General features: G+C 41.3%; 48 protein-coding genes and 5 tRNA genes (2 of these 53 running past the window's edge). 17 read left to right on the forward strand and 36 right to left on the reverse strand.

Translation table 11 applies throughout. The features are described from left to right. The 7 genes from J3L16_RS06480 to murJ all read right to left on the reverse strand — a co-directional run. Positions 1–2,057: the 5' portion of a TonB-dependent receptor gene (locus tag J3L16_RS06480; RefSeq protein WP_207612076.1), read on the reverse strand. 361 nt of this gene lie to the left of the window's left edge; only the first 2,057 of its 2,418 coding nucleotides appear in the window; the start codon lies at positions 2,055–2,057; its stop codon lies off the left edge, out of view. Between the two features lie 328 nt (positions 2,058–2,385). After that, positions 2,386–3,330 carry a 4-hydroxy-3-methylbut-2-enyl diphosphate reductase gene (gene ispH / locus J3L16_RS06485; protein ID WP_207612077.1) on the reverse strand — a complete coding sequence of 315 codons (945 nt, stop codon included), beginning with the start codon at positions 3,328–3,330 and terminating at the stop codon, positions 2,386–2,388. A gap of 15 nt (positions 3,331–3,345) precedes the next feature. Further along, positions 3,346–3,795 carry an FKBP-type peptidyl-prolyl cis-trans isomerase gene (fkpB, locus tag J3L16_RS06490; RefSeq protein ID WP_207612078.1) on the reverse strand — a complete coding sequence of 150 codons (450 nt, stop codon included), beginning with the start codon at positions 3,793–3,795 and terminating at the stop codon, positions 3,346–3,348. Beyond that, a complete protein-coding gene (gene lspA, locus J3L16_RS06495; RefSeq protein ID WP_207612079.1) occupies positions 3,788–4,318 on the reverse strand; it encodes a signal peptidase II in 531 nt (176 codons plus the stop codon). The genes fkpB and lspA overlap by 8 nt, the downstream gene beginning before the upstream one ends. Beyond that, the gene (gene ileS, locus J3L16_RS06500; protein ID WP_207612080.1) at positions 4,311–7,139 is read right to left on the reverse strand and encodes an isoleucine--tRNA ligase; all 2,829 of its coding nucleotides are present in this window, start codon (positions 7,137–7,139) and stop codon (positions 4,311–4,313) included. The genes lspA and ileS overlap by 8 nt, the downstream gene beginning before the upstream one ends. Beyond that, the gene (ribF, locus tag J3L16_RS06505) at positions 7,139–8,095 is read right to left on the reverse strand and encodes a bifunctional riboflavin kinase/FAD synthetase (protein ID WP_207612081.1); all 957 of its coding nucleotides are present in this window, start codon (positions 8,093–8,095) and stop codon (positions 7,139–7,141) included. Before ribF ends, ileS begins: the two co-directional genes overlap by 1 nt. Positions 8,096–8,165: 70 nt before the next feature. Then, on the reverse strand, positions 8,166–9,767 hold the full coding sequence (murJ, locus tag J3L16_RS06510) for a murein biosynthesis integral membrane protein MurJ (protein ID WP_207612082.1): 1,602 nt from the start codon (positions 9,765–9,767) through the stop codon (positions 8,166–8,168). 169 nt (positions 9,768–9,936) lie between these two features. Here murJ and rpsT point away from each other — a divergent pair, with 169 nt between their 5' ends. After that, on the forward strand, positions 9,937–10,197 hold the full coding sequence (rpsT, locus tag J3L16_RS06515) for a 30S ribosomal protein S20 (protein ID WP_207612083.1): 261 nt from the start codon (positions 9,937–9,939) through the stop codon (positions 10,195–10,197). Positions 10,198–10,600: 403 nt separating this feature from the next. Here the strand turns inward: rpsT and J3L16_RS06520 are convergent, their stop codons facing one another. From J3L16_RS06520 to J3L16_RS06570, 11 genes are all read right to left on the reverse strand, one after another. After that, positions 10,601–12,502 carry a SurA N-terminal domain-containing protein gene (locus tag J3L16_RS06520; RefSeq protein WP_207612084.1) on the reverse strand — a complete coding sequence of 634 codons (1,902 nt, stop codon included), beginning with the start codon at positions 12,500–12,502 and terminating at the stop codon, positions 10,601–10,603. Positions 12,503–12,655: 153 nt separating this feature from the next. Beyond that, the gene (gene hupB, locus J3L16_RS06525; RefSeq protein ID WP_207612085.1) at positions 12,656–12,928 is read right to left on the reverse strand and encodes a nucleoid-associated protein HU-beta; all 273 of its coding nucleotides are present in this window, start codon (positions 12,926–12,928) and stop codon (positions 12,656–12,658) included. Between the two features lie 262 nt (positions 12,929–13,190). After that, positions 13,191–15,542, reverse strand: coding sequence for an endopeptidase La (gene lon / locus J3L16_RS06530; protein WP_207612086.1), 2,352 nt, complete (start codon positions 15,540–15,542; stop codon positions 13,191–13,193). Positions 15,543–15,644: 102 nt separating this feature from the next. After that, positions 15,645–16,922, reverse strand: a complete 1,278-nt coding sequence (gene clpX / locus J3L16_RS06535) for an ATP-dependent protease ATP-binding subunit ClpX (RefSeq protein ID WP_207612087.1) — start codon at positions 16,920–16,922, stop codon at positions 15,645–15,647. 45 nt (positions 16,923–16,967) lie between these two features. Further along, on the reverse strand, positions 16,968–17,597 hold the full coding sequence (clpP, locus tag J3L16_RS06540; RefSeq protein WP_207612088.1) for an ATP-dependent Clp endopeptidase proteolytic subunit ClpP: 630 nt from the start codon (positions 17,595–17,597) through the stop codon (positions 16,968–16,970). Positions 17,598–17,693: 96 nt separating this feature from the next. Beyond that, positions 17,694–18,998 carry a trigger factor gene (gene tig, locus J3L16_RS06545; RefSeq protein ID WP_207612089.1) on the reverse strand — a complete coding sequence of 435 codons (1,305 nt, stop codon included), beginning with the start codon at positions 18,996–18,998 and terminating at the stop codon, positions 17,694–17,696. A 217-nt stretch (positions 18,999–19,215) separates the two neighbouring features. After that, positions 19,216–19,292 (reverse strand) — tRNA-Pro (locus J3L16_RS06550). Positions 19,293–19,323: 31 nt separating this feature from the next. Next, positions 19,324–19,408, reverse strand: a tRNA-Leu gene (locus J3L16_RS06555). A gap of 12 nt (positions 19,409–19,420) precedes the next feature. Then, positions 19,421–19,496 (reverse strand) — tRNA-His (locus J3L16_RS06560). 45 nt (positions 19,497–19,541) lie between these two features. Further along, a tRNA-Arg gene (locus tag J3L16_RS06565) sits at positions 19,542–19,618 on the reverse strand. 18 nt (positions 19,619–19,636) lie between these two features. After that, positions 19,637–19,713 (reverse strand) — tRNA-Pro (locus J3L16_RS06570). 187 nt (positions 19,714–19,900) lie between these two features. Between J3L16_RS06570 and folD the strand changes: the two genes are divergently transcribed. Further along, positions 19,901–20,761 (forward strand): bifunctional methylenetetrahydrofolate dehydrogenase/methenyltetrahydrofolate cyclohydrolase FolD, encoded by an 861-nt coding sequence (folD, locus tag J3L16_RS06575; RefSeq protein ID WP_207612090.1) that lies wholly within the window; start codon positions 19,901–19,903, stop codon positions 20,759–20,761. Next, positions 20,761–21,330: a DUF1415 family protein gene (locus J3L16_RS06580; RefSeq protein ID WP_207612091.1), complete on the forward strand. Its 570-nt coding sequence runs from the start codon at positions 20,761–20,763 to the stop codon at positions 21,328–21,330. The genes folD and J3L16_RS06580 overlap by 1 nt, the downstream gene beginning before the upstream one ends. 397 nt (positions 21,331–21,727) lie before the next feature. Here J3L16_RS06580 and J3L16_RS06585 read toward each other — a convergent pair whose 3' ends face one another. Continuing rightward, positions 21,728–22,462, reverse strand: coding sequence for an ABC transporter permease subunit (locus J3L16_RS06585; RefSeq protein WP_207612092.1), 735 nt, complete (start codon positions 22,460–22,462; stop codon positions 21,728–21,730). Further along, positions 22,459–23,415 (reverse strand): ABC transporter ATP-binding protein, encoded by a 957-nt coding sequence (locus J3L16_RS06590; protein ID WP_207612093.1) that lies wholly within the window; start codon positions 23,413–23,415, stop codon positions 22,459–22,461. Before J3L16_RS06590 ends, J3L16_RS06585 begins: the two co-directional genes overlap by 4 nt. A 95-nt stretch (positions 23,416–23,510) precedes the next feature. On the opposite strand from J3L16_RS06590, the gene tsaA reads away from it, so the two are divergent. Genes tsaA through J3L16_RS06605 form a run of 3 tightly spaced genes read left to right on the forward strand, consistent with a single transcriptional unit; the run spans position 23,511 to position 26,835 of the window. Next, a complete protein-coding gene (gene tsaA / locus J3L16_RS06595; protein WP_207612094.1) occupies positions 23,511–24,242 on the forward strand; it encodes a tRNA (N6-threonylcarbamoyladenosine(37)-N6)-methyltransferase TrmO in 732 nt (243 codons plus the stop codon). 44 nt (positions 24,243–24,286) lie between these two features. Next, positions 24,287–25,957, forward strand: a complete 1,671-nt coding sequence (locus tag J3L16_RS06600) for a proline--tRNA ligase (protein WP_207612095.1) — start codon at positions 24,287–24,289, stop codon at positions 25,955–25,957. Positions 25,958–25,995: 38 nt separating this feature from the next. After that, positions 25,996–26,835: an MBL fold metallo-hydrolase gene (locus J3L16_RS06605; RefSeq protein ID WP_207612096.1), complete on the forward strand. Its 840-nt coding sequence runs from the start codon at positions 25,996–25,998 to the stop codon at positions 26,833–26,835. Between the two features lie 9 nt (positions 26,836–26,844). Here J3L16_RS06605 and J3L16_RS06610 read toward each other — a convergent pair whose 3' ends face one another. From J3L16_RS06610 to guaB, 5 genes are all read right to left on the reverse strand, one after another. Further along, a complete protein-coding gene (locus tag J3L16_RS06610) occupies positions 26,845–27,744 on the reverse strand; it encodes a histone deacetylase (RefSeq protein ID WP_207612097.1) in 900 nt (299 codons plus the stop codon). A gap of 72 nt (positions 27,745–27,816) precedes the next feature. After that, entirely contained in the window at positions 27,817–29,244 is a 1,428-nt protein-coding gene (locus J3L16_RS06615) for a hypothetical protein (RefSeq protein WP_207612098.1), read from the reverse strand. 204 nt (positions 29,245–29,448) lie between these two features. Continuing rightward, positions 29,449–30,528 (reverse strand): L-dopachrome tautomerase-related protein, encoded by a 1,080-nt coding sequence (locus J3L16_RS06620; protein WP_207612099.1) that lies wholly within the window; start codon positions 30,526–30,528, stop codon positions 29,449–29,451. A 117-nt stretch (positions 30,529–30,645) separates the two neighbouring features. Then, positions 30,646–32,223 carry a glutamine-hydrolyzing GMP synthase gene (guaA, locus tag J3L16_RS06625; RefSeq protein ID WP_207612100.1) on the reverse strand — a complete coding sequence of 526 codons (1,578 nt, stop codon included), beginning with the start codon at positions 32,221–32,223 and terminating at the stop codon, positions 30,646–30,648. Between the two features lie 76 nt (positions 32,224–32,299). Continuing rightward, complete coding sequence (guaB, locus tag J3L16_RS06630) at positions 32,300–33,769, reverse strand: IMP dehydrogenase (protein ID WP_207612101.1); 1,470 nt, start codon at positions 33,767–33,769, stop codon at positions 32,300–32,302. Between the two features lie 100 nt (positions 33,770–33,869). On the opposite strand from guaB, the gene xseA reads away from it, so the two are divergent. Both xseA and J3L16_RS06640 read left to right on the forward strand, forming a co-directional pair. After that, positions 33,870–35,231: an exodeoxyribonuclease VII large subunit gene (gene xseA / locus J3L16_RS06635; protein WP_207612102.1), complete on the forward strand. Its 1,362-nt coding sequence runs from the start codon at positions 33,870–33,872 to the stop codon at positions 35,229–35,231. Continuing rightward, the gene (locus J3L16_RS06640) at positions 35,228–36,331 is read left to right on the forward strand and encodes a hypothetical protein (protein ID WP_207612103.1); all 1,104 of its coding nucleotides are present in this window, start codon (positions 35,228–35,230) and stop codon (positions 36,329–36,331) included. The genes xseA and J3L16_RS06640 overlap by 4 nt, the downstream gene beginning before the upstream one ends. A 2-nt stretch (positions 36,332–36,333) precedes the next feature. Here the strand turns inward: J3L16_RS06640 and der are convergent, their stop codons facing one another. The 9 genes from der to ndk all read right to left on the reverse strand — a co-directional run bounded on the left by der (position 36,334) and on the right by ndk (position 45,936). Next, complete coding sequence (gene der / locus J3L16_RS06645) at positions 36,334–37,782, reverse strand: ribosome biogenesis GTPase Der (RefSeq protein ID WP_207612104.1); 1,449 nt, start codon at positions 37,780–37,782, stop codon at positions 36,334–36,336. A gap of 16 nt (positions 37,783–37,798) precedes the next feature. Then, a complete protein-coding gene (bamB, locus tag J3L16_RS06650) occupies positions 37,799–39,040 on the reverse strand; it encodes an outer membrane protein assembly factor BamB (protein ID WP_347564646.1) in 1,242 nt (413 codons plus the stop codon). Between the two features lies 1 nt (position 39,041). Continuing rightward, on the reverse strand, positions 39,042–39,662 hold the full coding sequence (locus J3L16_RS06655) for a tetratricopeptide repeat protein (RefSeq protein ID WP_207612105.1): 621 nt from the start codon (positions 39,660–39,662) through the stop codon (positions 39,042–39,044). A 66-nt stretch (positions 39,663–39,728) separates the two neighbouring features. Beyond that, positions 39,729–41,003, reverse strand: a complete 1,275-nt coding sequence (gene hisS / locus J3L16_RS06660; protein ID WP_207612106.1) for a histidine--tRNA ligase — start codon at positions 41,001–41,003, stop codon at positions 39,729–39,731. Between the two features lie 82 nt (positions 41,004–41,085). Next, the gene (gene ispG, locus J3L16_RS06665; protein ID WP_207612107.1) at positions 41,086–42,204 is read right to left on the reverse strand and encodes a flavodoxin-dependent (E)-4-hydroxy-3-methylbut-2-enyl-diphosphate synthase; all 1,119 of its coding nucleotides are present in this window, start codon (positions 42,202–42,204) and stop codon (positions 41,086–41,088) included. A gap of 2 nt (positions 42,205–42,206) precedes the next feature. After that, positions 42,207–43,304, reverse strand: coding sequence for a RodZ domain-containing protein (locus tag J3L16_RS06670; protein ID WP_207612108.1), 1,098 nt, complete (start codon positions 43,302–43,304; stop codon positions 42,207–42,209). Positions 43,305–43,308: 4 nt separating this feature from the next. Beyond that, positions 43,309–44,277, reverse strand: a complete 969-nt coding sequence (pilW, locus tag J3L16_RS06675) for a type IV pilus biogenesis/stability protein PilW (RefSeq protein WP_207612109.1) — start codon at positions 44,275–44,277, stop codon at positions 43,309–43,311. A 31-nt stretch (positions 44,278–44,308) separates the two neighbouring features. Next, positions 44,309–45,424 (reverse strand): bifunctional tRNA (adenosine(37)-C2)-methyltransferase TrmG/ribosomal RNA large subunit methyltransferase RlmN, encoded by a 1,116-nt coding sequence (locus tag J3L16_RS06680; RefSeq protein WP_207612110.1) that lies wholly within the window; start codon positions 45,422–45,424, stop codon positions 44,309–44,311. Positions 45,425–45,504: 80 nt separating this feature from the next. After that, entirely contained in the window at positions 45,505–45,936 is a 432-nt protein-coding gene (gene ndk, locus J3L16_RS06685; protein ID WP_207612111.1) for a nucleoside-diphosphate kinase, read from the reverse strand. Positions 45,937–46,082: 146 nt separating this feature from the next. On the opposite strand from ndk, the gene J3L16_RS06690 reads away from it, so the two are divergent. Beyond that, positions 46,083–46,220, forward strand: a complete 138-nt coding sequence (locus tag J3L16_RS06690) for a hypothetical protein (protein ID WP_207612112.1) — start codon at positions 46,083–46,085, stop codon at positions 46,218–46,220. A gap of 2 nt (positions 46,221–46,222) precedes the next feature. On the opposite strand, the gene J3L16_RS06695 is transcribed toward J3L16_RS06690, so the two are convergent. Both J3L16_RS06695 and J3L16_RS06700 read right to left on the reverse strand, forming a co-directional pair. Beyond that, a complete protein-coding gene (locus J3L16_RS06695) occupies positions 46,223–46,945 on the reverse strand; it encodes a DUF2470 domain-containing protein (RefSeq protein ID WP_207612113.1) in 723 nt (240 codons plus the stop codon). A gap of 28 nt (positions 46,946–46,973) precedes the next feature. Further along, positions 46,974–49,181, reverse strand: a complete 2,208-nt coding sequence (locus tag J3L16_RS06700; protein ID WP_207612114.1) for a TonB-dependent hemoglobin/transferrin/lactoferrin family receptor — start codon at positions 49,179–49,181, stop codon at positions 46,974–46,976. Positions 49,182–49,393: 212 nt separating this feature from the next. Between J3L16_RS06700 and J3L16_RS06705 the strand changes: the two genes are divergently transcribed. From J3L16_RS06705 to J3L16_RS06740, 8 genes are all read left to right on the forward strand, one after another. Beyond that, on the forward strand, positions 49,394–50,212 hold the full coding sequence (locus J3L16_RS06705) for an ABC transporter substrate-binding protein (protein WP_207612115.1): 819 nt from the start codon (positions 49,394–49,396) through the stop codon (positions 50,210–50,212). Beyond that, on the forward strand, positions 50,213–51,250 hold the full coding sequence (locus tag J3L16_RS06710; protein ID WP_207612116.1) for an iron ABC transporter permease: 1,038 nt from the start codon (positions 50,213–50,215) through the stop codon (positions 51,248–51,250). It begins immediately after the preceding gene. Then, positions 51,243–52,013 carry an ATP-binding cassette domain-containing protein gene (locus tag J3L16_RS06715; protein WP_207612117.1) on the forward strand — a complete coding sequence of 257 codons (771 nt, stop codon included), beginning with the start codon at positions 51,243–51,245 and terminating at the stop codon, positions 52,011–52,013. Before J3L16_RS06710 ends, J3L16_RS06715 begins: the two co-directional genes overlap by 8 nt. A gap of 263 nt (positions 52,014–52,276) precedes the next feature. Continuing rightward, complete coding sequence (locus tag J3L16_RS06720) at positions 52,277–53,338, forward strand: hypothetical protein (RefSeq protein WP_347564647.1); 1,062 nt, start codon at positions 52,277–52,279, stop codon at positions 53,336–53,338. A 74-nt stretch (positions 53,339–53,412) separates the two neighbouring features. Continuing rightward, positions 53,413–53,844, forward strand: a complete 432-nt coding sequence (locus tag J3L16_RS06725; RefSeq protein ID WP_207612118.1) for a YfiR family protein — start codon at positions 53,413–53,415, stop codon at positions 53,842–53,844. Then, entirely contained in the window at positions 53,841–55,901 is a 2,061-nt protein-coding gene (locus tag J3L16_RS06730; protein ID WP_207612119.1) for an EAL domain-containing protein, read from the forward strand. Before J3L16_RS06725 ends, J3L16_RS06730 begins: the two co-directional genes overlap by 4 nt. A gap of 120 nt (positions 55,902–56,021) precedes the next feature. Next, positions 56,022–56,804, forward strand: coding sequence for an ABC transporter ATP-binding protein (locus J3L16_RS06735; RefSeq protein ID WP_347564648.1), 783 nt, complete (start codon positions 56,022–56,024; stop codon positions 56,802–56,804). Further along, positions 56,801–57,671: the 5' portion of an iron ABC transporter permease gene (locus J3L16_RS06740; RefSeq protein WP_207612121.1), read on the forward strand. It continues 125 nt past the right edge of the window; the window shows 871 of its 996 coding nt (coding positions 1–871); its start codon is at positions 56,801–56,803; its stop codon lies beyond the right edge, outside the window. Before J3L16_RS06735 ends, J3L16_RS06740 begins: the two co-directional genes overlap by 4 nt.

The following is a 57,671-nucleotide window of genomic DNA, read 5'->3' on the forward strand; positions in this document are numbered from 1 at the left end:
TCAGGAATGTCAGTTAGCTCTGAATCTAAGAAGGTAAAGGAAGTAAACAAGGTTAAATTATCATTGGCAGCCCATTCTAAATCAAATTCTAAACCTCGTTGTTCCGCAGAGCCAACATTGTCGATAAAGGTTACATTGGAAATAGAAAAATCAAGAACGCCTTGTTGTAGGTCATCAAAGTCAATAAAAAACAATGCGCCGTTAAAACGTAGACTATTGTCAAACCACTGCGACTTCCAACCAAATTCAATGTTAACTACATCATCGGTATCAAAAGCAAAAGGAATATCCTGCTCTCCATTACCCGTACCATTTCGATTAAAGCTACCAGACCTAAACCCTTCTGAATACGTTCCATACAGCAAGGTGTCTTTGGTTGGTTTCCAGCTGACATTAAATTTGTAAATTGTATCTTCTAGCGTGGTGGGAGATTCTCCTGCCAATACAGAATCTACGTTTAACCCACCATCCGCTTCTAGGCCTGATGCTCTTTGGCCAAAGCTTGATTGTCCGGTTAAACCTATATCGATACTGTAATGCCTAAAGCCAAAAGACGCGGTAAGCGTATCGGTGAAGTCATAAGAAAATTCACCAAAGACTGAAGTTTCTTCTCTATCGCGAACAAAATCGTTAAAAAATGTAACTCCGATTTCCCGCACATTTGTATCCGATGCAAAGGCAGTGGGTATTGGGAAGTTAGGTTGGAAGCCTACCTCTACGGAAGAAGGATATACAAAGTTGGTACGTTCAGTGATTTCTTGATCATCATAAAAAAGGCCACCAATGATCCGCCAATCTTTATCTGCATCCGTTGCAAAACGGATTTCTTGAACTAAACGCTCAGTTTGAAAAAAGACATCAGCAAACAGCTCAGGTGAACCACATTCATCATAACCAGGCGTACAAATGTAATATGGGATAAAGGGGCCATTGTTCGCGTAACCGGTATAATCTGTGGTGCCTTCGAACACACGATCTGTGTATGAGCCGTTGTAAATAAGTTCTAAGTTGTTTGCAAAACCGGTTAATGTCCAAGTTGTTAGCGACAGCTCGTCTTCACCTCTGTCAGGAGTAAACGTCTGTACGTTAAAGTCGTCGTCTGTACTTACGTCGGGTTCAAATTCGAACACACCTTCAGAGTCAATGGTTTGACTAATATGGTTAACATACAAATCCCAGTTTTCATTAAATTTATACAAACCACTCAGCCTAAACCCTCTGTACGAAGCATCGTTAAAGTCGTCTTCTGCCACTGCGGTGTTTGCTACTGAGTCTCTCACCGAAGGAATAGTGTTTGAATCTGCGAGTGTGGGATTCGATAAAGGCAATTGTCGTGTAGCAGGTATATTGTCTACAAAACCACCCTCTGTAGAACTGTAACCAACAAACCGAACGGCAAATTTATCATCTATAACAGGTAAGTTAACGTAGCCTTCACTTAAATTACTGTCTTCACCAGATTTTGTTGTCGAAAAACCAATAGTTCCACCGGCTTCAAACTCATTTAATACCGGTTTATTCGGTATTAAGCGAATGGTTCCCGCTTGAGAACTCGCCCCAAACAAGGTTCCTTGAGGACCTTTAAGTACTTCAATTCGGCTCAAATCAGCGGCATAAATATCAATATTTCGCCCACCAGTAGAAATAGGCGCTTCATCAAAGTAAACCGCAGTACTTGGTTCAGCTGCTATACCGGAAATTCTAAGTCCTGTACGCCCTGGGGTAATCCCTCGAATGAAAATTTCTTGCTTTCCCGGGCCTTGACCTTGTGCACTCACACCGGGTAACAAGGAAACATAATCTTCAAACTTATCAATACCTAATTCTTCTAGTTGCTTTTCCCCCAGAGCGCTTACGGAAACCGATACATCCTGAATACTCTCTGCGCGTCTTGATGCGGTAACCACCACAACTTCTACGCCCGATAGCTCTTCCTCTGCGACTTCTTCAGCATAGAGATTTGATGATGCTGCAATCATTGCCATTGCAATAGGGGATAAAGACCGAAGTGCTGTGTACTTATAACTGCGTCGAACTGATGAAAATTTACTGTGCATTCTACTATTCCAAGGCGTCTAATAATTAAACTTTCGTTTGTTTTTATTGATAATATTTAACTTGCTAAATAGAGTTCAGTATTGAATTGAGCTCAAAATAACAAGGCTTAGAAAGTAAGGGAGTTGAATGACAATCTTGTTTCAGTTATGAGAAACTATTGTGACTGCCATATACTAAAACGCAATTACAGGGTGCTCATGAAGTCGTTTTCTAACAGCAAGGATCTAATGAAAAGGTATCATTAGCGCGACTGTGCAAATAAATCACAGGTATTTATATTGCAAGTCGCAGTAATAGGTATGAATAAATTTAATGAAAATAAATAGATTAGCTAACTTGCTTTACTCTTAATTCTTTTGGCACGGCAAATTCGATATTCTCTTCGGTACCAGAACACTCTTTTATGTTTGTTGCACCCCATTCTTGCAAGCGAGTAACCACATTTTGCACAAGTACTTCTGGTGCAGATGCTCCAGCAGTAATACCAATTTTAATATCTTTCGCAAACCACTCTTGCTTCAAGCAATTAGCATCTGCAATTAAATGTGCTTTCGCCCCGACTTTGTCAGCAAGCTCTTTTAAACGATTAGAGTTAGAGCTATTTTGCGCACCAACCACCAAGACCACATCGCAATCAGTTGCAAGTTCTCTTACCGAATCTTGCCTATTTTGCGTGGCATAACAAATATCGTCTTTACGAGGACCTTGAATATTGGGGAATTTCATTCTTAACGCATCAATGACATCTGCGGTATCGTCAACAGATAAAGTGGTTTGACTACAGTAGTATAATTCATTGACATTTTTTACCGATAAATTCGACACATCGGCAGCAGATTCAACTAAATAAATACCGCCTTCGTCATTATCGTATTGCCCCATCGTACCTTCCACTTCTGGATGGCCGTCATGCCCAATTAAAATACACTCGACACCCCGTTTGCTCGCACGGGTTACTTCCATATGCACTTTCGTTACTAATGGGCAGGTTGCGTCAAAAATTTTAAGTCCGCGATCTTCTGCTTCTTTCCTAACCGCTTGCGACACACCATGAGCGGAAAAAATAACAATGCAATCGTCAGGAACTTCAGATAACTCGTCAACGAAAATAGCACCGCGCTCTTTTAATCCGTCAACCACAAAGCGATTATGTACAACTTCGTGTCGCACATAAATGGGCGGCGTGAAAATTTCCAATGCGCGTTCCACAATAGTGATTGCACGATCAACCCCAGCACAAAACCCTCTTGGATTAGCTAAATTCACTTGCATGGTGACTGAGCCTCTTTAATCCTGATTAATAACATTAACAATTTCAACGTCGAAAATAACCGTTTGTCCTGCTAAAGGATGATTAAAATCGACGGTTACTGAGTCACCGGCAACACTTCTAATAATACCGGGTAATTCCGAACCATCAGGTTGAGCAAAGCCCATAATAGCACCTTCTGCTAAGTCGGAATCGGGGCCAAATTTACTGCGTTCTAAATAATAAATATTATCGGGGTTAGGTAGGCCGAATGCGTCTTCTGGTGGCAAAGTAAATGATTTTTTATCACCGGTTTGCAAGCCCAATAGGCAGGCTTCAAAATTAGGTGTCAGGCTACCATCGCCCATCACCATCTTTGCGGGTTTATTGTTCATTCGGGTGCTATCTGCTGCAGAGCCATCTTCTAATTTCAGGTCAAAATGAAGGATCACTTCACTTTCTGACGCTATGATTTGGGTACTACTCATGTGTGCTCTTCTCGTTGTTCTCAGCGGTATCTTTTTTATCAACAAACATATCTAGAATAATTAACATTGCACCAACAAAAATGGCGCTATCGGCAATATTAAAAACAGGCCAATGATAACTCCCAACGTATACATCTAAGAAATCCACCACATAACCATAAACAATACGGTCATAAACATTGCCTAACGCCCCACCCAACACAAAGGTAAAAGCAATAGGAAGAATACGTTGGTCTCTTTTTGTCTGTGATAGCCACCACACAATAACACCACTAATTCCTACCGCAATTAACGTAAAGAACCAGCGCTGCCAGCCATCGGCATCGTGCAAAAAACTAAATGCTGCGCCGTAGTTTCGAACATAAGTTAAATTAAAAAATGGCAACAATTGATAAGACTCAGAAAGTGCCATTTCTTTAAGAACAAGCAGTTTACTCCATTGATCTACGCCAATGACAACAAGGCTGATCCACAGAAACCTTAGACCCGAAGAGCCAATGCGAGACAACAGCCCATTAAGCATAGTGTCGAACCTCTCCGTCACCGTCTACGTTAGTAATACAACGGCCACATAGCTCTTCATGAACACTTGAGGTACCCACATCAGCTCTATGATGCCAACAACGTACGCATTTTTTACCTTCAGATTTAGCAACTAAAACAGATAATCCATCGACGTCAGTGCTTTGTGCTGAACTTGCGCCCTCGTCATCAATACTAATAAGTTGTACCGACGAGGTAATCAAAACAAAACGTAACTCGTCTTCAATTTTGCTTAATGCATTAAACAAATCATCATTCACATACAAAGTCACGCTCGCTTCTAATGAGCTACCAAGTAACTTATCTTTACGGGCTTTTTCAAGTTCGGCATTCACTGCCGTTTTAACGCTCATTACCGACTCCCAAAGGGCATCGTCTAAAGAACGATTCAGCTCAACGTTATCAAGACCAGTAAACCATTCATCGGTGAAAACATAATCGCCTCGCTTGCCTGGCAATGCTTGCCAAATCTCTTGGGCTGTAAAACTAGTCACCGGTGCCATCCAACGTACTAGGCATTCTGCAATGTAATACAAGGCAGTCTGGCAAGAACGTCTAGCATGACCTTCTGCTTTCGCCGTGTACTGGCGGTCTTTAATGATATCTAAGTAAAAACTACCTAATTCAATGGAGCAAAAATGAGTCAAGCTCTGAGAGACACCTAGCATGTCATATTCACTGTATGCATCAATAATGGTTTTCTGCATTGCTTGGGCGCGGCCTAATACCCACTTATCTAGCTCTACCATGTCTTCAAACGGTACACAGTCAGTTTCTGGGTTAAACCCACTTAGGTTCGCCAATAAGAATCGAGCAGTGTTTCGAATTCTTCTATATCCATCAGCTGAACGCTTTAAGATATCGTTTGAAACTGTCATTTCTCCGCGATAATCCGTTGACGCAACCCATAAGCGCAAGATATCCGCACCTAATTTGTTCGTCACTTCTTGGGGCGCAATAACGTTTCCTAACGACTTGGACATTTTTTTACCATTGGCATCAACGGTAAAGCCGTGAGTCAGCACAGCCTTGTAAGGTGCTTTTCCATGCATTGCAGTAGATGACATCAACGAAGACATAAACCAGCCTCTGTGTTGATCTGAGCCTTCTAAATACAAATCAGCAGGGCCGCTTAGCTCTTCTCTGCAATCAGTAACAAATGAATGCGTAACTCCACTATCAAACCAAACATCCAAAGTATCAGTGACTCTGTCGTACTGATCTGCACTGTCGCCTAACAAGCTTTCATCACTGGCATCCCACCACGCTTGAATGCCACTTTGTTCAACGGCCAAGGCAACATTCTCTAAGATAGTAGACGTTTCTGGGTGTAATTCACCGGTTTGCTTGTTAACAAACAGTGGCATTGGTACGCCCCATGTACGCTGCCGAGAGATACACCAATCAGGTCGGCCTTCGACCATTTTACGGATCCGCTCTTCACCCCAGCTCGGTACCCATTTTGTTTCTTTGATTTGTTCAAGAGACTCATCTCTCAGCCCTTTGTTATCCATGCTAACAAACCATTGTGGCGTAGCACGGAAAATAATGGGCGACTTGTGTCTCCAGCAATGAGGATAACTGTGCTCATAAGGTATGTTTAAAACTAGATTACCCGTTTGTTCCACAAGCTCGATAATAGGCCCATTCGCTTTAAACACGTGCATACCAGCAAAGTGAGGCGTATTTTCTAAATAAACGCCGTTATTCCCTACGGGGTTATAAACTTCGATATCATACTGTTTACCGACATTGAAATCTTCAACACCGTGGGCTGGCGCAGTATGAACACATCCGGTACCCGATTCGGTAGTAACGTGGTCACCTAGAATCAGTGGAACGTTAATATCTAAAAATGGATGCTGTATCTCTAGTTTTTCTAGCGCACTACCTTGTGTTGTTGCAATAACCGTAAAGCTTTCAGCACCGTAACGCTGCATACTTTGCTCAACAAGATCTTCTGCCAACACCATTATACGTTCTTTATCACTGGTCACTTTTACCAACGCATAATGCAACTCAGGGTGCAGACTAACCGCTCTGTTAGCCGGTAAGGTCCACGGTGTTGTCGTCCAAATAACTACACCGTGGGGCAATTGAGCAAACACACTTTCGTCAACACCAAACGCCTTGGCAAACTCAGCAACATTTGCCAAAGGAAAGTTCACATCAATGGCTGCTGATGTTTTATTTTGATATTCAACTTCAGCCTCAGCTAATGCTGAACCGCAATCTGTACACCAATGAACAGGTTTAAACCCTTTCATCATGTGACCAGAATCTACAATTTTACCTAACGCGCGAATGATATTAGCTTCAGAGCTAAAATCCATGGTTTTGTATGGGTTATCCCAATCACCCAAAATACCCAAACGTTTAAAATCGGCTTTTTGCCCTTCTACTTGGGTATTGGCGTAATCACGACAACGCTGTCTAAATTCTCCCGCAGACACTTTACGTCCTGGTTTACCCACTTTTTTCTCTACAACAAGTTCAATGGGGAGTCCATGGCAATCCCAACCAGGAACATAAGGCGCATCAAAACCCGCAAGGGTTTTTGACTTAACGATAATATCTTTAAGAATTTTATTCAGTGCATGACCAATATGAATATTGCCGTTGGCATAAGGAGGGCCATCGTGCAAAGTAAAATTAGGTAAGCCTTTTTTCGCTTCTCTAATTTTTTCGTACAAACCGTCGGCATACCATTGCTTAAGCATATCTGGTTCGCGTTGCGCAAGATTTCCACGCATTGGGAATGCGGTTTCAGGCAAGTTCAAAGTAGGTTTGTAGTCAGTCATTAATTCTCAGATTCCGTAATTACATCGTCAAATAATGCTGTTAAAAGCGTTAAGGCTTTTTCAGCATCAAGGGAAATTTGTTTTTTTAATTCATCAAATGAATTGAATTTTATCTCATCGCGAATTTTCGATATGGGGGTAACGTCAATACGTTTCCCATATAAATCGCCACTATACTTAAATATATGTACTTCGAGCTGCACTCGAGTACCGTCAATTGTGGGCCTACTGCCTATATTGGCAACGCCAAAATAACGTATCGTACCCAAGGTCACCGTTACAGCAAACACCCCTTGTAACGGAGAACGACAACGGTTTAATAATACATTTGCCGTAGGAAAACCAATAGTACGGCCTTTTTTATTGCCGTGAATCACTTTTCCAGAAATAGAAAAAGGACGCCCTAGCATTTCATGGGCAATCTCAAACTCATTTTGCTCAATTGATTCGCGAATAGCCGTGGAACTGATTCGAGAATCATGTAAGCGAAAACTTGCGGTATTCACTACGTCAAACTGCTCTCGCTTACCCGCGTCTAGCAGCATAGCAAAATCACCTGCACGTTTTCTGCCAAAGCGGAAGTCGTCACCTACCACTAGGTATTGAATACCTAATTTTTCAACAAGCAAGTCACGTATGAATGCTTCCGGAGATAACGCAGCAAACCGTTTATCAAAACGAATACAAATTAATCTATCAATGCCTTGCTCGGCAAGTAAAGTGGCTTTATCTCGAAGCGTGGAAAGCCGTGCTGGTGCGTCAATTGGGGCAAAGACTTCTTCTGGTTGAGGTTCAAACACCATAACTGCCGAGGGTAATTGCATTTCATTGGCCTTTTGTTTTAGCCGCTTTAATACTGCTTGATGCCCTAAATGCACGCCATCAAACTTACCGATTGTTAATACACAACCCGTATGTTTTGCAGACAAATTGTGCACACCTCGAACAAGTTCCACGATAACCTTACTGTATTCACTTCTATTTTGTGCGTGGGATTATAAACAACCAAGACACATATACCAACGCTTAAAGCGCAGGTTTTAGCTGTCTTGGCCGAATTCCTACAAAGAAACTTGAAATAATGTAAATCAAACCGGCTCCTAGCACCCCTGAAGCTAACAAAATGACCTGCTCCAGTGAGTTCGCAGTAATGAAACCAGAGTTGTTCATTGCAATACGCAATACCAACACCATCAATGCAGTTGAAATTAAACTACGCAGAATGAATTTCTTTGTCTGAAGACTAAGAACATACACCTTATCCCGTCGTAATGCGTAATAGAGCAACCCTGCGTTAAGAAGCCCAGATAAGCTAGTCGCCAGCGCCAACCCGATATACGCAAGAGGCACCACTAAAATTAGGTTAAACACCATATTCGCCACCATACAAATAATACCAAACTTCACGGGAGACTTAGTATCTTGGCGACTGAAAAAACCAGGTGCGAGTACTTTCACTAACATAAACCCAACCAACCCCATTGCGTACGCCGTTAAGCTAAATGACGCCATTATTGCGGTCTCGCTAGTAAATGCTCCTCTTTCAAAAATTACTTTTAAAATCGGCTCTGCAAGTACGCCTAAACCCGCGGCTGCAGGAAAGCCTACAAAACAAACCGCTCTGACTGCCCAATCTATATTTTGCTGAAAGGCTTTTGGGTTATTGCCAATATGGTTACGAGAAAGCGTGGGAAGAATAACCGTTGCAATAGCGATACCAAATAGTCCCAACGGAAACTCTAATAGCCGGTCTGAGTAGTACAACCAACTGATTGACCCCGTGACTAAAAAGCTTGCGATAAGCGTATCTAAAAGTAAATTGATTTGGCTGACCGATACCCCAAATAACGCGGGTATCATTAAGCGTCTGACTTTTGTAACTTGAGGATGAGACCAGCCCCAACTGGGTTTAACCAATAACCCTTGCTTTAACAAAAACGGAATCTGAAACGCTAATTGGATAACGCCGCCAATAAATACGCCCCATGCTAATCCAAACGCCGGCTCCTCGAACCGCGGCGATAGAAACACAGCACAACTGATAATAGCAATATTCAATAAAACAGGGGTAAATGCAGCAACTGAAAATTTATTCACTGCATTCAAAATAGCACCTGACAACGCAGTTAAGGCGACAAAAAATAAATAGGGAAAGGTGATTTTTAGCATCACAGCAGCCAGTTCGAACTTTGCGCCCTCCGGTTCATTGTTTAAGTAATCAATAAACCACCCCGTACCAAATAATGCCGCAATGACAGGAGAACCAATGACGCCAACGATAGCGGTAAAAAAAACGATAATGCCTAGGGTTCCGGTAACCTTTCCAATAAACTCGATTAAGGCTGCGTTGTCTTTTTTAGCTTGCTGTTCGGTAAGTACGGGAATAAAGGCTTGAGCAAATGCGCCTTCAGCGAAAAGCCGACGCAAAAAGTTAGGAATTTTATTAACCAAAAAGAAAACGTCTGCTGCCGCGCCATCCCCCATTAAGCGAGCGACCACCACGTCTCGAACCAATCCAAGTATGCGAGACAAAAATGTCATTGCACTTACAATAATACCTGCGCGTAGTAAGCCTGTGCTCTTTTCCTTGTCGCTTTTTTCTACTGTGGAGTTGCTCTGAGTTGCCATGTTATCTGTTGGTATACAAAAATGATCTAGGTCCGCATGGTGAGTGCTATTTTAACTCTATGCAAGTAAAACATCACAATCTATAATTCACTGTTGACAAAGGCGCACTTTCTAGGCAGAATTCGCGTCCTCGATTTTTGAGTTGAAATTATTTTTTGGGAGTTACACCTTGGCTAATATCAAGTCCGCTAAGAAACGTGCGATCCAAGCCGAAAAACGTCGCCAGCATAATGCTAGTCGCCGCTCTATGACTCGTACAAGTCTTAAGAAAGTGGTTGCTGCTATTGATCAAGGTGATAAAGAAGCTGCACAAGCTGCATTTGTAGCTGCAACGCCAATCCTAGACAGAATGGCAACTAAAGGCCTGATCCACAAAAACAAAGCTGCTCGTCATAAGAGCCGCCTTGCTGCGCAAATTAAAGCGCTTTAAGCAATATATACAATTAAAAAAGCGAGCTTTATGCTCGCTTTTTTTTATCTAAAATTCGGCCTAAAGCTAGTAAAGCTATTCATCTTGCATCCACAGAAATTAACGTTAAATTAATATCCTCGTATCCCCGAAAATATAGTATTGTCTCAATAAGCCATTATTCAGCAAAACGGTTAAACAAGACTATGCTACGTATCATCATTCTCATTCCCTTACTTTTACTTGTTTTATGGTTTATATATTTAAAATTAAATAACTTCTCTCTTGAACAAGGCAAACAAGGATTTGTGTATATCTTAGTCATATCCAGTGTGATTGCGTTGTTTTATTCTGGAATGCTATTTCTTACTCATTAAAAAAGGCGAACACTAGGTTCGCCTTTTTAAGTCATAAAGTAGAAAGCTTAGTTTTCAACTTCAGCCATCAACTTAATGGAAGCTTCTTCTTTTAATGCATCTATTAAAGCCGCCACTTCCACGTTTGTACTTTCAGCGGCTAAACGCTGTTTATACTGCTCAATGGTCTCTGCGCTCACTGAGTCCACGCTATTGACTGCAGTCAGTAAAACTACAGCAACGCTATCAATACCTAAATCAACCACTTCAATATTCTCTGGAGAGGCTGTACTCATAGAAAATAGAGTATTTCTTACGGTAGAAGGTAAATCGGATGTACTTCTTGTTAGTGCAACCCGAGTAGACCAATCAACACCGCGCTCTATCAGCAAGCTTGCAGCAGCAGAAACGTCGGTTTGATAAGTTTCAATAAAGCTCTCAGCCCAAGTACGAGAAGCATCTTGTGCTTTTTCCGTTTTTAACGTGCTGACTATTTGATCTGAAACTTCATCCAACGATTTAGTACGCTGCGGCTCATGCTCGATAACACGCATAACCAACACGTGCTCATCAGTTATTTCTATTACATCACTATTCACTTGTTCTTCAATTAACTCGTCAGAAAACGCGACTGCAGCAATATCACCACGGTCAAACGGGGAAGGCGCAAAGCTTCTAGTTAGCAACCCTGTAGTTTGTACTTTACCATTAATGCTTTCTGCCACTTCTTCTAGAGAGTCAGATACCTCAAATGCTAACTGAGACATTTCTGTTTGTAGTCGATAAAACTCATCTAACGCTTTATCTTGCTTAATCGTTTCTTCGATTTCAGCACTCACCTCAGATAAAGGCTGTGTTTCTAACAATTTAATCGACGTCGCTTTAATTAAGTGGTAGCCGAAATCAGTCTCTACTGGCTCAGAAACATCTCCAACATTGGCTAAATTGAACACCGCAGATTCAAATGCTTCTCCCATCAAACCTTCGGTAATCTCGCCTAAATCGCCACCGTTTTCTGCACTGAAGGTATCATCTGACTCTGCAGATGCGACCTCTTCAAACGCTTCACCATTGTTGATACGTTCTTTTAATACAGTTATCCGCTCAAGTGCTGCGTCTTTATCATCATTGAATTCAACTAAGATGTGAGATACGGCTCTTTTTTCTTCTGTCTGATAAGCAGACAAATGCTCGTCGTAATAAGTAGCAACTTCTTGCTCATTCACCAAAATGTCTTTCTTCAGTGTTTCAACGTCTAATTCAACATAAGCTAAACTGACTTTCTCTTCTGTATCAAAACGATTTAAGTTGGCATCGTAGTAAATTTGAATTTCTTCATCAGTCACTTCAATGTCGTTTGAAAATGCACTTGATTCAAGAGTCAATATCTTTGCGTCGCGAGTTTGCTGTTCTAATTGAGCAACTAATTTCGCTGCATTAGATAAAGCAAAACCACTGCCGCCTAACGCCCTTGATAATTGATCACGTGTCATTTCTCGGCGAATGTACTCTCTAAATTCAGATGGTTGAAAACCTGACTGTCTTATCGCAACTAAATATCTGTCGTTACTGAATACGCCGCCAACTTGAAATTGCGGTATAGCCGTAATTGCTTCCTTAACTTGTTCGTCACTTACTCTTAAACCTAATGACTCTGCATGCTGCTTAAGGAGTAAATCACCAATAAGTTGCTGCAGTGCTTGGTCTTTAAATTGTGCTAAATAGGTAGGGTCAGAAAATAAGGCTGACACTCCTTCACCAAACTGCGCTTCCATTTGAGCACGTTGATTTTGATATGCTCGTTCGACTTCGCTGGCTGCGATTTCTTCACCGTTAACTTTCGCTACTGCGTTCGTGGTTGGCGCTGACAAATAGCTTCCAACACCAGCAAAAACAAAGCTCATTATAATTAAGCCAACAATAACCATTGCCCATGGACCTTGGGCACCTTCTCTGATCCGTTCTAACATGATCGTTTATTTACTCCGTATCTGAAATACTGCCCATTAAGATATATGGGGATATGCGATGGATTATATCGTACTCTTAGGGGTTAAAGCGAGGTAACAGAAATAAAAAAGGCGATGGATATGCCATCGCCTTTCTAATCGTTAACTGTAAACTTAATTACACGAATCTTTTAGCGCTTTACCCGCTTTGAACGAAGGTACTTTTGCTGCAGAAATTTGGATAGTCTCGCCTGTCTGTGGGTTACGACCACTTCTAGCTGCTCTTTCTCTAACCGCAAATGTACCAAAACCGACCAATGCTACTTGATCCCCTTCTTTAAGCGCTTCAGTAACTGTATCGGTAAAAGCATCTAGTGCACGGCTTGCTGCTGCTTTAGAAATATCTGCATTTGCAGCAATACTGTCGATAAGTTGAGACTTGTTCACTATTTTAATCCCCTTCGGTTGTTATTATTTGTCACGCCACCTATTAAGAATGACAACTCTGACGTTATAACAAGCTTGATTAAGAACATCAAGCTATCTGTTACATTTTTTTAACTTAAAAGTAAAACCGCTTCTATCCCTTTGGTGACAAGGCCTTTAGCAATTCCATATAAAAGGTATCACAACTTTCGCCTATTGAAAGCCCCGAAAGCCAAATAAATTCAAAATTTATTGATATGTATTGATTTTTTTATTCAAAAAATTAGTTTTTCGTCGTTTTCCATGATTCAACAGGGTTAGCCAAGGCTAAATCAAGTACTTCATCAATCCATTGAACAGGATGAATACTAAGATCCTGTTTAACATTATCCGGGATTTCTTCCAGATCTCGTGCGTTATCTTTTGGAATAACAACAATTTTTGTCCCACCACGGTGGGCAGCTAAGAGTTTTTCTTTTAACCCCCCAATAGCAAGTACCTCACCTCGTAGGGTAATTTCACCTGTCATTGCAACATCACAGCGAACAGGGTTGCCCGTTAGTGACGAGACCAACGCTGTGCACATTCCAATCCCTGCACTTGGCCCATCTTTGGGCGTAGCACCCTCAGGAACGTGTACGTGTATATCTCTTTTTTCGTAGAAATCGTCGTTAATTCTTAATTTCTCAGCTCTACTTCGTACCACCGTCATAGCAGTTTGAATTGATTCTTGCATAACATCGCCCAACGAACCTGTGAAGGTTGTTTTTCCTTTACCCGGTACAGATGTTGTTTCAATCGTAAGCAGATCACCGCCGACTTGCGTCCATGCTAAACCTGTTACTTGGCCGATTTGATTATTGTCTTCAGCTTTTCCATAATCGAAACGTTGGACACCTAGGTAATCTTTTAGATTCTTATCATCAACAACGACTTTTTCATTGCTCTTTTTCAGCAAAATCGATTTAACCGCTTTTCTGCAGATTTTTGAGATCTCTCGTTCCAGACTTCTAACACCTGCTTCACGAGTGTAATAACGAACAATACCAATTAATGCTGAATCAGTGACTTCCAATTCGCTAGGCTTCAGTCCATTACGCTCTATTTGTTTGCTTAGCAAATGGCGTTTGGCAATATTGAGTTTTTCATCTTCCGTATATCCAGACAGCCTGATAACTTCCATTCTATCTAATAGCGGCCCCGGAATGTCCATACTGTTAGATGTCGCAACAAACATAACATCAGATAAGTCGTAATCCACTTCAAGGTAATGGTCGCTAAACGCGCTATTTTGCTCTGGATCAAGCACTTCAAGCAAGGCTGAAGAAGGGTCTCCACGCATGTCAGATGACATTTTGTCAATTTCATCTAACAAGAAAAGTGGGTTTTTAACGCCAACTTTCGCCATTTTCTGTACTAATTTACCGGGCAAGGAGCCAATATAAGTACGGCGATGGCCACGTATTTCAGCTTCATCACGCACGCCACCTAATGCCATACGAATGTATTTACGGCCAGTCGCTTTTGCAATTGACTGCCCCAAAGACGTTTTCCCTACTCCCGGAGGTCCAACTAAACACAAAATAGGGCCTTTTAGTTTTTTGACCCTTTGTTGAACTGCGAGATATTCTAAAATCCGTTCTTTTACTTTATCTAATCCGAAATGATCGGCATCAAGAATTTTTTCTGCTCGAGGGAGATCTTTTTTAACCGCACTGCGCTTTGTCCAAGGAACGTTTGAAAGCCAATCTATATAACTTCTCACTACAGTAGCTTCTGCAGACATTGGCGACATCATTTTAAGCTTTTGCAGCTCTGCGGTAGCTTTTTCTTCTGCTTCTTTTGGCATTTTCGCATCAGCGATTTTCTTTGCTAACGCTTCAAATTCGTCTGGTGCTTCATCCATGTCACCCAGTTCTTTTTGAATGGCCTTCATTTGCTCATTCAAATAGTATTCTCGCTGACTTTTCTCCATTTGCTTTTTAACGCGAGTACGGATTTTCTTTTCTACTTGAAGAAGGTCTATTTCCCCTTCCATCAATGCCATCAGATACTCAAGACGCTCATTGATGCCTTTCATTTCTAACACTTTTTGCTTTTCGGCTAGCTTTAAAGGCATATGTGCGGCCATGGTGTCAGCCAGTCTCGCGGCGTCTTCAATGCCATTAAGTGAAGTCAAAACCTCAGGAGGAATCTTTTTGTTTAGTTTTACATAGCCTTCAAACTGAGATACCGCAGAACGAATGAGCACTTCTTGCTCAGCTTCAGGCAACGGAGCATCATCGAGCTCTTCAACCTCTGCCATAAAGAAAGGCTCTAATTGAGAGAAAGACTCTATAGTTGCTCGCACGCTTCCTTCAACGAGCACTTTAACGGTGCCATCTGGCAACTTTAACAATTGTAAAATAGTGGCAACGGTACCCACTTGGAATACGTCATCGGACGTTGGTTCATCAACGCCTGCATCTTTTTGTGCAACGAGAAAAATGTGTTTATCCGCATCCATTGCTGCTTCTAAACATTTAATGGATTTTTCCCTGCCCACAAACAAAGGAATGACCATGTGTGGATATACAACTACGTCGCGCAATGCCAGAACGGGCATTTCAGTGCGATTATCTCGCTCTTTCGTCATGCGTATTCTCTAAACTGATTAATTAAATATGATTATGGCTATATATATGGGGGTTGTCACAAAAAGTTCAATAAAAAAAAGGCCCAAAATGGGCCTTTTGTATTAGCTGTCTGACGCAGCGCGTTTTTCAGCGTTGTCGTAAATAAGGATAGGTTTCGACTCTCCCTTAATTACTGTCTCATCAATAACCACTTTACTGACATCTTCCATAGAAGGAAGGTCGTACATAGTATCAAGCAAAACAGCTTCAACAATCGAACGCAACCCACGAGCACCAGTCTTACGCTCCATTGCCTTTTTAGCAATCGCGGCAAGGGCATCATCTCTGAATTCGAGTTCGGTTTTATCAAGAGCAAACAAGGCACCATATTGTTTCGTTATGGCGTTTTTAGGCTCTTTCAATATTTGAATGAGTGCATCTTCACTCAACTCTTCCAAGCTGGTCACTATAGGTAATCTACCGATAAACTCGGGAATTAATCCATATTTAACCAAATCTTCTGGCTCTACTTGCTTGAACAGCTCACCGACAACTTGTTTAGATTCGCTATTTTTTACTTGAGCTCCGAAACCAATACCTGTGCCAGTACTCGCGCGTTGTTCAATTACTTTGTCTAAACCAGCAAATGCGCCACCACAAACAAATAAAATCTTTGAAGTGTCTACTTGCAAAAATTCTTGCTGAGGATGCTTCCGGCCACCTTGTGGAGGAACAGACGCAATAGTCCCTTCAATAAGCTTCAATAAGGCTTGTTGAACACCTTCGCCCGATACATCACGAGTAATAGATGGGTTGTCAGACTTACGAGAAATTTTGTCGATCTCATCGATATAAACAATACCGCGTTGTGCTTTTTCTACATCGTAGTCACACTTTTGCAGTAATTTTTGAATAATATTTTCTACGTCTTCCCCTACATAACCCGCTTCAGTCAATGTAGTTGCGTCAGCCATAGTAAAAGGAACGTCAAGCAATCTTGCTAGTGTTTCAGCAAGGAGGGTTTTACCACTACCTGTAGGACCAATAAGTAGAATATTACTTTTACCTAATTCTACACCTTCGTGAACGTCACCATTTTTTAATCGTTTGTAGTGATTATACACAGCAACGGCAAGCACTTTCTTAGCGTGCTCTTGGCCAATGACGTAGTCGTCTAAGTGCGCATGAATCTCATGGGGACGGGGTAACTCATCTTGCTGTTGCTTGGGCGCAATTTCTTTAATTTCTTCGCGAATAATGTCATTGCACAATTCGACACACTCATCACAAACAAATACCGACGGGCCCGCAATTAGCTTTCTTACTTCATGTTGGCTTTTACCACAAAACGAACAATACAATAGTTTGTTATCGCCATCGTTGTTTTCATTATCACTCATTTAAAATGCCTCTTACTCACTTTAGTGCAAATGGGATAGTAAATTCTATTTACCTAGCTCAGTATCAGAGCGATTGGTAAGCAATTGATCAACTAATCCATATTCCATTGCTTCCGTTGCCGATAAGAAATTATCTCTGTCTGTATCGTTTGCAACTTTTTCATACGATTGGCCAGTATGTTCTGCTATTAATCTATTTAATTTCTCTTTAATAGACAGTATTTCTTTGGCATGAATTTCAAAATCTGATGCTTGGCCTTGGAAGCCACCTAGAGGTTGATGAATCATCACTCTAGAATTAGGTAAACAATAACGCTTACCTTTTGCTCCACCAGAAAGTAAAAATGCGCCCATACTCGCAGCTTGCCCTACACAGACAGTCGCTACGTCAGGCTTAATAAATTTCATGGTGTCATAAATTGCCATTCCAGCTGTCACTGAACCACCAGGAGAGTTGATATACAAGTAAATATCTTTTTCTGGGTTTTCAGCTTCTAAAAATAGCATTTGCGCCACAATTAGATTTGCCATGTGGTCTTCGACTTGTCCAACAAGAAAAATAACATTTTCTTTTAAAAGTCGAGAGTAGATATCGTAAGAACGCTCTCCTTTTGATGTTTGCTCAACAACCATAGGAACGAGTGCGTTTTGAATATCGAATGAAGATGTGGTCATAACAGTCCTGAATGCGTTACTTAAAAACAAAAATGCTCGGGTTACCCGAGCATTTAAGCAGTTGGCCTAGGGAGAAGTCAAACTTCTCAGACAAATTTAGGCCTGTTTGTTCATCACTTCATCAAAAGATTTACTGACAACAGTGGTTTTTGCCTTTTCCATTACTAAAGTAATTGCTTGATCTTCAAGGGCAACATTACGCATTTGTTGCATAAGCTCTTCGTTACCTTTGTAGTAATCAACCACTTCTTGAGGATCTTCGTATGCAGATGCAGACGTCTCAATAAGCTCCATTACTTTATCTTCATCTACTTTTAGTTCGTTTTGCTTGATAATCTCACCAAGTAACAAACCAATTGATACACGACGTTTCGCATTATCAGTGAAAAGTTCAGCTGGAAGGTCTGGAACATTTTGTCCGTTGCCTTGTTGTTCAAAGCGTTGCTTAGCTTGATCACGCAAAGCTTCAACTTCTTGGTCAACAAGAGCTTGAGGAACCGTTACATCGTTGCTATCGATTAAAGAAGAAATGACTTTTTCTTTATTTTCAGCTTTTACTGTTTGGTCTAGTTCACGTTGCATGTTCTTGCGAACTTCAACATTCAAGGCTTCAACACCGCCTTCTTCTACACCGAACAATTTCGCGAATTCTTCGTCAACGTCAGGTAATTTTTGACCTTCAACTTTCTTCACACTCACTGCGAACTGAGCATTTTTGCCTTTAAGGGCATCAGCGTGATAGTCGTCAGGGAAAGCAACATCAACGGTTACGTCTTCGCCTTTCTTAGCACCAACTAGTGGCTCTTCAAAGCCAGGGATCATTCGGTTTTTACCAAGCTCTAGAGTAAAGTCTTCAGCTTTTCCACCTTCAAACTCTTCACCGTCAATGGTTCCTACGAAATCGATGATAACGCGATCATCTTTTTTCGCTTTACGGCGTACTTCTTTCCATGTGGCGTGTTGCTTTTGCAACGTTTCCATCATGGTTTCCATATCTTTATCTTGAATTTCGACTTCAAGCTTTTCAACTTCAAGTGCATCTAAAGATTTAAGTTCAACTTCTGGGTAAACTTCAAATTTAGCAACAAACTCTAAATCTTGACCATCTACGTCTTTCACTAACTCGAAAGATGGCATACCTGCTGGATTAATTTTTTCTTGGACTACAGCTTGATAAAAATTACGCTGCATTACGTCACCAGCAACTTCTTGGCGAACTGCTTGGCCAAAACGCTTTTTAATTACGCTAACAGGCACTTTTCCAGGGCGGAAGCCATTAATACGTTGGGTTTTTGCTAATTGTTGCAAACGTGATTTAACAGCTGAATCAACTGACTCTGCTGGAACAGTAATTGTAAGACGGCGTTCTAAACCTTGTGTCGTCTCAACGGAAACTTGCATGCTTCTACCTCAATACTTGTGCTGCTTCGCACAATCTATACGTGTTAAACAGGCTTAAACGTATGGTAATTATTTTTCACCATAGCCTGTAGCGGATAAAAATGACGCAGCATTATAGCCACACTCTATAGGGAAGTCTATCAGGAGTTTATATTAGACTTACGGAACCGTAATAATTGAGAATAAATGATTGAAAATTCGACCTAAAATCAAACGATGGTCGGTGAGACAGGATTCGAACCTGCGACCCCTTGGACCCAAACCAAGTGCGCTACCAAGCTGCGCCACTCACCGAGACATGATTGATCTTTAGATAAAAATAAGATGGTGCGGAAGGAGAGACTTGAACTCTCACGCCGTGAAGCACTGGAACCTAAATCCAGCGTGTCTACCAATTCCACCACTTCCGCATTGTAAAGAAATGGGGTGGACGATGGGGTTTGAACCCACGACAACCGGAATCACAATCCGGGGCTCTACCAACTGAGCTACGCCCACCACTGTTTACAACTTACTACACCCAACTCGTCATTCACCAAAGAATGGCGCGTCCGGCAGGATTCGAACCTGCGACCACCCGCTTAGAAGGCGGGTGCTCTATCCAGCTGAGCTACGGACGCACAACGAATCTAGTATAATGGTCGGTGAGACAGGATTCGAACCTGCGACCCCTTGGACCCAAACCAAGTGCGCTACCAAGCTGCGCCACTCACCGACATTGTAGAAGCTCTCTGCCTCTACGGGTGGCGCATATTACCGACTTGATTAGGTCTCGTCAAACACTTTTTTGACCCATTTATTCAACTGCTGTTTTAACAATCAATTATGTAAAATTACAATGCCAATATTGCTATGGCTATGAGACAATATAATTGTATATTCGTTGAACCTTGGTAGTAAACATGTCCGACAAAGCTCACATCATTGATGGAAAACAAATTGCAAAGCACGTGCGTGCTAATGTAGCAACCTACGTAAATTCACTTATAGACTCTGGAAAAAGAGCCCCTGGCCTTGCGGTAGTGTTAGTTGGGAATAATGCCGCATCCCAAGTCTATGTAGCGAATAAAAGAAAAGCGTGTGACGAAGTAAAGTTTATTTCAAAGTCATTTGACTTACCCGCAACCAGCACTCAAGAAGAACTTCTATCTTTAATTGACGACTTAAACGCAGACGAAGAAATAGATGGCATCCTAGTACAGCTGCCATTACCCGCAGGTTTAAATAGCGAAGAGATACTTGAAAGAATACACCCCCATAAAGACGTAGATGGCTTTCATCCATACAATATTGGCCGCTTAGCTCAGCGAGTACCTGCCCTTCGGCCCTGCACTCCTAAAGGAATAATGACATTAATAGAGTCAACCAAAAAACCCACTAAGGGCATGGATGCAGTCATTGTTGGTGCGTCGAATATTGTAGGCCGCCCTATGAGCCTTGAGCTGTTGCTTGCAGGTTGTACCGTTACCACGTGTCATAAATTTACCCAAGACTTAAAACAGCACATCAGTCGCGCTGATTTGCTTGTTGTGGCAGTAGGCAAGGCTAATTTCATTCCGGGTGAGTGGATTAAACCCGGTGCAATCGTGATAGATGTAGGCATAAACCGCCAAAGCGACGGAACCCTAGTAGGCGATGTGGATTTCGACAAAGCATCACATAGAGCTAGTTGGATTACGCCTGTTCCTGGAGGTGTTGGCCCCATGACAGTAGCCAGCCTAATAGAAAATACCTTAGAAGCATATGTGAAATTTCATTCTTAATGTCTGACCAACGCATTTCAATTATTCATGAATGGGTTGATGAGTGGATTATAAAAGAAAACTTTTGTCCTTTTGCTCAACCTGCTCGCCATCAGGAGAAAATCGACATTGTAATTAATGACGATACATCCTGGTCGCGAATCTATGAGGCACTTCGAAAGGAGTGTCAATCTCTGCTTACAAGTAAAACAAAAACCACTACCTTGTTTGCATTAGGCCGTGCCTGCACCGATTTTTTCGACTACCTATCTTTATTAGATGGAGCACAAGCACTGCTCGAACAAGAAGGTTGGCTAGGCACCTTTCAACTCGCAAGCTTTCATCCTGATTATGTGTTCGAAGGGGAAAATGAAGATAGCCCTACTCATTATACGAATCGCTCGCCTTTGCCCGTACTGCATATATTGAAAGAGGACGAAGTCGCCCGTGTGATAAAGTCGCAATCTCAGGCTGATGACATTGTTATTCGCAATCAACATCGGCTTGAAGAAATAGGCATTAGTAAAGCCGAAGAGCAACTTAAACACTGGCAAACAGCCATTCAGAATGCTAAACAGATTGAGTGTTAACTACCTGTTTTTAAAGTAAGGCTCTTAGGCGCTTTACCTCTCAGCAGGTTCATTACCCCACACACAAATAACGTAAGAAAAATAGGTACTAATAAAATATTAATTAGCTTCAATACATAGCCTAACGAAGTAATGTCATGGTCTAATTGCAACTGCACCTGTCTAAGCCTTTACTTACTATGTCGTTTGCATTAATACCTCTCGGTTCCACGCCAATAAATCCCGGATGTTTAAGATCTTCACCTTCGTGTCCTTTTATAGCCAATACCCATTGTGTGTTTGGAAAAGAGGATCTATAAATGCGACCAATTTACCTGTCTTTATTACGTGAGCATCAATGGCTTGCTTAAGCGCTTCAGATAAAGGAGGCGGCTGGAGCAAAACAAGCAAATTTATCTCAATCAGCCTTTTTCATATTGATGGCAAATAAGGACATAGACAGCCATATAACGGTGAATAACAAAAAGTAAACCACATCATCAAGTGCAATAACTCCTCTAGCCATACTGTCAAAACGAGATAAAAAGCTGAAAGATGCCAAGGTATCTAATACAGTATTGTTAGTGTAAGTCGACAATGTATTTAGTACGCCGTTAGATCCAATAACGACAAACAAAAAGCACACAGAAACTCCAAGTATAAAAGCAACAACTTGATTCTTATTTAGTGCTGACATAAACATAGTTATCGCCAAAAATGCCGACGCCATCAACCAGCTGCCGAAATACCCGGTGATAACCACACCTAAATCTGGTTCACCTAAATACGCCACTGTTAGCCATAATGGAAACGTCAGAAGCAAAGACAAACCAATCACCAACCATGAAGCAAGAAACTTCCCCATAACCGCTGAAAACAAAGAGATTGGCAACGTCATCAGCAGTTCTATCGTCCCTAGTTTTCTTTCTTCTGACCAAGTTCTCATGCCAATGGCAGGAACCAAAAATAAAAACAACCAGGGTAACAACGTGAAAAAATGGACAAGATCGGCTTGGTTTCTTTCGTAGAGATCACCGACAAAAAATGTCAATGTTGCGCTCGACATTAAAAATATCAGTATAAAAACGTAAGCAACTGGCGTTGTAAAAACGCTCCTTAACTCCCGCTGTGTTATTGCTAATACGTGGCTCATTCTGATTTCTCCGTCACAGTATTTTTTTCATGAATAGCTTCGCTTGAAGTTAAGGCGCGAAATACCTCGTCCAAATTTCCTTGTGAAATCGTCATTTCGTCCACAGGTAAACGGCGTTGAAATACATATTCACCAATTAAATGCACTATCGCTTTATCTTTTTCAGGGAACAGGGTCACCTGATTTGTTTCATGATTAAATTCAATATTCTCAACGCCTTCTATATCCTCTAGTCCTGATATGTCTGCTGCGTAGCTCAGCTTTAACATCACCGAATTATAGGATTTCGAGAGCTGCTTTAAGGAACTAGGGGTACCATCAAATTTAAGCTTGCCTTCAGCGATAATCAAAGCGCGGTTACACAACACACTTACGTCTTCCAGCAAGTGAGTAGAAATAACAATTATTTTATCCTTAGAAAGCGCCTTTATAAGATTCCTAATCTGATATTTCTGGTTGGGGTCTAATCCATCCATAGGTTCATCAAGAATCAAAATATCTGGGTCGTGAATAATAGCTTGAGCTATGCCTACTCGGCGAACAACGCCCTTTGATAAGGTATCAATTTTTTTGTTTACTACTGATGCTAAGTCTATTTTGTCAACAACATAGCCAATGGCCTTCTGCCTCTCTTTTTTGGCAATTCCTCGGATTCTGGCAATAAAAACTAAAAATTGATACACGGTCATATCACCATAAGCAGGAGCCCCTTCAGGTAAATATCCCACTTGTTTTTGTATATCCCGTCGATGACGAACAATGTCTTTCCCTGCAATTTCAATTGTTCCTGATGTCGCGGGCAAAAATCCGGTTAGCATTTTCATTGTCGTAGACTTACCTGCACCATTTGGTCCAAGAAAGCCTACAATATCGCCTGGTTGCAAAGAAAAGCTCAATGCATCAACGGCTACATGCTTTCCAAATACTTTTTTTAATCCATTTACTGATATCATGTTTTCCTATCTAACCTTTTTCGGCAGCGCTGAAGTAGGACAAACCTACAATTTGAAAAGAAATATACGTGTGAAACTGGGAATTTCAAATACTTATGGAAAATATTGTTATACAACCTGTTGGCAAAATCAGTACTCCATTTAAGCAAAAGTTTGCCATACCCCGCCAACCCAATTTAGCTAATGCTAGCGGAACTATATCAATGTCGGATGTTTTTGCCGACGAAAATTGCTTCAAAGGCCTTAATAATTTTAGTCACCTTTGGTTAATTTTTCAGTTCAGTGCGAACGTCGAATCGGGGTGGAAACACAGTGTGAAAGCCCCTCGCCTAGGCGGCAATAAAACCTTAGGGGTATTTGCAAGCAGAAGTTCTTTTCGCCCAAATCACATGGGCATGTCAGTAGTTAAAAATAAGGGCTGGAGAAAACAAAATACGCAGCTGCTACTTGATGTTGAAGGTGTTGACTTGCTAGACAACACCCCTATTTTAGATATAAAACCCTATATTCCCTATGCCGATGCAATAGAAAACAGCTCTGCGTTACTAGAAAATGGCTACGCTATTGATGAGCCCAAAACACTCACAATTTCATTTTCCTCACATGCAATGGCGTCATTGCCAAAAATAGAAAACCTTTATAGCGGTTTCCAATCTTTAGTAGAAGCCGTGTTAACGCAAGATCCTCGTCCCGCATACAAGAAAAAACGCACAGAAGATCCAAAAGAATATCGTGTTCAGCTTTACGATTTCGATGTTCATTGGCGAATTATAAACGCACAAATTTACGTAGAAAAATTCACACGACTAGCATCCCCTCAAGCTTGAGTTTAGAATACCGCCAGAAATTTAGAATTAGGTCATAACAATCCATGCGCACTAGCCAATATTTACTTGCAACACAAAAAGAAATCCCAGCAGAAGCTGAAGTTATTAGTCACAAATTAATGCTTCGCGCCGGCTTAGTAAGAAAACTAGCTTCAGGCTTGTATACTTGGCTACCAACAGGGTTAAGAGTATTAAACAATGTTGCAAACATAGTGCGCGATGAGATGAACAAAGCAGGTGCTATTGAAATTTTAATGCCTGTAGTTCAACCTGCAGATCTATGGGAAGAGTCTGGGCGCTGGGAAGACTATGGGCCTGAATTACTCAGAGTAAAAGACCGCCATAAACGAGATTTCGTGCTTGGCCCTACCCATGAAGAAGTCATTACCGCCTTAGTTAGAAATGAAGTAAGCAGCTACAAGCAACTTCCTTTAAATCTATACCAAATTCAAACGAAATTCCGCGATGAAGTTCGCCCTCGCTTTGGCATTATGCGCGGCAGAGAGTTTACAATGAAAGACGCTTACAGCTTTCATTTAGACAATGCCTCTCTTGATGATACTTATAAAAAAATGTACACCGCCTACGAAAATATATTTACTCGGTTAGGTTTAGAGTTTAGAGCCGTAATAGCAGATTCAGGCTCTATTGGTGGTAGTACATCTCATGAATTCCATGTCCTTGCCGATTCTGGCGAAGACGCCATCGCATTTTCTGACTCAAGTAGTTACGCTGCTAATGTTGAAATGGCGAGCACATCTCGAGAAGCACTAACTGAAGATGCAAGTTCTACTCCTGTTCCTGTGCCTATAAATGAATTTGAAAATGCCTCAGATGAAAATAAGCTCACTGTTTACTTAGCGCGAGCGTCAGAAGAAGCTGAACAAGAATGGGTTATTCTTGTTTTACGTGCATGCCATTCGTTAAATGATATCAAAGCAGAAAAATTAGATGGTGTAGCGTCGCCATTAAAATTAGCCTCTGATGAAAAAATAAAAGAATTAATACAATGTAATTCCAGTAACCTTGGCCCTTTAAACACGCCTTACCCTGTTTATTATGATCACGGTGTCGTGTCTGTTTCAAAGGTTTATTGTGGTGCTAACTCAGATGAGCAAGGGTTTAAAGATGTAACGATTGCGGCCAGCGAAAGTACTGTTGATATCAGAAATGCTGAAGAAGGCGATGTATCTCCTGATGGAAATGGCAAACTAGTGATAAAACGAGGCATAGAAGTTGGGCATATATTCCAGCTTGGCGACAAATACTCTAGCGCTATGAATTGCGGCGTATTAAACGAAACAGGAAAACACCAAACACTGACTATGGGCTGTTATGGAATAGGTGTTTCTCGTATTGTCGCTGCAGCAATCGAACAAAATCACGATAAGTACGGCATTATTTGGCCAGAGGCTTTAGCACCGTTCAAAGTCACTATCATTCCAATGAATATGCATAAATCTGAGCGCATTAAAGAGGTTGCAGAAAATCTATATAGCACCTTAAAAGCACAAGGTATTGATGTTTTATTTGACGACAGAAAAGAAAGACCGGGCGTTATGTTTGCCGACATGGAGTTAATTGGAATACCTCATAGTATTGTTGTCGGCGAACGTAACCTAGACAACAAACAAGTCGAATATAAACATCGAAAAACAGGTGAAAAACAATTACTCGACATTGATGAGGTAGTAAGATTTATCTCATCGTTATAGTATAGGGTTGGAACAATTACCAACTTTAAAGGAATAATGTGAAAGTAACCTTTTATGGCGTTAGAGGTTCAATTCCGGCGCCAGGTGCAGAGTTTGTGCGTTATGGAGGAAATACAGCGTGTGTACACGTTGAATTAAACGATGGCACAGACATAGTATTAGACTCTGGAACAGGCATCAGAATGCTTGGTAAGGATCTGGCTGCTAAGACAACACCTGTGCACATATTGTTGAGCCACAACCATTGGGACCACATCCAAGGTTTTCCTTTCTTTGTACCTATTTATCAGCCTGACAGGGAGGTTATTATTACTCCCGGTCAAACCTATTTTAACGAACAAAATGCAATTGTAGAGCAAATGCGGGGCTCTACGTTTCCCGTTCATCCTGATAATTTACCTAGCAAAATACGATTTAATAATCTAGATAAAGAACAAACCAAATGGGAAATTGGCTCTGCAACCATTAAGCGCTTATTGATTAACCATCCCGGTGGTGGGAGTGCATACCTAATTACCGAAGGTGAATCCAAGTTGGCTTACATCACCGACAACGAACTTTACCCTCCTTATAAGAAAGAAAATGATTTTATCGGCTTCGTTGATTTTGCTTGGAACGTCGATTTGCTCATCCACGACGCTCAATACTTGAACTCTGATATGCCAACAAAATCTGGATGGGGCCATTCAATTGCAGATGAAGGTGTTAAGTTAGCTGTTGCAAGCAACGCCAAACGCCTTGCTCTTTACAGTCACGATCCAGAGCGGACCGACGATGACATTGATAATATAGTTAAAGATTCAAAAGAGTTTGTAAAAAGCATAGAATCGAATTTAGATGTACTTGCAGCACAAGAGAAGCTGACTATCCAGCTATAAAACCTTATGTTAAACATAAACACCTGCTGCGCGATATAACTGCAGATGGACATCAACTAATGCATTGATGTCTCTTTGGTAACCTCCACCAATAACGCAGGCCACCGGTAATTTATGCCTCTTGCATAAATCAATCACCATACTATCTCGCGTCAATACCCCTTGGGTTGTTACGTTTAACAAACCTAAATCATCATTTTCATGAATATCCACCCCTGCATCATAAATAACTGCATCAGGCTGGTAACATCGAAATGCTAAAGAAAGCGCCTCGTCAAGAATTGAAAGGTATTGCTCGTCAGACAAGTTTTTATCTAGCGGAAAGTCCATGTCTGACACTTGTTTACGAAACGGAAAGTTTTTTTCACAATGCAAAGAAAGGGTAATAATATCATTTCTTTCACTTGTAAGTTTAGCGGTTCCATCGCCTTGATGAACATCTAAATCAATAATTAAGACTTGCCCTACAGCTGGGTTCAACAGCATTTCATTCGCGGCAAGGTACAAGTCATTAAACAAGCAAAAACCAGAACCGTAATCTGTAAATGCATGATGATACCCTCCGGTTAAATTCAGTGCGACACCATGCTGTAAAGCCAGCTGAGCAGTGCGAATTGTTCCTCCTACCGCAGTTAAAGAACGTTGAATGAGTTGTTCTGACCATGGAAAGCCAATTCTTCTCATGGCTTTTGAATTTAATGCGCCGCTGGTGAGTTCATCGACGTAACTTCGATCAAAAAATCGATGCATATGCTGTATAGGCACTGCAGCAGGCGTAACAAATCGGCTCTGTTCTACGCCTTTTGCTATCAACCCATCATAAATCCCTTGATACTTCTCAATAGGAAAACGGTGCCTATCTGGCAGTGATAACTGGCTATAAATGGGATGAAAAACAAGATTCTTCATAAATATACATAAAACCTAACTAACCTGAATCCTGTTTAAGGAATGATGCAAGTGTTCATCTCCTAGACAAACTTAAGAAAGAAATAGATTCTCTTTTTCCATGTATGATGGAATAGGTTTATTAAACTTACTAAGCAACGAAGGAGCAAAATCTAATACACTCACAGGTTCCCAAACCTTTGCTTCTTGCTCGCTCATTATATGATTCGACGCTATTTGGCACGGAGTGTAATGTAATAAAACCCCTTCAGGAATATGGTAAGCATAGCTACCAGAGGCATCCTGTAAGTGCACATTATCAATGCCTATCAGCTTTGGCTCAATGTTTAAATCATTGTCGTAAACAGCTAATGAATCTTGATTGTGAATATTTACATCTAACCTCAAATCACCGGTACTCGTTTCAAAAACAGTAATATGTTGGCCATTTATTGTTATATTTTTCAGCTTGTTCAACTGCTGTTTTACAGTTCCGCTCTTTGGTGACACCGTGACTCTGGGGGCCATAGACAAACGGGGTTCCCAGTCAGCTCGATTTACCCCTAGATAATTCATTAAGCGAGTTAAGTTGGTAATTAATACTTGTGTTTCTACAGGCTCGACGTTGGTCACTGCGCCTTGCCCCATACTGGATGAGACAATAAGTTCGCTGCCGGTTTTATCGCAATAATCGAGTAACTTTTGCAGCTGATAATTTGCCACTTTCACGGCGTGAGGAATTTCACCTGACCACTGGAGTCGCCAAGATTCATCAAACTTTCCAGCCTCGTAATCCTCAGGGAAAATTGTTGGCCAATACCTGTGCATACTCGATGCAAGGTGATTAGTGAAGAAAAAGCTCACGTCGGGTCTTGTTGTCGCGAGCTGTCGAAAATACAAATCAAACGCAATTTCAGCTTGAGACGTTCTCCGTCTTACAACGCGATCACTATTAAAGCGCTCGCTGACAATCTGATTGGATAACTTCAAAAAGGTGTTTGACGTCAAACCCAAGCTTATGGACTTTTGAATAAATCGAGCGGCATCTTTTACTGCAATCCCCGAACTCACATTTCTCCCGTTGGCTTGAACCATAGACAAATTAAAGCGTTGAAATGCGCTCAACGCTTCAGGAAAGCACTCATCGCCAGCAGCAAAGGTATCAGGGACATAAAATGCGAAGTTGTCTAAATTATCAGGCAAGGGGTAGCTTTGTAATGAACCAAACACCCCTACTTTTACACCTTGTTGAGCTAGTAGAGTATATATGTTTGGAAACTCCCCATTCACCCTTGATAAGTCTTGTCCCAAATCACTGATTTCGTGTTCAATATTTGAAACACCACGATGCATAGTAGGCCAGGTAACCCAGGGACTTAGGCTTCCTACATCGGCAGTATGGGTTTGAAATAACGCGCTTTGCTGTCGAAGTTTTGCAAACGCAGAATTGGGGTGAGAGAGGGCATAAAAATCAAACACTTTTTGAGGTATTTCATTTAACTCATAAACAATCACGCCCATTTACTTTTTCGTCCATCTGTTTTAATTGACTCGTTTAACAGCACTATGATTCAAGTCAGTGAGCTTTAAGAGCTGCAACATTCCTTGTCACAGTTTATCGTTATTGCTACGTTTTATCTATTTCTACTCAATAGTAACTGATGGCTTAACTTTAGCAGGTATAACCACCTGTTTTTTCATGTGAAAAAATTTTAGCTTATGATTTTAACGACCATTAATTAATGTACTTTCACTTTTAAAACGGACAATTTTAAATTCGCCCTTTGTTTCATTTTTGCCACTATTAAGCACCGGACTTCTAAACAACTCGTTTACTGTTGCATAAATATAGCCATCAACACCTATAGAAAACCCGTCTGGCCAAGGTAGTGTTGTTTTCGACTGGTACAAAACGTCGTATTCGCCATTTGGACGAATGACTCCAATAGCATTATCAGTTATCCCTGTCACATAGACATTACCTTGGGCATCAATCGTTGAACCATCGGATATTGGTTTATCTCCATAACGCTCAACTTTAGCTTCTAATTCGCTGTCAGTTAACTGAGCATTTAGCAAATACTGAGTTTTAATTCGGTACATAGACTTACCTGACATAGGCGCAAAATAAAGCCAAGTATTAGTGGGGTCTATAGTGATGGGGTTAACACCAATACGAGCAGGCTGACCACCGAGCTCTACAACTCTATTGTCGATAACCATGTCTATATCTTCAGGAACAGTGAAACGAGAACCTTCTAGCACTCTGCGACTCAAGCCTGTTTTCATATCAACAACAATTAACGCTGAGTTTTCACCATTCCCCGTATCAGTGATGTAAATTGCGCCATTACTGTGATCTACGGCTAAATCATTTAAAAACGATGTTTCCCGCGTAACTGGAGTCGATAAATAAAATACTTTATGCAGCGATTCAGTATTTGTGTCCCAGCCTATAACTCGGCCGCTATGTTCGTTATCTTGCCCATCGAGTATCCACAAAATACCTTGTCTGTCGGCGCGTATACCAAACACACCTTTAAGACCTACACCGTTTTTCTTTGTTGCTCTCGCCCACTCTTCAGTTGGATATGCTTTTGTAGTGCCATCTTTTAATATTTCCACAAGACGTAACTCTTGGCCATAAAATTCATGCACACTCATAAACATACGGCCACTTGGTGCAATAGCCAAATTCCCCGGAGGAAGTGACTCATCAAAGGTGGCTACTATCTCTAGCTTATCAGCATAAACCGTTCCAGCCATCGTAAACGACAAGATTAAAAATTGAAAAAATGCCTTCATTACTCACTCCTAAAGCCTACGGTATGTACTGACTATTTCAGTCAAGCCTATTTCACCCTGATCACTAGTCAGTCAAAACCGCGTCAAATCACTATGTACTAAACCAGCTACTTTTATTTATTCCCACTCAATAGTGGCAGGTGGTTTACCTGAAATATCGTAAACCACGCGAGAGATGCCATCTATCTCGTTGATAATACGATTAGACACTTTACCCAAGAAGTCATAAGGTAAATGCGCCCAATGGGCTGTCATAAAGTCGATGGTTTCTACGGCTCTTAGCGATACCACCCAATCATATTTACGAGCATCGCCCATAACACCCACTGAACGCACAGGTAAGAACACAGTAAATGCTTGGCTTACTTTGTGGTAAAGCTCAGATGCGTGAAGCTCTTCAATAAAAATAGCGTCGGCGCGGCGAAGTAAATCACAATACTCTTTTTTAATTTCACCTAACACTCTCACACCTAAACCGGGTCCAGGGAAAGGATGGCGATACAGCATGTCGTAAGGTAAGCCTAATTCCAGGCCAATTTTACGTACTTCGTCTTTAAACAACTCACGAAGAGGCTCAACCAAGCCCATTTTCATATCTTTGGGTAATCCACCTACATTGTGATGAGATTTAATCACATGAGCTTTACCTGTTTCCGAGCCTGCTGACTCAATTACGTCAGGGTAAATAGTGCCTTGCGCTAGCCATTTAGCGTTATCTAACTTGTTCGATTCTTCATCAAACACCTTAACGAATTCACCGCCAATGATTTTACGTTTTTTCTCAGGGTCATCTTCACCTTGTAAGGCGTCGAGAAAACGTTGTTCGGCATCCACTTTGATAATATTCAAACCAAAACGGTCACCAAACATGTCCATAACTTGCTGGCCTTCATTTAAGCGAAGCAAGCCGTTATCAACAAATACACAGATCAGTTTATCGCCAATAGCTTGATGAATAAGCATGGCAACAACAGATGAATCTACACCACCTGACAAGCCCAAAATCACTTCATCGTCTTGCACTTTTTCTTTAATTCTAGCCACGGCGTCTTGAATAATGGCATTGGGCGTCCACAATTTCTCACAACCACAAATATCTAACACAAACTTAGACAAGACTTTCTCGCCTTGCTTAGTGTGAGTAACTTCGGGGTGAAATTGTACACCGTAAAAACGACGAGACTCATCAGCCATTGCCGCATAAGGGCACGAAGGGGTTTTAGCAACGGTTTCAAAACCCTTGGGCAATGAAGCAACTTTGTCGCCGTGACTCATCCATACGTCTAATTGCGGTTGCCCTGCTTCGCTAAGTTGATCTTTAATATCGTCCAACAAGGTTGAAGTATGGCAAACATCAATTTGAGCGTAGCCAAATTCACGCTTATCAGAGCCTTGAACTGAACCACCTAATTGCTCTGCCATGGTTTGCATTCCGTAACAAATACCCAACACAGGAACCCCTGCATTAAATACATAGTCAGGTGCACGAGGTGACTTTGCTTCTGTTACTGACTCAGGCCCGCCAGATAAAATAATGCCATTAGGAGCAAACCCTTTGATTTGCTCTTCAGAAACATCCCACGCCCATAATTCACAATACACACCGATTTCTCTCACTCTACGAGCAATAAGTTGAGTGTATTGAGAACCAAAATCTAAAATAAGAATACGTTGCGAATGGATATTCGAACTCATGATGTTCCTTAATAATTTTAAGACGAAAATACGGAGGCATTTTACATGCCTCACCAAATTCAAAATACTAGTGTGACTAGCTCATACGGTAGTTAGGTGCTTCTTTTGTAATGCTCACATCGTGTACATGAGATTCACCCATGCCTGCAGATGTTACTTTTACAAATTTCGCTTTAGTGCCTAAGTCTGAAATGGTTGGACAACCAGTCAATCCCATCGCTGAACGTAAACCGCCCATTTGTTGATGGATGATGTTCGCAATTGGCCCCTTGTAAGCAACACGACCTTCGATACCTTCAGGGACCAGTTTTTCAGCACTGTTCGGATCTTGGAAGTAACGGTCTGAACTCCCGTGGCTTTGGTTCATTGCACCTAATGAGCCCATACCTCGATACGATTTGTAATAACGACCTTGATAGAGTTCTACTTCCCCAGGCGCTTCTTCTGTACCCGCTAGCATACTGCCAACCATGACACAGCTTGCTCCAGCAACCAGAGCTTTAGCAATATCGCCAGAGAAACGTATCCCGCCATCAGCGATAACAGGAATACCTGTACCTTCCAAGGCATCAACAGCATCAGCTATGGCCGTAATTTGCGGCACACCACAACCGGTAACAATACGAGTAGTACAAATTGAACCTGGTCCAATGCCCACTTTTACCGCGTCAACACCGGCATCTGCCAATGCTTTTGCACCAGCGCCTGTGGCAACGTTACCTGCAATAATCTGAATATCAGGGAAAGCATTGCGAATACGTTTTACACTTGCAATCACGCCTTCTGAATGACCGTGACTGGTGTCGATAAGTAAGACGTCTACGCCCGCTTCAACCAATAATTTAATTCTTTCGTCTGTACCTGCGCCAACACCAACTGCCGCGCCTACACGCAAACGACCTAATTCATCTTTACAGGCATTGGGTTTGCTTTCTGCTTTTTGGAAATCTTTTACCGTAATCAAGCCTGATAATTTAAAGGTATCGTCAACCACCAAAATTTTCTCAATTCTATGCTCGTGCATTAAATCAAGTACCAAGGCAGAATCCGCGCCTTCTTTTACCGTAACTAAACGGTCTTTAGGGGTCATAACTGTGCTGATTGGCAACTCTAAACGGTTTTCAAAGCGCAAATCACGGCCCGTAACGATACCTATGAGGTTATTACTTTTATCCGTAACAGGAAAGCCTGAGTAACCTAAACGTTTGCTAAGGGCTAACACATCACCAATTGAAGCACTGTCTTCAACGGTTACAGGGTCTGATACAACACCACTTTCGTATTTTTTTACTTTTAACACATGGCTGGCTTGATCTTCAGCTGGCATGTTTTTATGAATAAAACCAATACCGCCTTCTTGAGCAAGAGCAATCGCCAAAGGCGCTTCACTTACTGTATCCATCGCAGCGGACACCATAGGAATATTTAAGCACACCTTACGAGTAAGCTGGGTGTTGAGCTTTGCTGTGTGAGGTAAAACAGTAGAGTGGTCTGGAACGAGCAACACGTCATCAAACGTGAGAGCTTCTTGGATTATTCTGAGCATGCAATTACACCTAGCGAGTTAAGACTTAATTGCGGCGCAATTGTAGTGTTTTTTAACTTTAAGGTAAACTGTAATCTTTAGATCTCATTGTGAAAATTTTATGTCTATGTCTTCAGTGCCTCAATCTCGGCATATTTTAACGCCAACCAAGCTAAATAGGTTGGCGAAAACCTTGTTACAAACCGAAATTGGCTTGATTTGGCTACAAGGTGAAATATCGAATTTTGTCGCAGCAAGTTCTGGTCATTGGTATTTCACGTTAAAAGACAATCGCGCACAAATTCGCGGAGCCATGTTCAAACAAGCAAATCATCGTGTTGCCGCCCGCCCCAAAGAAGGCGACAAGGTGTTAATTCGCGCAAGTGTCGGTTTGTATGAACCACGAGGCGATTACCAGCTCATTGTTGAACATTTGGAGCTGGATGGCGAAGGCGCGTTAAAACGAGAGCTAGAAATATTAAAACAACAACTTAATCGCGAAGGACTATTCGATACGGCCAAAAAGCGCCCGCTTCCTACCGCCACATCAAAATTAGGTGTCATCACCTCTGCCAGTGGCGCCGCACTGCAAGATGTATTAGCAGTCTTAAAACGAAGAGCGCCAGATATAGAAGTGATTGTCTACCCAACCCTAGTACAAGGCGAACAAGCCCCCGAAGCCATACGACAAGCACTTCAAATAGCCAATGAACGCGCTGAAGTGGATGTATTGTTAATTACTCGAGGAGGCGGTTCACTGGAAGATCTATGGGCCTTTAACAACGCCGAGCTTGCAAGAGATATTGCACAATCAACACTCATCACAGTAAGCGCAGTAGGGCACGAGGTCGATGTCACTATTAGCGACTTAGTTGCCGATTTAAGAGCACCTACCCCCTCGGCGGCGGCTGAACTGATTAGCCCTAACGCCCGTGAACGAGCACAGCGTATCGTGCAACTTTCTGCTCGTCTTAATCATGCCATTGGCCATGTGCTTGCAAAAAAACAAGCACAAAGTGAAGGGCTTAATAAATCCCTAAATATCATGCACCCTTCTCGCCAGCTTTTACAACATGCTCAACACTTAGATAAGGTAACGGCCCAGTTAAACCAAAACATTCAAGGCTACTTTAGTAAAAAGCACAATCAATACGAAAAACTAAGCCATAGATTAATGCAGGTAAGCCCTGAGGCCAAAATACAATTAAATAGCATAAAGCAAGATAACCTAAATCGCCGGCTCACAACTGCATGGGAAGCTTTATACAAACATAAATTCGAACAACTACAGCGCCAAGCAGGGTATTTAAACGCACTTAGCCCTCTAGCAACTTTGTCTCGAGGTTACTCTATTACGCTGCAAGTAGATCGTGCGGTTACAAAAGCTAAAGACCTTGATTTGTCTAAACCCATAGTCACAAAATTTCAAGACGGCGAGGTTGTCAGTATGCCCTTAGCAAACCAACAAGAGCTAGATACATGAGATATCTAGCCACAGGTGTTTTAGTTTTAGCTTTATCTTTATTGGGCTGCGCTACGCCCAAACACCACTCATCCAATAATGAAATCGAAAGCAATGAAATAGAGCCTGAGCAAAACCCTTTTTTAGCCGTGGATAAATTTGATTTTTATCCCGCGTTTATGAGTGAAACAAGTGCCAAAGCATGTGATAACACCAGAGCACAATGTAAAGACGATCCAATTTCGGCTGAACGTTGGAGAGACATTTTAAATTCAGCGGTATATCCAGCCCAAATAAACACCTCTGAAAACGCGACAGATTATGAATTACTCATTGCTTCTCAATTAAGAGAATTTCCTGAAGAGCCAGCATCGAGCCATTTGTTGTCCAATGTATTTTCAACCAAAAAAGCCATTCAATCAGCCAGTCTACATACAGAGTTTACCCTTCAATGGCGGGGCTTTCCTCTCAATACCTATAGCGCGTCTAATGCTTTACGTTCAGATAATGAATTTGAACAAAGTGCGAAAACCATTGTTTCTCGATGGAAGAATCATGCATTTACTATGGGCTTGTTTAGCCGAGAGTTTTTGTATTCATCTTTGCAAGCAAGTGACTACCGCAACGGGTTAGTATTAACACCTTATGCTGGCGATTTTTATTTAGAAGATATCCAGTTATATCCAGACCCTTTCTTAGGCTCAGTAGCGCGATACCGCCACCCTCAATATTCCGACGCTATTCTTGATGTCGCCATATATCCCATTAGAGAAAGTCTTACCAAAATTAACCACAGTTGGTTAAACAATAAGATAAAAAGTGAATTCCAACAGGCAAAAGAAGTAACTGAAAGTAGAGAATTAGCTTTATTTATAGATAAAGCGGTGAGTGAAATTGTCTTACCTTCTACAACGGGAATGTATTTTTCAATTCATGGTTCAAATGACATTGATGAACCACTTTACGCAGCAACCTATGTGTTTATCGTAAAAGACAAGCTAGTTAAATTTACCAGCAGCTTCCCCTACCACATAGCAGAGCCGCTAGTTCAGCATATAATGCTGACTCTAGATGTACCTGCTGAATCCAAAATGATGAAGCAGGTACGAGAGTTTCTATAAGCTTACTTTTTCTTGTGCAATGCCATTAAGCGACGGCGTTTACGCTGTTGTGTGAGTGTAAGCTGGTTTTTCTTGCCTTCAAATGGGTTACTGCCTTCACGAAACTCAACTTTAATGGGCGTCCCCATCATTTCTAACGCTTTTCGGTAGTAGTTAGTCATATAGCGTTTATATGCGCTAGGTAAGTCTTGTACTTGGTTACCATGAATAACAACCACAGGTGGGTTATAACCTCCTGCATGGGCATATTTCATCTTCACTCTGCGTCCACGTACCATCGGAGGCTGGTGATCGTCTTGTGCCATTTCCATAATTTGAGTCAATAATGCGGTATTCACCCGCTTAGTCGCACTGTGATACGCTTCTTGTACTGATTCAAACAAATTCCCTACACCACTACCGTGCAATGCAGAAATAAAATGCAAACGAGCAAAATCAATAAAACCTAAACGTCGGTCAATCTCGCGTTTGATATCATTTTTAATGTCTTGATTTAACCCATCCCATTTATTCACGGCGATAACCAAAGAACGGCCACTATTGAGTACAAAGCCCAATAAGCTTAGGTCTTGATCCGTGATCCCTTCTCGTGCATCAATCACAAGTAATACGACGTTGGACTCTTCAATAGCTTGCAGTGTTTTTACAATAGAAAATTTCTCTACCGCATCTGATACTTTCTTGCGCTTTCGTACACCAGCAGTATCGATAATAATATATTCTCGTTCGTCTCTTTCAAACGGAATGAAAATACTGTCTCGGGTGGTGCCAGGCATATCGAAAACCACAACTCGATCTTCACCGAGTATGCGATTTGTTAAGGTAGATTTACCTACATTAGGTTTGCCTACGATAGCGAGTTTTATCGGCAGTGATTGTAATCGCTCTCGTTGCGCTTCTGCATCTTCTTCCGTTGCTGCTTCGTCAGACTGAGGCTCAATTTTCATGTCTGGGAAATCGCTAGCTAAAGGCGATAAGGTGGTTGTCAGTAACTGTCCTATGCCTCTGCCGTGGGCAGCCGCAATTTGATGAACAGTGCCCAATCCCAAACTATAGAATTCTGCCGACTCACTGTCGCCATCAATGCCATCGACTTTATTAGCGACAAGGTATACGGTTTTAGAGACTTTCCGTAGATGCTCAGCAATACCGACATCCGCAGGGAGCACACCAGCACGAGCATCGACCATAAACATGACAACATCAGCTTCATCAATGGCTTTTAAAGACTGCTCTGCCATGTGCATATCAATGCCAGCTTCATCACCTGAGATCCCGCCAGTATCTACAACAATAAACTGGCGTTCTTCATAACTGGCTTGGCCGTATTTACGATCACGGGTTAACCCTGGAAAATCAGCAACTAACGCATCTCTAGTATGAGTTAAGCGATTAAATAGCGTGGATTTCCCCACATTGGGACGCCCTACGAGCGCAACCACAGGTAACATAAATTATTCCTCAGCTTTAATTAGCTTGTTCGGGTTTTAAAGCTGCTACGTCACCGTCCCGGGTCACTGCAATAAGTGTGTCGTTCACAACAATAGGGTCACCAAAGATCGCGCCATCGTCGTCGTCGTCGCCTAAATCATATCGAGATTCGATAGCGCCAGTTTCTGTATTTATCCAATGCAAAAAGCCATAGTTGTCACCTACGACTACATGCTCACCAAAGGGGATTGCAGAAGTAAGTCTACGGCCAGCCATGCTGTTTTGAGACCACTTTTCAATACCATTTCGTCTATCAAGAGCAAGAATATTTGAGTCTACATCGACTACGTATAAAGTGTCTTCACCTAAAGAAATATTTCTAAATGACCCGTATTCCCGTTTCCAAATAATACGCCCACTTCGCAACTCTACTGACGCTAAGGTGCCATTAAATGAAATAGCGTAAATAATACCGCGGTAGATTAAAGGGGAAGAATCTATATCTACAATACGCTCTAGTTCAGTTGCGCCAGTTGGTTGAGCAATAGAGGTTTCCCATGCAGTTAAGCCATTTTCAATAACACTCACCTGGATGTATCCCGTAGGGGTTCCCACTATAACGCCACCCGCCTCAGCCTTAGGTGCCGAAATACCACGAAGCGTTAAAGGTGGAACATCTGCATTTGTGCGCCACCTCAGTTCACCTGTTTTTTCGTCAAAAGCGAACAGCACACCGCTACCAGTATTAACAATCGCAAGGCCTTCACCAGTAGTGGCCGGTGCCAAAATTTCGCCAGCAATTCTAGTTTCCCAAAGGATACTTCCATCTTTTGGGTCTACAGCAATAAAGTCGCCGTTTTCAGAACCTAAGAACAACTTATCATAGCCGAAAGCCAAACTAGACAAACGAGCAGATTCCCCTCGAGAGAACCACTTGCTTGCGCCAGATAACCACCCTTTACTCTCATATATACCAAAATCAGTACGCCAGATGCGCTTTCCCGATTCAACATTTAGCGCTTCTAAGTACCCTTTTCGATCAGCAACATAAAGAATGCCTTCATTTTCTACAGGGCGTAACCGAGAGAAATAACCGTCAACGCCATCACCTACTGATGCGTCCCATACTTCATCAATTTCAAATAAAGGCTCAATGGGCTTTAATCGTCTTACTGCTATTTCTTCGTCGTCTTTAAACCAATCGCTTATAGTCGTGCAGCCGGATAACGTTGCCAGCAACAACAAACTTACAATGGGTTTTACTGCGTTATTAGCCACTTTATGCTCCGGTATTTAGCTCTAAATTGTCTAATTTCATTTGGACTTGTTGATTTTCAGGCGACTTTTCAAGTGCTGCAATATAAGCGCTTTTGGCTTCATCAACACGAGTCAATGCACTAAGCGCATCGCCTTTTAAAGACAAAGATTGAGACAAAAATGCTTCTCCGGTAATACGTTCAACCGTTGACAATACCGCGTCGTACTTTTCTTGTTCCATTTGAATAGCGGCAAGTCTGATTGCTGCAATCGAGCCCAGAGGTGTTCCCTCTTCAGATACAACAACATTTTCTAAAACATCCGCCGCGCTATCTAAATTAGCCGCATCAACATATTCTTTGGCAAGCACAAGAGAGCTTATAGCGGTATAGCCTTTATTTTCAGACTCTGCGGTAAAAGTTGCCAACGCATCAATTGAATCATCAGATACTGCCGTTTCAACCGCCTTTTGATATTGAATCGACGCAGCTTCTTTTCCATTTATTTGCGAATCAGTGTAGGTCTGCCATCCCCACAAGCCACCTATCCCAATGACGGCGCCCGCGATAATTGCAACTCCATTTTCTTTCAAAAATCGTTTAATTGCTTCTTCTTGTTGTTCTTCAGTTGCAAATTCGTCCACGCTTCAACCTCTTTATTGATTCTTGTTGGGTCTAATACCATTAGCTATATGGGTATATATTCGACCTTAACTAAATTTTTCTAATTCATTTATTAACTCACCAAGTTGTATTTCAACTTGGTCAGCTTGTCCTCTCAATGGTTTTAACACCACTGAACCTTTATCTTTTTCTGTTTCACCCAAAATAACCGCAAAATCAGCACCGGCTTTATCAGCACGTTTAAGCTGTTTTTTAAAATTGCCACCACCACAATGCATTAATATAGGTTTGTCTTTTAATTTATCTCTTAAATACTCAGCGACTTCTATTGCATAGTCTATGCAGTCATCACCCAGGGCCGACACATAAACATAGGCTTGGGATGCACTCTTCTCAAAACTCTCAAGGACTTCTAGCAATAAAACTAAGCGTTCTATGCCCATAGCAAAGCCGACGGCAGGTGTAGGTTTCGCCCCTAATTGCGCCACTAACCCATCGTAACGGCCACCAGCACAAACCGTACCTTGGGCCCCTAAACTGTCAGTCACCCACTCGAATACCGTCTTATTGTAGTAATCCAAACCACGTACTAAACGAGGGTTTAACTCATATTCGATACCTGCGGCACTTAATCGTTCACACAAACCATTAAAATGTTTTGTCGCCTCTTCGTCCAAGTAATCAGATAATACTGGCGCGTCATTCAAAAGTGCTTGTACATCGGCATTTTTACTGTCGAGAATCCGCAAAGGATTAGACGAAAGTCTTCGTGTACTGTCTTCGTCTAATTTATCTTTATGTTGGGTTAAATAGACAACCAGCGCTTGTTTAAAGTCTTCTCTAGCTTGCGTTTCACCTAGGGAATTAAGCTGTAATTTGACCTGATCAGCAATACCAAATTTTTTCCATAAACGAGCCGTCATAATGATAATTTCAGCGTCTATATCAGGACCATCAATACCAAAGGTTTCTACGCCAAACTGATGAAACTGGCGATAGCGACCTTTTTGTGGTCTTTCATGGCGAAACATGGGCCCCATATACCACAAACGTTGTTGTTGGTTGTAGAGTAAACCATGTTGTATGCCTGCTCTGACACAACTAGCGGTTCCTTCAGGGCGCAAAGTAAGGCTGTCACTATTGCGATCAGCAAAGGTGTACATTTCTTTTTCTACAATGTCTGTCACTTCACCAATAGAGCGCTTGAATAGTTCTGTGCTTTCGACAATAGGTGTGCGAATTTCTTGATAGCCATACTGACCCACAACCTCTCTTAACACCGATTCAACATACTGCCAACGGTAGGTTTGCTCAGGTAGACAATCGTTCATACCTCTAATGGCTTGTAATGACTTTGACACAAGATTCCTTAATTTGACGCTATAGACGAAAACACGAGATAACAAAAAAGCGAGGCATTATAAATGCCAGCGCGCCAAACCTCTAGTCCTTTTGTTGCACTGGTATACGCTGAGTTTCATCGAGTAATTTTGCTTTTGCTCGAATTTTCGCTTCCAGCCGTGTGACAAGTTCATCGTTAGCCAGACGTTCTTTCTGCCTTTTACCGTCTAAGTAAAACCCACTCATATTACGAGCCCCGGTTAAACCAAGGTCTGACACTTCAGCTTCACCTGGCCCATTAACCACACAACCTATAATCGATACATCCATTGGTGTAACTATGTCTTCCAGTCTTTCTTCTAGAGCATTAACCGTACTAATAACGTCAAACTCTTGTCTTGAGCAGCTAGGACAAGCAATAAAGTTTATTCCTCTAGAGCGTATTCTCAAAGATTTAAGAATATCAAAACCCACTTTAATTTCTTCAACAGGATCTGCCGCTAAAGACACCCGAATAGTGTCACCGATACCTTCAGCTAATAGCATTCCAAGCCCAACAGCACTTTTCACTGAACCTGTGCGTAACCCGCCAGCTTCAGTAATACCTAAATGCAATGGCTGTTCTATTTGTTTCGCTAATTCACGATAGGCGCCTACCGCCAAAAACACATCGGAGGCTTTTACACTGACTTTGAAATTTTCGAAATTGAGTTTGTCTAAAATATCAACATGACGCATTGCTGATTCAACAAGGGCTTCAGGTGCAGGTTCACCGTACTTTTCTTGAATTTCTTTTTCTAGCGAGCCGCCATTCACGCCAATTCGAATAGGTATATTTTTATCAGAAGCGCAGTCGACAACCGCCCTAACCCTTTCCATACTACCAATATTTCCCGGGTTAATTCGCAAGCAATCCACACCGTATTCCGCGACTTTTAACGCAATGCGGTAATCAAAATGAATATCTGCAATGAGTGGAATATCCACTTTTTGTTTGATGATTTTAAAGGCTTCAGCTGCATCCATGGTCGGCACAGAGACTCGTACAAGATCGCCACCGATATCTTGAATGCGCTTAATTTGAGCAACGGTAGCCTCTACATCAGTAGTTAACGTATTCGTCATCGATTGCACAGCAATAGGCGCATTATCGCCAATGGGTACATTGCCCACATAAATTCGCTTAGATTGGCGACGGGTGATTGGAGTCTCAGAAAACATAACTAGCCTTGTACTGGAAGAACGAATTTAGCAATTTGGCCACCAGAAAATTTTGATAAATCTACGGTTTCGCCATCATAAACAATATTAACCACATGAGGTGCACCCAAGGTGACGGTGAAAGGCGCAACACCTTCAATTTCCATAACTCTTCCCGCCTTTTTAACACCGTAAGCAATGGCTTCACCGGACCCATCCACAATATTCACCCAGCAATCTTGTGAAAACGTAAAGACTACTGGTACTAAAGAAGATGATTCAGTTGTTTCCTCAATTATGGTTTGAGTTTCTTCAGACTCTATAACCTTGAAGTCATCAACAATGACTTCAGGCTCAGAGCTAACAACAGTAATTTCTGGCGTATTAGTTTCTTGTGAGTCGATTTCTTCCGCATTCCCTTCTAGTACACTGCTTTCAGGCACGCTCCTTTCTTCTACAAGATCGACCGCCCCTTCAAAAAGAGTAACATCTAAAGCTTCGCTTTCAACCTTGTCTTCTATGGGTTCAGCTAATATTGACTCAACGGAATCGTTTTCAGCTTCGGTTAATGCCGTTAAGCTTGCCTGTTCATCATTGTCTCTTTGAAGAGGGACATCTAATAATTGTACTTCTGGACTAGCAGCGTCAGAATCAACACTTTTAGGAAGCGTAGGAAGAGCAATGGCGTCATTGCCAATAGAGGAATCTGGCTGTTGTAACCACCACCATACTACACCACCCAGAATAACGAGTAGCATAATGTAGGTCACCATCATCCAGCGATCGTCTGTTGCTTCATTTTCTACTCGACGGGAAAAGCTCTGAAGCTTTGCTGTGTCTTCAGGTCTATTGTGATACGTATCGAAATCGGCAATGACTGAATCTACGTTCAAACCAACAAGTTTTGCGTAGCTTTTCACATATCCTTTAGTAAAGGTTATTGATTTATTGTGGTTAATTTCATTTCTTTCAATTGCCGATAATTCATCAGCTTTGATATAGAGTTTTTGGGATACTTGCTCTAGCGACAAGCCATTTTGTTCTCGTGCTATTTTAAGATTTAAACCAGGGTTTATTTCCGGTTTAATTTGCTCTGTATTTTCGTCAGACATCGTGTTCATCCAATTAACGCTTCGCCAAAGGCACCAACCACAACTTATCACCAACCCGTATATCACCGGCTTGGTTTAGTTCGTTCCATTCAATTAGTCTATGCATTGCAATATTGTATTTTACTGACAATCTAAATAAGTTTTCACCTTTTTTAACAAGGTGTTGCAATGTTTCACTAACTTCTTCATTCGTATCCGTGGGCGAATCTTTTTTTACAGGCGCTTTATAAATTTTAACTGGGTCTTCTTTATAACGCTTAGAGAGAGGGCTTTGAGGGTATACGGTAGTGAGCATAGTGCCGTAATCTTTCGCTTGTTCTAGTTTCCCCTGCCGACGAGCTACATCAACTCTCATCCAAAGCATATCAGCATCGATTCTGCCAAAACGCTCTATTGTATCAAGGGTTTGTTCTGCGTCGTCATAATCGCCGTTTTCAATGTACAATTCGCTCAATAAAAGCAGTGACTGCATTCTTCCAGGTTGGTGATTCAGCGCAGAGCGAAGATAATCAATTGCATCGCTATTGTAATTTTCTTTTCTCGCGCAAATAGCCAAATTTTCATAGGTTTGTGCGCTGTTTGCATAACGTTTTGTGTTAACCGCTAAAAGAAAATACCGTTTTGCCTCTTCGTACTTATTTTGTTGACATAAAAATGCACCATAGCTATTCGCTATATCTGGATTTTCAGGCTCCAATTCCACCGCATTTTCATAATATTCCGTCGCCTGCTCTATTTCACCTACTGTTTGGTAATAGTATGCCAAGCTATAGTGTGCATTTGCTAATCTAGGGGCAAAATCTAACGCTTGATCCAAATTTTGCTTTGCTTGCACGTAGCTACCATTTTTAAGATAAGTTAAACCTAAAGATATACGCGTACGTGCAGCACTTTCATAATCTACATTTTTCTTCGCACTACTTTCATTATGGCTTACACAACCACTGACAAATAGGACTAAAACAACTAAAAATATACGCATTCCACTCACTTTTTACTGATGATTCAGTTAACTATCTCATTTTTACCGAAATTGGCTTACCCTTCACCTGTTTTTTTAACATTCTTCTTGTTCTATCAACAACATCGCCCACTAATTGGCCACAGGCCGCATCAATATCATCCCCTCTCGTCTTACGTACTACAACGGTATAACCATATTCCATCAGTACTTTCGAAAAACGATCGATACGAGAATTACTCGAACAGGTATAAGGTGATCCAGGATAAGGGTTAAATGGGATCAAATTAATCTTACACGGCGTGTCTTTTAAAACCTTTCCTAATTCATGGGCTTGGTCAGTGCTATCGTTGATTTGATTCAACATAACATATTCAACCGTAACTTTTCCTTGATTCGCTTTAGACTTTGCTAAATAACGCCTTACGCCAGCTAAAAATACATCAATCGGGTATTTTTTATTAACCGGAACAATCTCATCTCGAAGTTTATTGTCTGGAGCATGTAAAGAAATAGCTAACGCAACATCGATTTCATCGCCTAATTTATCTAGCGCGGGTACAACACCCGATGTACTTAAGGTCACTCGACGTTTGGACAGCCCAAAGCCAAAGTCATCCATCATGATATCCATTGCAGGAACCACATTTTTCAAATTAAGAAGCGGCTCGCCCATGCCCATCATGACTACATTCGTAACGGGGCGCTTACTCGTGTCTGGCGATAAACCTAACGTCGTCGCGACACGCCATACTTGGCCAATAATTTCACTGACGGTCAAGTTTCGGTTAAAACCTTGTTGAGCAGTTGAGCAAAACGTACACTCTAGTGCACAGCCTACTTGAGATGACACACACAAGGTCGCCCGATCTGTTTCTGGGATCCAAACCGATTCAACTTCTTGGCCTCCCTCAAGTTTCAATGCAAATTTAATCGTGCCATCAGTAGCTTGTTGGTGGTAAGAAATTTCAGGTGCAACAATTTCACATTGCTCAGTAAGCTTGTCTCTTAACCCTTTATTTAGGTCGGTCATTTGAGCGAAATCACTGACGCCTTTTTGATAAATCCATTTCATCAACTGATCTGCGCGAAAAGGTTTTTCACCAATTGTGGAAAAAAATTCTCGCATTGCTTTGCGATTGAGATTCAGTAGGTTGGTTTTAGTCACGGCTGATACCTTGTCATTTCACTCTATGTATTATAGCAAAAAGGGAGCCGAAGCTCCCTTTTGGTCCGGCAATCGTTAGTTTAACGAGTACGAGGACAAATTTCTTCTTCTGAAAAGAAGTATGCAATTTCTCTTGCGGCTGATTCAGGCGCATCTGAACCATGAACTGCGTTCTCATCAATAGAAACAGCGTAGTCAGCTCTAAGCGTACCCGCAGCAGCTTCAGATGGGTTAGTTGCACCCATAATTTCACGGTTTTTAACAACCGCATTTTCGCCTTCCAACACTTGAACCATCACTGGGCCTGATGTCATGAAGTCAACCAATGCGCCGAAAAAAGGACGCTCTTTATGCTCAGCATAAAAACCTTCCGCTTGTTCGTTGCTCATGTGAACCATTTTTGATGCAACAATGCGTAGGCCTGCTGATTCAAAACGGTTGTAGATAGCACCGATTACGTTTTTTGCAACCGCATCAGGCTTTATAATAGAAAATGTACGCTCTAGCGCCATGGGATTCTCCGTCGTAAAAGTTCATAAAAACGCGCGAAGTATAAGGAATAGCAGTGTTAATGGCTAATTTTTTAGCAAACTTTTTTCGATTAATACGGTCTTACCTAATAACACCTTTATATTATTAAGAAAATTGCGGACATTTTATGGCAAATAAACTGCTTTCCAACGAAGAAGTCCGAGCCCTTATGCAAGCATTTTGGGACCAAGACGAAGACCTGTCTGTCACTGATAGTTGCGATACCTATCAATTAGACTGGCTCGACTTAGCCCCTGAAGAATAACTTTAAACTGCGTTTCTTGCCGCCTTGGTTAAGGCCACTAATTGTACTCTTACGTCAACAGACTGTTCACATATAGCATCAAAGGGAATAAAGACGTTTTCATCATTGGTTTGCAAATAGCATCCGTCAGTTTGTACACCAACCATAATAACATTTTCATCTTCAATTCCAGCATAAGACTGCAAAATCAAAGTCATCGCATCTTGATGATCTTCATTCATATGGGCAATCATGCCGTCTTCGGTTTGCTTATCCCATGGCGTCGTTTTTTGCATCCATTCTTCTTTCTCTAACCAGAATATTTTTCCAAAACCACCAATATAACGTACGCGCTTTATCTCTACTTTCCATATTCTAAAATCATGGGCTTGTTTATAGCTTTCTGACTCAGGAAAGCGCTGTACGTAGCGAGCTAACATTTCGTCGTGAAGCTCACCGTTCAAAGGTTCACCATCTCCGACAATTGTTAATCGCGCATTTTCGTTTTGATCACCACTTTTTCGTTCTTTATAGATAGTTAAACTCATTCGACTATCGGCAACCATATTCGCCGCGTGTTGAGCAATATCACTGATATAAAAGTAAATATGACCCGCACTATCTGATAAAAACGGCGTGACTGAACCAAAAGGGTAGCCACGCAAATTTTTTGATAATGTTGAGACTACGCCTACTTCTGATTGGCGTAGTAACAACTTGGCTTCTCGTAAAGCCTGTTCTCTCATAACTCTGTCCTATTCATTTTATTATTGGTTAGAATGAATACGTTGCATTTAATGCAATGTTTCTACCCGGTTCTGTATAGAACCCCGTATTACTTCCCACAGGTAGCCCTCGTACTTCTGTACCATTAACAATTTCTCTGTCGAATAAATTAAAGATACCTATATTTACAGATAAATCTTCTGTTATGTCTGCACTAGCAAGAAAATCAAACTTCGCATATCCTGGGGCTTCAAATAGCGCAGGATCATTTTGTTGGTCAAAACGCTCCACAAAGGTTCCTACCAATTCAACAGACCAGCCTTGCTCTACATTAGTATACCCTGCACCAACCACTGCCTGAGGTGAAATAATAGATTCAACTTCTTGTCCTGTTGATTCATCTTCACTTTCTAACCAAGTAAGCGCTGTATTTATACTCCAGCCATCTAATCCTTCAAACGACTCGCCTAAATACCAAGTTGCGCTGGCATCAATACCTTTAATATTAACAGACTCGCGATTTTGCGATTGAAACACCAATAATCCTAATACTGGGTCAAACCCTTGTGCAGCCAATGATTCAATAAAGTTATCATAGTCATTATAGTAAGCACTTACACTCCAAGATACTGCATCAAGACTTTGACGCACACCCACTTCCCAACTGTCTACACTTTCTGGCTCTAAGTCAGGGTTAGATAAAGAGGTGTATCCACCCGCTAAGTTGGTAAAGCCAATGTTTAAATCGTCGTACGGAGGAATTCTAAACCCTTGAGAAAACTGTAGCCAAGTATTGGTTGATTCTGAGATGTTATACACAGTGCCAATTTTAAATGACACTTGTGAGTCGTCAAAAGGAACGGTTTCTACGCCAGGGTTGGCGTTGGTAAATAACTCGTCTGGACGAGGTGTTAACTTAAATTCATCATAGCGAACACCTGGACTCACCGTTAGCTTACCATCAAAAAAGCTGATTTCATCATGTAGGAAAAACGACAACTCTCGCGCATCTGAAATGGGAAAGTCTCTAGCTGGGAATACAGTGAATTCAGCCACAGACTCGCCTGTTTCTTGAATAGTTGTAGAACCTTCTCTCAAGGCTTTGCTGTCAGTGTATTGAATTTCACTACCGTAAATAAGGTAGTGTTTACTGTTTGCAACTGTGAAACCTTTATCAAACTGCACAATTGCACCTGTTACTTCTTGATCGAAATGGCTGTCTCTGGCTCTATCAAGTAACACGGGGGTAGGATCGAAGAAGCTTGCCGCGCCAAAACGTTCATCGAAAGTAGCCTGTGAAGTTTCAGATTCTTGCCAATAAGCTCGCACTAAGGCTTTATCAAAAATCGCGGTTTTACCAGTATAGTAATAATTCGCTTGTAAACGACTTCGCTCTCTTTCATCAAAGCCTAAGCTTTCATTAATAATAGTACTTCCAACGCTAGTCGTCGCCTGAGATAACACGTCAGTATCAGATTCAGATTTTAAATAATCCGCCAAAAAGGTGATTTCATGATGCTCGCTTGGCTGAAAATTCAACTTAAATTGAACGGCATCAGTGGTATTGTCTTGCGGATTTGCTGAACGTCGTTCCGTCCCTACAGTATCATCATCAAAAAAGGTTTCTGTTTCTGAGCCTTCCCTGTGGGTAGCATTAAGCAACCAACTTACTTTGTCTTTTGCACCGGCAATTTGGCCATTCACTACGTATTCGTCTGCAGCACTGGAATAGCCTGCTTTAACTTTACCGCCAAAGGATTTCCCCTCTTCTAAAAGCTGACTCGGATCCTTTGTAATAAAAGAAACCACTCCACCAATCGCATCACTACCATACAGTGTTGATGCCGGTCCTCGAATAATTTCTACGCGGTCTATCAAATCCACATCAACAAAATCTCTGCGGGCAGATAACGCTGGGCCAAAACTAAACTCATCCGCCAACGGTGCACCGTCTAGAAGCATCAAAATTCGGTCGCCATTAATACCGCGAATATTAAACCCTGATAAACCAAAACGGCCATTACCTTCAACTACAACCCCCGGTTCATAGCGAATTAAATCTTTAATGTCCGTTACGGTTTGTTTGTCAATCTGCTCAGAGTCAATCACTGTGATTGTCGATGCTATTTCATCAATATTACGTTCAACTCTCGATGCAGTCACCGTAATATTTTCTACAGTATTTACTTCTTCGGCATAAGCTGACGCACCGTGAAAGGCCAAGACAAGTGACAAGGAGAGGCGGGAATATTTCATAATTTAAATGTCCAACTAAGGGTGTGTATTTAATAAATGTGTATACATAAAAACCAAAACGTAATGATAATGGTTCTCATTATTGAAAATAAATTATCACAAAAACATTTTTTTTCAATAATTTTTTGAATGCTAACGATAATTGTTTTTATTTAAAATGAATGTAAAATACTCACCAATATTGAATATTTTACATTTCGGAGAGCTTTCATATGAGAGGTCGATTAGTCTCTTTTATTACATTGTGTTTAACCATAAACTTCCCGCTACTCGCAACAGAAAGGCTTGTTGTTGCAGGAGGAAGCTTGACAGAAATTGTTTATGCGTTAGGCGCTGAAGATCAACTTGTCGGTGTAGATTCAAGTAGTATTTACCCATTCTCCGCCACACAGTTACCTAACATAGGCTACTACCGAACTTTGAACGTCGAAGGTGTGTTATCAGTTGAACCATCAAAGATCATTTTATTATCGGGTGCTGGCCCAGAAAATGTGGTTAAGCAGTTATCCCGATTAAACACTGAAATCGTAATGGTTGATAACCCCAAAACCGTTGCAGGTTTAATCAAAACAATAGACATAATCGCAAAAGAAACCGGAACAGAAACTGCCGGCAAAAAGCTAATAGAAAAGATAAAAAAAGAAATCGAAAGCCTGTCGTCCATGCCTAAATTAACAGGTAAATCAGCAGCATTTTTAATGTCCGCAGGGGAACGAGGGCTTATTGCTGCCGGAGCTGAAACAACACCTAGCTTAATTTTTGACTCTCTTAATATTTCCAACCCTTTTTCTGAGTTAAAAGGGTTCAAGCCTGTCTCTGCCGAAGCCTTGGCAAAAAATGCTCCAGATATCATATTAATCGCCAGCCATACCACCCAAGAGCAAAACATAGAAAGTTTGTGTAAAACTGCTCAGTTAAAATTATGGTCAAGCATAAAAGGATGTAATTTAGTGAAAATAGATTCACTTAAGTATTTAGGTTTAACTCCTCGTTTACCTCAAGCGATTGCCGAGACTAGAGAGCTTTTTTAAATGCCTGATTCGCCACAAATATCCCAATGGAGACAACAGTCTTTCAGGCTCGTTAAGCCCCGTATTTTTGTCATGACATTGGTTGTATTTGCGTCCGCATTTCTCGGTATCACCAAAGGCGCGCTGTCTATTGACGTGTTTTCATCACTTAGCCAATTAGAGCGCAGTGTATTGTTCGATATTCGAGGACCACGAGTCCTTATGACTATGGTCACTGGTGCAGGATTAGCCATGTGTGGTTTAATACTGCAAGCAATAACACGAAACCCATTAGCCGATCCTGGCATCATAGGCGTTTCTCTTTTCTCTGCCTTGTTTGCTGCTATAGCGATATTTTTATCAGCGTCTTTGATATTACCAAATTGGATAAGCCCTATTTTCATTCCTGCCATGGCCTTCGTTGGCGCGTTAGTATCTTTAGTGCTACTAATGGCAATTGCTGGCTATCGGCAAAACTTAAATACACTTGTACTTATTTTGACTGGTGTTGCACTCAACGCCGGTGCTGCAACACTACTGGGGCTTATCGTTTACTTGGCTGACGATAGCACGTTGAGGGCTATCACATTTTGGCAATTAGGAAGCTACAGTGGTATTAGCTGGTATCAAGCTATTAGCTGTACGATTTTCATTGCCATTAGTTATGTCTATTTTTTGCGAAATGCGAAGTCAATCATGGTCCTACAGCTAGGCGAGCAACAAGCTAGGTTTCAAGGTATTAGGGTTGATTCGCTGAAACGTTTCTTGCTGGTATTTGTCGCATTGGTTACTGCTCTGTGCGTCTGTTTTACTGGAATTGTAGGTTTCGTTGGTTTAGTCGTACCTCACATTACACGTATGATTGTTGGTTCAAATTTGATCGTGCTATTGCCATCATCCATTCTCGTCGGAGCAAGTTTAGTCACATTGGCTGATGTACTTGCAAGGCTAGTGGTAACACCTGCCGAACTTCCTATCGGCTTGTTAACTTCAGCACTAGGTGTTCCTTTTTTTCTTAGCTTAATTTTACGAGAGAAGAGGAAATTTAATTATGATTAATTGCAACGATATTCGCTATCAAGTCAATGGAAATCTAATTTTAGACTGTGTTTCTTGGCGCGTAGAGCCAGGTAAAATAAATACAATACTAGGTGCAAATGGAGCGGGTAAATCAAGCTTGTTTAAAGTTGCTCTTGGTATAATTTCACCTCAAGATGGCAAAATAATATTCGACAAAAAACCTTTGAATAAGTGGCAAGGAGAAGCACTAGCCAAAAGACGTGCCTACATGTCTCAGGCCAACATCATTCCATTTTCAATTCCTGTATATGAATATCTATCACTCGCAAGACTGCACTTTATTGAAAGCACGAAAGAAACCAACAAAGCCGTTGAAACTGTTATTGAACTACTTGATCTTATTGCTTTAGCCAAAAAAAATATCAATCAACTGTCTGGTGGCGAATGGCAACGCGTAGATTTAGCGCGAACTTGGTGTCAGCTGCTTAATGAAGAGCAGTTTTCTAACACTGTGTTAATGTTAGACGAACCAGCCTCTGCATTAGATATACATCAAACTCAGCATCTTTACCAATGCTTGGCACACTATGTTTCTTTGGGCGGTACAGTGGTCGCAATAGAGCATGACATCAATACTGCAGCTCGTTATAGCGACGATTTACTGCTTTTAAAAAACGGCCGCGTACTAGTACAAGGGCCAGTAAACGAAACGTTTACGAGTGATTACATCAACACTTGTTTTGATGTTAAAGGTGAAGTCACCTTTAACAATAAACATAACACCTTGTCTTTTTTTATTTAATTCGCCTCTTGCCTGCTGAGTTGCCCTGTAGACTTTCACAGCGTTCATAGCCCATTCAAGAACAAAATACATACAGGAAAGCTCAACTCACTATACCAAGTCACATTTTTTACTGGCAAAACCTACTTTAATCGACTTAAATTAAACATAATTTAAACCTTTATATAATAACGTATACATTTATGACGTCGTTTGACGATATAAATTTATTACACAATAAAAATGTTTATTATATTTAGTGGGCGGATAGACAAGGAACATTGGTGCCTCAGATAAAATTAAATGTACTCGGAATGCTATCCGTTGGTTTTGTTAACCTAGTATACGCACAGAGTACGCCAACAGAATTTGCAGAACTCAGCTTAGAAGATTTGCTCAATATCAATATTCAAGACTCTGAATATGGTGAGGCTGATTTCAAGCAGTTGAGTGTTACCTATCAATTTAAAGTCGCAGAATTTGAAGGCTACTTAGATGGAGACACGAAACTATCTAGAGACGACGTTTTGTTTAGCCCCGGTTTAGAAGAAAGAACCAATAACAATTTTCCTGTTGTCCCTACGATAATTGACCAATATGTACACATATTACGTGTTGGTTACAACATCTCTAACAATTTTCAAATCGCAATTAGTATTCCTTATATTATTCAAGAAACTGATCATATTAGTTCAGTTGAAGGCTATTCTGAATTTTTAATTCGCTCAGAAGGTTTAGGCGATACTGTCATTTCAACCAGTTACCATTTGTCTAGTAGTGATATTTATAGTTGGCGAATATCTGGTGGTCTTAGCTTCCCTACTGGCTCCATAGATGAGGTAGGCGACACTCCAAGAGCCCCAGGAGATCAGCAACTACCGTATACGATGCAGTTAGGCTCGGGTACCTTCGACATTCCATTAAGCATGGGAATAGAGACTAAAGGTGACCATTCGTTATCAATAAACTTATCAGCGATGATTAGAACAGGAAGAAATGACAGAAATTATAGGCTTGGAAACAATTATGACATTCGATCTCGCTATAACTATCGCGCTAACAACGCACTAAGTGTGTTTACTGGCGTCGCAATCAGTTATTCCGAAGCCATTCATGGGCAAGACGATGAACTGATCGTTGCGGGTGACTTCCCTTACCCTGCCAGCATCACTAACCCTGCCTTGTTCGGAGGAAAAAAAATCAGCGTAAGCGCTGGTATGAATTGGAAAGCCAGTAATTCACTTAACCTTGCTGGGGACTTTAGCAGGCCAGTTTATCAAAACTTAAACGGCCCACAAATCCGTGAACTATGGCGTGCTGGCATACAGCTGTCCATTCTCTATTAGGTTTCTCGATGCACTTTTTTGTAACCTTAATCGTCTTTTTATTCTTTTCGTTTCATACGTATGGAAGCGTCTCTATGGACAAAGTCGATAAAGTAAAAGCGGCTTACCTATTCAATTTCACCAAGTTTATTAATTGGTCAGAAAGCCATACTCATTTGACGTCTCTTACTTTTTGCCTGCAGACTGACCCACAGTTTTTGTCCTTCTTTTCAGAAATTGCGCAAAATCGTCCAGTAGGATCAGAACAAATAGTAATTTCTGCTGTGCATTTATCTCAGGCGACGAAATGTGATTTGGTCTACATTACAGAGCCAATAGCCAACAACTCATTAGATTTAACCAATACAGTCACGATTCAAAACGAAGGAAGGCAGTACCTGCCCTCAGCAGTTTTTTTATTGTTTGAACGGAAGAATAAATTGCGCTTTGAAATTGATTTAAAAGAAGCTAGACGATTAAATGTTAACATCAGCTCAGAGCTTCTGAAATTGGCAAAAACACGATGAAGTCTTTTTTTAACGTATCAACGTCTTTTTTTAAAAAACAGCTTATTGCCATTTTGTCAGTTAACTTTTTGTCTTTGATGGTTGTTTCCGTTCTACTTTATTCGAGTTTTGCCAGTAATTACAAAGACAATTTAATTAGTACCTTAAATGGTCAGTCATCTTTATTTGCTGCTGCGAGTCAGTCGTCTTTAATGTTCAGTGATGAAGAAAGTGCAAACGCACTTTTAAGCGCATCATCCCAATTACCTGAAATTCGTTTTGTTAAATTATTTGATAGTCAAATGGAGCTCTTTGCTCAATACAATCGATACAATACTCCTGCTAACGTAGCACCTGCGCAATTTGAAGACGGTGCCAATATGGTAGGAGACGTCCTTTTTTATAAGCGAACTATAGTAAGAGACAATGAAGTACTCGGTTTTCTCATTATTTCTGCAGAAACCAATTCAGTAATTGCACAGCAAAAACACGCCCTCAATATTGTATTGATCGTGCTGTTGCTCACTATGCTATTGACCTATATTTCTAACTCCAGACTACAAAAATTAATGACCAAACCCATTAGCCAGTTAATAAAATTGGTTAATTACGTTTCCACATCCCGTCAATATGACAAACGCCTAGACACAACAAGAAACGATGAAATAGGCGATTTATTTCACGGTGTAAATAGCCTTTTGAGAGCCGCTCAGAATCATCAAAAACAACTAAATAATCATACCCAAGAATTAGAGCAACTAGTCGAACTAAGAACCGAGCAGCTTTACATTCGCGCAAACTATGACTCATTAACTCAACTACCAAATCGTCATTTATTAATTGAGAAATTAGAAAAAGGTATTGAAAACGCCAAACAAAATAATACAAAAATTGCAGTGATGTTTCTTGACCTTGATCGTTTCAAAATTATTAACGACAGCTTAGGCCACGATATTGGTGATAAAGTACTCATTGAGGTTTCCAAACACTTATCAGATATCTTACGCAAAGACGACAGTGTATGCCGTTGGGGTGGTGATGAATTTGTGTTGCTAGCAGAAGATATTTGCCATTACGACGAGCTACACCAAATTGCCAAGCGAATCGTTCAGGCAATAACTGACCCTATGTTGATAAACGGACACCAACTGCATATATCAACAAGCATAGGTATCGCTGTTTACCCTGAACACCAAGCCAACGCAATAACCTTACTTAAGCACGCTGACACCAGTATGTACCAAGCGAAACAGCAAGGCTCTGGACAATATTGTTTCTTTGATCACAAAATGCAAATAGAGTCTGTAAAACGGCTTTCAATGGAAAACAAGATAAGATCTGCAATAGATAATGAAAGCTTTAATATGGTATACCAGCCTCAATATAGCTCGAATTCCGAAGAGCTTGTTGGCTTGGAAGCGTTAATTCGCTGGGAAACAGAATCAGGCCCAATATCACCTGGCTATTTTATTCCTATAGCAGAAGAAGCAGGGTTAATTAATGCCCTTAGCCTTTGGGTAATAGATGAAGTTTGCGGTCAAATAAGCCAATGGCAAAAGAGTAACCGCCAAGGTATTACCGTAGCGATTAATCTTCCAAGTAACCTTATTATGCAACCCAGCTTTCCTGAGACTATGGCTGACGCACTAGAAAAGCACAATATACCTGCCCACCTAGTTGAAGTAGAAATCACTGAAAATACCTTTATCAGTTCAACAGAATTAGCAGTACAAAGTATTCTCAAACTCAAAGAGTTGGGACTTAGCATTGCAATTGATGATTTCGGCACAGGTTATTCTTGTCTTAGCTACTTAAGTACATTGCCAATAGATACATTAAAAATCGACGGTAGCTTTATTCAACAATTAGGTCGTGGAAGCACTAACGACGGTATTGTGGCAGCAATTATTACTTTGGGACGTAGTTTGAATTTGACCACGATTGGTGAATGCGTAGAAACCAAACACCAATTGAGAATTCTACAAGATTTAGGTTGCGATATTATTCAAGGGTATTATTTTAGCAAACCCTTAACCGCTGATGAAGTCAGAGAAAAACTGGCTCCTCTTTCTTCATAAAAACCACTTTGCCTCACGGAGCAAAAATCTTGAGCTCACTTTTCTAGAGAACAAACATATCCTTGTCATCAGCATGTTGCTATTATAAAAATAGACTTAATACTGAAGCTATTAAAACCTGTGCTATCTGTCTCTAAACTGACTTACTCTATTGATAATAACCCGATATTATCCGACGTTACTATGGCTATTCCACAAGGTAAAGTATTAGGGATATTGGGCCCTAATGGAGCCGGAAAAACCACGCTTTTAAAATTGCTTTCTAACCAGTTGCCTTCATCAAAATCTGTTTTTTGGAACAAAACACCTATCGAGCACTTTCAGCCTATTGAGCTGGCAAAACACATTGCAGTGGTCAACCAAACTAACGACAGTGTAAAAGGCCTTTCGCTTCATCGCATTGTGTCTATGGGTCTACTTCCTCATAAAACGTTACTTAGCCAATACTCCTCAAAAGATGACGATGTGGTCAACACGGCATTGGCAACCGTTGGTCTTGAAGATAAAGTCCATCAAAAATTCAATGTATTGTCAGGGGGAGAACAACAAAGAGGCTTAATTGCTCAAGCCATAGTGCAAAAAGCACCGGTTATGATCCTAGATGAACCCGTCAATCACTTAGACGTGTTTTATCAACATCAAATTTTAGGCCTAGTTCGTTCCTTGGCGATGAAACAAAAGATAACCGTTGTACTTAGTTTGCACGATTTCAATCTTGCGGCGCATTACTGCGACTCAATAAGCCTGATGCATAAAGGCGCCATCGCACAACAAGGTACTCCCGATGAAGTATTAACACCGCCTACGCTAGAATCCATATTCAAGCTACCTTGTTCCGTTACACGCAATCCCAATACGCATAAACTACAGGTCGATTTTTTTCCGCCTAAGGATGCACTGTGACATTAAAATGGTGGTTACTTATTTCACTGGCGGTTATCTCTCCATTGGTGAGTTTGTTATTTGGTGCCGCGCAGCTAAGCCCTAGTGATGTTGCGTTATGCCTGACTTCTGGCTGCACTGACTCAATTAATACCCTTGTCTTTTGGGATATTCGCTTTCCCAGAGTTGCCATTGGCTTTTTAGTCGGAGCTGGATTGGCGGTAGCGGGTGCCACCCTGCAAAATGTCACCCGCAATAGTTTAGCCGACCCTTATTTGTTCGGAGTTGTATCTGGTGCAGGTTTAGGCGCAAGTATCTCAACCTTGTTTTTTACCAATGCCGAACCCGATAGTCTCGCCGCCTCTATCTCATTGCCAGCGTCTGCGTTTATGGGCGCTTTATTCTCGGTATTGCTGGTTCAATTACTGACCTTAAGTACATTTGGTCGTCGTACCGAATACATGCTGTTAGCAGGGGTTGCCGTATCCTTTATGCTAAGTGCGATTAGTCAATTTTTATTGTATCTAGGCGAGCCTTTTGCAGCCACCCGCGTGGTATTTTGGCTAATGGGAAGTCTAGCGCGGGCTGAAGCTTGGTATGCCTGGCTCATGTTACCTATATTGACCCTTAGTATTGGGGTGATTTTACTGTTCGGTCGACAAATCGACGCCTTGCTTTTAGGTGACAGTAACGCCAAAACTCTTGGGGTAAACGTAACTGCGCTTCGCACCTTATCTTTAATTGTATGCGCCGCATTAACATCCTGTATCGTTGCTTATTGTGGTGGTATTGGTTTTGTTGGCTTAATGATCCCCCACATCGTGCGAAATTGGCTAGGCGTAACTAGCCGCACGTTAATCATAGGCAGTGTTTTATTAGGCGGTGCAT

It is taken from the genome of Alteromonas sp. 5E99-2 (genome assembly GCF_017368475.1).
Lineage (GTDB): Bacteria > Pseudomonadota > Gammaproteobacteria > Enterobacterales > Alteromonadaceae > Alteromonas_F.

Bases quoted from the DNA above. Each gene is read 5' to 3' on its own strand.
- ndk (WP_207612111.1), bottom strand. From the start codon at position 45,936: ATGGCGCTAGAGCGTACATTTTCTATTATAAAGCCTGATGCGGTTGCA.
- tig (WP_207612089.1), bottom strand. From the start codon at position 18,998: ATGCAAGTTTCCGTTGAGACGACACAAGGTTTAGAACGCCGTCTTACA.
- ispG (WP_207612107.1), bottom strand. From the start codon at position 42,204: ATGTTTTCTGAGACTCCAATCACCCGTCGCCAATCTAAGCGAATTTAT.
- ispH (WP_207612077.1), bottom strand. From the start codon at position 3,330: ATGCAAGTGAATTTAGCTAATCCAAGAGGGTTTTGTGCTGGGGTTGAT.
- J3L16_RS06600 (WP_207612095.1), top strand. From the start codon at position 24,287: ATGCGCACTAGCCAATATTTACTTGCAACACAAAAAGAAATCCCAGCA.
- pilW (WP_207612109.1), bottom strand. From the start codon at position 44,277: ATGCGTATATTTTTAGTTGTTTTAGTCCTATTTGTCAGTGGTTGTGTA.
- murJ (WP_207612082.1), bottom strand. From the start codon at position 9,767: ATGGCAACTCAGAGCAACTCCACAGTAGAAAAAAGCGACAAGGAAAAG.
- clpP (WP_207612088.1), bottom strand. From the start codon at position 17,597: ATGACCACATCTTCATTCGATATTCAAAACGCACTCGTTCCTATGGTT.
- tsaA (WP_207612094.1), top strand. From the start codon at position 23,511: ATGGAAAATATTGTTATACAACCTGTTGGCAAAATCAGTACTCCATTT.
- J3L16_RS06730 (WP_207612119.1), top strand. From the start codon at position 53,841: ATGAAGTCTTTTTTTAACGTATCAACGTCTTTTTTTAAAAAACAGCTT.
- lon (WP_207612086.1), bottom strand. From the start codon at position 15,542: ATGACGAAAGAGCGAGATAATCGCACTGAAATGCCCGTTCTGGCATTG.
- J3L16_RS06610 (WP_207612097.1), bottom strand. From the start codon at position 27,744: ATGAAGAATCTTGTTTTTCATCCCATTTATAGCCAGTTATCACTGCCA.
- J3L16_RS06690 (WP_207612112.1), top strand. From the start codon at position 46,083: ATGGCAAATAAACTGCTTTCCAACGAAGAAGTCCGAGCCCTTATGCAA.
- fkpB (WP_207612078.1), bottom strand. From the start codon at position 3,795: ATGAGTAGTACCCAAATCATAGCGTCAGAAAGTGAAGTGATCCTTCAT.
- J3L16_RS06585 (WP_207612092.1), bottom strand. From the start codon at position 22,462: ATGAGCCACGTATTAGCAATAACACAGCGGGAGTTAAGGAGCGTTTTT.
- J3L16_RS06715 (WP_207612117.1), top strand. From the start codon at position 51,243: ATGATTAATTGCAACGATATTCGCTATCAAGTCAATGGAAATCTAATT.
- guaB (WP_207612101.1), bottom strand. From the start codon at position 33,769: ATGCTCAGAATAATCCAAGAAGCTCTCACGTTTGATGACGTGTTGCTC.
- J3L16_RS06695 (WP_207612113.1), bottom strand. From the start codon at position 46,945: ATGAGAGAACAGGCTTTACGAGAAGCCAAGTTGTTACTACGCCAATCA.
- J3L16_RS06580 (WP_207612091.1), top strand. From the start codon at position 20,761: ATGTCTGACCAACGCATTTCAATTATTCATGAATGGGTTGATGAGTGG.
- folD (WP_207612090.1), top strand. From the start codon at position 19,901: ATGTCCGACAAAGCTCACATCATTGATGGAAAACAAATTGCAAAGCAC.
- xseA (WP_207612102.1), top strand. From the start codon at position 33,870: ATGTCTATGTCTTCAGTGCCTCAATCTCGGCATATTTTAACGCCAACC.
- J3L16_RS06670 (WP_207612108.1), bottom strand. From the start codon at position 43,304: ATGAACACGATGTCTGACGAAAATACAGAGCAAATTAAACCGGAAATA.
- der (WP_207612104.1), bottom strand. From the start codon at position 37,782: ATGTTACCTGTGGTTGCGCTCGTAGGGCGTCCCAATGTGGGGAAATCC.
- J3L16_RS06640 (WP_207612103.1), top strand. From the start codon at position 35,228: ATGAGATATCTAGCCACAGGTGTTTTAGTTTTAGCTTTATCTTTATTG.
- J3L16_RS06615 (WP_207612098.1), bottom strand. From the start codon at position 29,244: ATGGGCGTGATTGTTTATGAGTTAAATGAAATACCTCAAAAAGTGTTT.
- lspA (WP_207612079.1), bottom strand. From the start codon at position 4,318: ATGCTTAATGGGCTGTTGTCTCGCATTGGCTCTTCGGGTCTAAGGTTT.
- J3L16_RS06520 (WP_207612084.1), bottom strand. From the start codon at position 12,502: ATGTTAGAACGGATCAGAGAAGGTGCCCAAGGTCCATGGGCAATGGTT.
- guaA (WP_207612100.1), bottom strand. From the start codon at position 32,223: ATGAGTTCGAATATCCATTCGCAACGTATTCTTATTTTAGATTTTGGT.
- J3L16_RS06710 (WP_207612116.1), top strand. From the start codon at position 50,213: ATGCCTGATTCGCCACAAATATCCCAATGGAGACAACAGTCTTTCAGG.
- J3L16_RS06620 (WP_207612099.1), bottom strand. From the start codon at position 30,528: ATGAAGGCATTTTTTCAATTTTTAATCTTGTCGTTTACGATGGCTGGA.
- ileS (WP_207612080.1), bottom strand. From the start codon at position 7,139: ATGACTGACTACAAACCTACTTTGAACTTGCCTGAAACCGCATTCCCA.
- J3L16_RS06725 (WP_207612118.1), top strand. From the start codon at position 53,413: ATGGACAAAGTCGATAAAGTAAAAGCGGCTTACCTATTCAATTTCACC.
- clpX (WP_207612087.1), bottom strand. From the start codon at position 16,922: ATGAGTGATAATGAAAACAACGATGGCGATAACAAACTATTGTATTGT.
- J3L16_RS06590 (WP_207612093.1), bottom strand. From the start codon at position 23,415: ATGATATCAGTAAATGGATTAAAAAAAGTATTTGGAAAGCATGTAGCC.
- J3L16_RS06700 (WP_207612114.1), bottom strand. From the start codon at position 49,181: ATGAAATATTCCCGCCTCTCCTTGTCACTTGTCTTGGCCTTTCACGGT.
- J3L16_RS06705 (WP_207612115.1), top strand. From the start codon at position 49,394: ATGAGAGGTCGATTAGTCTCTTTTATTACATTGTGTTTAACCATAAAC.